The organism is Bradyrhizobium sp. Ken64, from assembly GCF_055807555.1.
The window spans coordinates 228626-284160 of record NZ_JBVVPA010000003.1 but is presented as its reverse complement, the minus strand read 5'-3'; the positions used below and the strand labels follow the sequence as shown (position 1 = coordinate 284160).

Here is a 55535-nt window from a genome sequence, read left to right as displayed (position 1 = left end):
AAGACGACCGTCACCTGGCTCAGGCCGTAGCGCGACAGCGAGCGGGTGTAGTCGAGTTTCGGCAGGCCGCCCATGGCGGTCTCCACCGGGAAGGTGATGCGCTGCTCGGTTTCCAGCGGCGAATAGCCGGGGGCGCGGGTGTTGATCTGGACCTGGACGTTGGTGATATCAGGCACGGCGTCGATCGGAAGCCGCTGGAAATTCCAGGCTCCGAAAGCGACGGCGCCGAGCGCGAGCAGCAGGACCAGCCAGCGCTGCTGCAGCGAGACCGCGATGAGACGCTCAATCATGCTCGGCCTCGCCCTTGCCCATCTCCGCCTTCACGACGAAGCTGTTTTCCGCGACGTAATGCTCCCCGGCCGATAGACCGGCCCTGATCTCGACATGGCGCGGATCGGAATCGCCTGTTTCAACGGGGCGCGCCTCGATCTTGTCGCCATCCTCGCGGACGAACACGATGGTCCTGTTCTCCAGCGTCTGGATCGCGCTTTTGCGCACGGCGACCGCGACGTCGCGCGCGGCGAGGATCAGCCGTGCCGTGACGAACAGGCCGGGACGCAAGCGCCCGTCGGGATTTGGCAGCACCACGCGCGCCAGCGCGGTCTGGGTCTCGCTCGAGCCGATCGGGGCCATGTAGGAGATGGTGCCCTTGATCTCGCCGCGGCCGTCGTCGGGATCGATCAGCACCTCGTCGTTGAGGCGGACGCGCCGCAGATCTTGGCGATAGATCGACAGATCGACCCAGATGGTGGTGAGGTCGGCGATGACGAAGGCCGGCTTCTGCTCGGAGGCGTATTCGCCGAGCGAGATCTGCCGTTCGATGACGGTGCCGGCAAGCGGCGCCTTGAGCTCGTAGACGGTGAGGCTCTGGTTGCTCTCGATCGCGGCGAGCAGATCGTCCTTGCCGACCTTGTCGCCGATGCGCTTCTGGATCGATTTGGCGACGCCGGGAAAGCGCGGCGTCACCTGCACTACGGCTTCCTGGTTGGCGCGCAGGATGCCGTTGAAGGCGAGCGTGTCGGTCAGCGTGACGCTCGCGGCTTCCGCCAACGTCACGCCGGCGGCTGCGAGCTTGACGTCGGAGATGCGGATGCGGTCGGCGCCGTGCTCGTCCTGCTCGACATGGTCGTTCGGCTTCTCCGGCTTCTTGTCCGCGGCGTGTTCGGCATGCTCGACCCTTGTTGGAGCCAGCAGGGAATAGCCATAAGCGCCGAGCGCGGCGGCAACGAATGCGACGAGGATGGTGGAGGACGTCTTCATCGTGCGCTCTCCCGCGCCAGCGTGAAGGGATTGCCGACGAGGCCTTCGATGGTCGCCACCCCCGCGTGGAAATTCTGCAGCGCCTCCTGCTCGCGCAGCCGCGCCTGGGTGACACTGGCCTGGGCATCGAGCACTTCGAGCAGGCTGAAGCGGCCCTGGCCGTAGCCTTGAGCGATCGCGTCCGAGGCTTCGGTGGCCTTGGGAATGGCGCTCTCGCGCAGCACCGCGAGCTCGCGTAGCGAGCCCTGGAGCGAGTCGTAGGCGCGGCCGGCCACCACGATCAGCGTGTTGCGGTTGGCCTCGCGTTCGGCCTTGGTCTTGGCGAGGCTTTCCTGCGCCGAAAGGATATTGCCCTGGTTCTGGTCGAACACGGGGATCGGCACCGAGATGGTGAGGCGCGCCGCGTCGTCATTGGTCTCGTTGAAATGGCGCCAGCCGGCGGCGATCCGCACGTCGGGATAGGGCCGCAGCCGCGCCAGCAACAGCTCGGCGTTTCGCTGGGCATAGATCGCGGTCCAGCGCACCAGCTGCGGATTGGCATCGATCGCGGCGACGACCGACTGGAACGTCGGGGGCCGTCCCATGGTGTCGAGCCGTCCGGAGACCTCGCCGAATTTCGGTGCCGCGTCGCCCATCAAGACCGCAAGCTCGCGCCGGGCGCTCGCCAGCGTCGCCTTGAAGCGCTCGCGGTCGGCCTTCACCAGGGCGGATGCCACTTCCGCACGGCCGGTCTCGGCCGGCGAGGAGGCACCGGCCTCGACGCGTCGGCGCAAAAGCGGCGTCAGCCGGTCGATGGCGGTGATCTGCTCGTCGAGGATCTGGATGCGCCGCTGCGCGCCGAGCACGCTGAGGAAGGCGATCGCGGTCTCCGACAGCACCTCCAGCCTGACGGCCTTGCGCTGGATCGCGGCGACCTCGATGCCGGCGACACCCGCTGCGATCCGCGCGTCGCGCTTGCCGAACAGCTCGAAAGCCTGGCTGATCTGAAGCGTGGTCTCGGCCGATCGCGTGCCGCGATAGATGCCGGACCCGAACGAATTGTCCTGTTCGTAGGTCAGTTCCGGATTGAGAAGCGCACCTGCCTGGATGCGCTGGCCCGTGGCGATGCCGACATCGCGCTCCGCCGCGGTCAGCCGCGGACTCGTGGCCAGCGCGCGCGAGAGCGCGCTCCGCATCGTCAGAGTCTGGGCGTGAGATGGCGCAAGCACCGATCCGGCAATCAGACACACTGCCGCGCACGCCAGGCGCGCGGCCATTCCCCTGCAAAACATGAAACCGACCTGTAAATGATGACCGAATGGGCGCGCGTGGCGCCCGACCAATCCGTTCAGGCCATATGTTTGGGAGGCGGGGAGTCGGGATCGGGAACAATGCCGGCGAGCCGGGGTGCGCGTTGCGGGCGCGATGCGGAGACGAGCCCGATCGATGCGGCCGGTGGCGACGGCTGCGCCACCGTCACCGAGAAGCAGCCATGGCAATGGTGCCCGCCGACGGCCTTGTGGTCGTTGTGATCTGTGGAGCCGTCAAGGACCGCGCTGATCTCCGAGCCGCCACCCGGCGTGGTGACGTCGATGTCGTGCAGGCCATGCAGAGCGCCCCCGAGCAGGTAGACAACCGCGATCAGCACAGCCAGCAGCCCGCGCCAGTTGCGCGGCCGGCAAGATCCTGAGGGCTGGCGGTTGGCGAGCACGATGTCACTCTGGTTGCGGTCTGCGCCCGGCCTAGCATGAGGGCCGGAACAGTGTCGACCCGCAACATTGTTGCGTCCCTGGAACAATTGCCGCAGTGGGAGCGGAGACGCCAGCTCTTCTCATTGGCGTGTGATCAAGCTCAGCCGAGCATCGGCTGCTGCTCCGCCTGCCACGTTCGCCACATCGTCGGCTTCGACTGTGACGACGGCGCGACAGCCGGCTTCCATGGCTCGTTCCAGCCATTTGATGGCTTCATCGATCCACTGGTCGTGGTGTTCGGGATCGGCGATCGCCTTTTCCCGGAATGCATCTGCCTGATGAAGGCACGCGGTTCTGCGATCCACGCGGCTCTCCCAATCCGGAGGTTCCGCCCCGATCGCATCCTTGATGATCGGAGAGCCGGCGTCGTTAACATAGGACAGGAACCGCCGCCCAAAAAGAAAGCCCCAGCCGGGACTGACCGACTGGGGCTTTCGTGCTCACAAATTTCGTCCTTGGGACTTGGACAGATAATTCGCAGCGCGCCGGTTCGTTCCCGCGCCTCGGTCCAGTTTGGAACGTTCTTTCTTCGTTGTGATTAGCGACGAGGAGAAATTGAGGAGGACGGACCATGGACGGATTGATTTATCTCATCGGCTTGATCGTGGTGGTCATGGCGATCTTGTCGTTCTTCGGCCTGCGCTGAGAGAGCGGCGATGACGATGGAAACTCTCATACGGGAAGAAATCATGGAAGGCGGCGGCGCCGCTGCCGACGACCGGCGCACCATCCAGTGGAGCTCGGTCATCGCAGGCGCTTTGGCTGCCGGCGCAATGTCGTTCATCCTGGTCGGCTTTGGAGTCGCCGTCGGCCTGGGCGTCAGTTCAGCCTCGCCGACATGGCGCGATGCATCGGCGGCGCTGGCTTTGCTGTCGGGGCTGTATCTGATCATCCAGGCGATTATCAGCTTCGGCTTCGGCGGCTATGTCGCCGGCCGGACAACGCGACCAGCCCCCGCGATCACAACGATCGAAGACGACGGCGAACGGCGGGACGGGCTGCATGGCCTGATGTCCTGGGCGCTCGCCGTGCTGCTTGGTGCCGCTCTGCTCGCGATGCTCGGCGCAGCTGCGATTGATCGTTCGCCAATGCGCAGTTCGGCCAGCAATACCTCCGCCGCCGAGCCTCTGCTGAGCTACGAGCTGGACAAGTTGTTTCGCGCGCCGCGGCGGCCCCCTAACACGGACCTCAGGGAATCCCGCGCCGAAGCAGGACGCATCCTGATGACGTCGTCGGGCCACAGCGGCGTCAGCACCGATGACCGGACCTACCTCGTGCAGCAGGTGGCCGCGCTGACGGGCCTCGCGGCACCCGACTCGGAACGACGGGTCGATGCGGCGATTGCGGATTCAAAGACGGCGATCAACCGGGCGCGTCGTAACTCCATCATCGTCGCCTTCTCCGTTGCGGCCGCAACCCTGATCGGCGCTGCGGTGGCCTGGGCTGCAGCGGTTGCCGGTGGCCGCCATCGGGACGGCGAGCCGTTGCCGAACTGGATGGCAAGCTCGAACCGCTTCCATCGCTCTCCGCGCGCGATGCCGGTGCCTTGACATGCAGGACGATGGCCGGGAGCGATCCCGGCCATGTTGCTTTGGCGAGAGGCCTAGGCCTTCTCCTCCCAGATCATGCCGAGGTGGACGATCGTCTGCACCGCCTTCTCCATGTCCTGCCGACTGACCCATTCGAGCCGGGAGTGAAACGCGTGCTCGCCGGCGAAGATGTTGGGGCAGGGCAGGCCCATGAAGGACAGGCGGGAGCCGTCGGTGCCGCCGCGGATCGCGGTGCGCATCGGGCGCAGGCCGGCGCGGCGGATCGCTTCGATGGCGTATTCGAGAATGTGCGGGTGACGATCGATCACCTGCTTCATGTTACGGTACTGCTCCCGCACCTCGAATGTGTAGGTCGAGCGCGGAAAATCCTTCATCACGTCCTTGACGATATTCTCGAGCAGGATCTCCTTCTCCTTCAGCCCTTCCTCGGTGAAGTCACGCACGATGAAGGAGAGCGTTGCCTGCTCCAGCGCACCCTCGATGCCGATCGGATGCAGAAAGCCCTGCTTGCCTGACGTCGTCTCGGGCGAGCAGCCTTCCCGAGGCAGGCGCTCGATGATGGCGGCGGCGATCTTGATCGCGTGCTCCATCTTGCCCTTGGCATAGCCGGGATGGGCGCTGACGCCGTTGATGGTGATGGTGGCGCCGTCCGCCGAGAAGGTCTCGTCCTCGACGCAGCCCGCGCTCTCGCCGTCCATGGTGTAGGCGAACTCGGCGCCCAGCTTCTTGATGTCGACATTGTCGACGCCGCGGCCGATCTCCTCGTCGGGCGTGAACAGGATCTTGATGGTGCCGTGCTTCACTTGCGGGTTGTTGATGAAGAAATGCGCGGCATCCATGATCTCGGCGACGCCGGCCTTGTTGTCGGCGCCGAGCAACGTGGTGCCGTCGGTGGTGATGATGTCGTTGCCGATCTGGTTCTTCAGCGCCGGATGCTCGGCGAAGCGGATCACCTGGCTGGTGTCGCCTGGCAGGGTGATGTCGCCGCCGCGATAGTTTTTCACCATCTGCGGCTTGACGTCCTTGCCGGTGACGTCGGGCGAAGTGTCCATGTGCGAGCAGAAGCAGATCACCGGCACCTTCTTGGTCGTGTTCGCCGGGATCGTTCCATAGACGTAGCCGAAGTCGTCAAGATGAGCGTCCGCGACGCCCATCTCCCTGAGCTCGGCGGCGAGCACGCGGCCGAGGTCTTTCTGTTTCTCCGTCGAGGGCGAGCTCGGGGATTCCGGATCGGACTGGGTGTCGATGGTGACGTAGCGCAGGAAGCGCTCGGTCACGGTATGCGAAAAGGTGAGGGAGGACATTTCTGGTCAAACCGCCGGGTCAGGGGAGAGGGGCGGTATACCAGAAAAGCAGGACGCGGTGAGGCCGGAGGACGCCGATCAGGCTTAACGAAACGTGAGGGGTCAGATCGCCTCTTTCAGTTCCTTGACCGGGCGAAAGGCGACCTTCTTGCTGGCCTTGATGTGGATGGGCTCGCCGGTGGCGGGATTACGGCCGGTGCGGGCGGCGCGCTTGCGGACCTGGAGGATTCCAAGCCCGACGATCCGGACGCGGTCGCCCTTCTTCAGGTGCTTGGTGATCAGGTCGACCAGGTCAGTCAGAACGGCCTCGGCGCGCTTCTTCGACAGGTCCTGGCTCTCCGCAATGTCGGCGGCGAGGTGCTTGAGCGTGATGGTGGCGGGAGCGGCAGCCTTCTTCGCGGAATCCTTCTTAGCCATATCTGGCCTCCTCAATCACGGGGGCCCCGGAAAAAACCGCTAAAGCGTGGGGATCCCTCCAAGTCCTGGAAGGCCTAGACGATTCGGGCTTGGGCTGACTATGGCGCGAATTCTCGACGGATGCCGGCAATCGCCGCCACAGCCGCGAAAGGCGTGTAGAAGTCTGTTCTAAGGCTATGAAGGAATTGCCAAAATGGCGCGAGAGACGGGGCTCGAACCCGCGACCTCCGGCGTGACAGGCCGGCGCTCTAACCAACTGAGCTACTCCCGCGTGGTTCGCTGAAAGCGCGCGGAACGAGGGGGGACTTAAAGGCGGGGCTGGGTGAAGTCAAGGATGTTGCGCTTCACCGGCAGGTCTCGGCTAAGCATTGCTCTGGAAAACGAAAAAAGGCCGCCAGGCGGCGGCCTTTGTCAGCCCGGAGCGGGGCGGTATCAGCGGATCTCCGACGTCCCGGCGCTGGTCACGACGACCGGCTTGCCGGCCTTGATGACGTGGGCGGACTGGGCGGTCTGGCTGTAATCGGCATTGGTGCGTGCTGCGATCCCGAAGGCGGCCACCGTAATGCCGGCTACCAGCGCCACCACCACGATCTTCAGGTGGGTCGCACGATCAGCAGAGTGGATGGAGTGGTTCATGTGAGCCTCCCGACGGGCTTTGCCGCCGTCTATGGCTCTTCTTGTAAGGACGGTCTGTTTCCGGATGGTTTCGCGGGTTCCGCAAAACGGTTTCATCCGGCCGTTTGTCTGGTTTCGCCTGCGGGCGGCGGGAGCGCCTCAAGCGATCTTACCTGGCGCGTAATCGCGGAGGTGATCGCGCCTTGTCATGATCGTTTTCATCGGCCGAGACCGATGGGCCGACAGATCCGCAAGAGTATCGGCAAGGGAGAAGCGCCATGAACCGACGAACTGTCCTCGAAGCCACGTTGTTTGGGACCGCCTTCGCGGCAGCGTCTGGTGTCAGCGCGCCAGTGGCAGCAGCGGCCCAGCGGAATGAACGGCCGTCCTTTGTGACGGCCAGGGACGGCACAAAACTCTTCGTGCAGGATTGGGGCAGCGGCCGACCGGTGCTGCTGCTTTCGGCCTGGACGTTCAACGCTAGCACGTGGGGCAGCCAGATTGCCGCCCTCAACGCAAATGGCTTCCGCTGTGTTGCACCCGATCGGCGCGGGCATGGCCGGTCCGAGATGCCGTCCGCGGGGTATGACCTGGACACGCTGACCGACGACGTCGCCGCGTTGATCGAGGCGCGTGACCTGCGCGACGTGACACTGGTCGGCTTCTCGATGGGGACGGCCGAGGCGGTGAACTATCTTGGACGATACGGATCAGACCGGATCGCAAGGGTGGTGCTGGTTGCGCCGACGACGCCATTCCTGATCAAGACCGAAGACAATCCGGATGCGGTGCCGCAGGCGATGATCGAGGCCGACAACGCGGCCATCGCGCGCGACTTCCCCAAATGGATTGCGGCGAACGAAGCGCCGTTCTTCACTGCCGAGACACCCGAGATCACGCGGACCTGGATCCGCGAGATGATGCTGAGCGTGCCGTTGCCGGTGGCGCTGGCCTGCCGCAAGGCCATCGCCTTCGCCGATCTCCGCGCGGCAGCCGCCAAGATCGATCGCCCGACGCTGATCGTTCATGGCGACAAGGATGCCAGCGCGCCGCTGCCGTTGACCGGTGCAAAGACCGCAAAATTAATCAAGGGCAGCAAGCTGACCGTCTACGAAGGCGGCCCGCATCCGCTGCCGCTGACGCACAGCGAGCGCCTGATCGCGGACATGCTGGCGTTCATGGGCGCCTAGCTCGCTCGCTTGATGTCGGTGCGGATGGTTCGCGCCGCCCAGACGAACAGGAGCGCCCCCAGCGTGGTCGTGACCGCCGCCGAGAGCAGGGAATAGCGCACGGCGTCGGCGCCGTAAGCGCCCTTCAGGGCATCGTTGACCACGCCCACGGCAAGCGGACCAACGCCCTGGCCGAAGCAGGTCGCGGTGAGCGCGATCAGGGCGGAGGCCAGCGCCCGCATGCTCGGTTTGGCGACCGTCTGCGCGATCGCGAAGATCGGCCCAAGGTGGAAGCCGACCAGGAACGAGGTCAGCGCCAGCATGGCCACCATCATCGCAAACTCCTGCGTCAGCATGCAGACCGCGAACACCGGCCCGGCAAGGCCCGAGGTGATCGCGGGGGCCCACAGCTTCCAGCGGTCGTCGCGGCGGCTGATCTGCGCCACGACGAAGCCGCCGAGCAGGGTGCCGGCCATGCCGGCGAGGCCCTTGAAGGTGCCGGCATAGGTGCCGATCTCGGCGCTCGACAGATGGTGCACGCGCGCCAGGAACGGCGGGATCCAGGCCGCGGTCGCGTAGTTGGTGTAAGTGGTGAGACAGAAGCCGATCAACACGATGATGAAGCTCTGCTGCGAGGCCAGGAAGCGCAGCGTCGGCCCGAGCGGCTCGGGCACGAAATTCTCCTGCATGGCGCCGCGCTTCGGCTCGGAGATCGTCAGCCACAGGACAATAGCGAGCAGGATGCCGGGCAGGCCCGCGACGTAGAACGCCATCCGCCAGCCATAGTGCTGGTTGACGTAGCCGCCGACGAAATAGCCGAGGAAGACGCCGAGATAGGTACCGACGGCGTAAATCCCGAGCGCGCGCGGACGCTCGTTCTTGGCGAAGAGGTCGGCGACGATGGATTGCGAGGCGGGCGAGCCCGCGGACTCGCCGATGCCGACGCCGATCCTCGCCAGCGCCAGCGAAGTGACGCTCGAAGCGGCGCCGCACAACGCCGTCATCGCGCTCCAGAACGCGAACGCAGCGGCGACGATGTTGCGCCGGTTGAGGCGGTCGGCGACGCGCGCGATCGGAATGCCGAGCAGGGAATAGAACAGCGCAAAGCCGAAGCCCGCGAGCAGGCCCATCATGGTGTCGCTGAGCTGGAACTCCTTCTTGATCGGCTCGATCAGGACGTTGAAGATCGTGCGGTCGAGAAAGTTCAGCGCGTAGATGATCGTGAGCAGGCCCAGCACATAATAGCGCCGCGGCGAGGGTTTTGCCGCGGCGGCCGTTTGCACCGACATTTGTGACGTCACATCGACCATCGCTTCCCCCAATTAGTCTTTGTTATCGTTGTCGGTCCAGCCCTGATTGGCTGGCAGGTCAGCCTTCGCGGATGTAATTCCCCGCTTCGAATTCGACAGGCGGCGCGCTTGCATCGAACGAGATTCCGATCGGATCGCGGCCCGCTTCCATCGCCTCGAGCTGTTCGTTCAGCATGCGCCGGATCAAGAGGATGCCGCGGTCGCTCTGGCCGAAATGCTCCTCGGAATGGATGGTCTGCGGTCCCTGGCCGACTTGGGCTTCATAGTCGCCCGGAAATTGCTGGTGCTCTTCCTCGGTCATGTCCCACCAGAATTTGCCGTTGAATTTCGAGCGCATGCGGCCGATGTCGCCGGCATTCTTGACGCGGCCGGCGACGTAGATGCGGAACGAGGTGTCGTCGATCGGCAGCGTCCAGCCGATCGACTCGACGCGGGCGAATTGCGCCACGCGCGGGTTTGGAACGACGCGCAAGGTGGGCAGTGCCGCCTCGGTGACGCGGTAAAACTCACGGCCGTCATCCTGCTTGCGGATCGAACGCACGGCGATCCCGCGCGGCGTCTTGTCGAACGTCACCTCCGGCATCGATGCCATCATGTTGGTGAATTGCGGACCCGAGAACGAGCCGTGCAGCACCGGCACGTGGTAGGGGTCGACCACATTCTCGAAATGCTGGAGCCAGTTGCAGGGGATGATCGCGGGACCACCGCCGCCGATCGAGGAATCGTCGGCCTCGACGAACTCGCCGTCGTCCATGGTCTCCAGGCATTCATAGGCCGGCAGCACCGGGCGTTTCTCGGCCGGGCCCAAATAGGCGAAGATCAGCCCGTAGCGTTCCTCGACGGGATACCAGGGCTGGCGCACCTTGTCCTTGAACTGACCGCCATCGGGCTCGCAGGGCTGCTCCAGGCAATGACCTTCGGTGTCGAACTTCCAGCCGTGATAGCAACAGCGGATGCCGTCCTCCTCGACCTTGCCATAATAGAGCGTGGTGCCGCGGTGGCAGCAGCGGGCGTGCAGCAGGCCGGCGCGGCCGTGCTTGTCGCGGAACAGCACCAGATCCTCGCCCAGCGCGCGAACCTTCTTCGGGGTGTCGGTTGCGTCGCTGATGAGCCCGACCGGATGCCAGTAACGTCGCAGCAGTTCGCCCATCGGCGTGCCGCGCACGACCGAGGTGAGCTCGGTGCGGGTGTGCGCGGGCTTCATCGCATAGGCCGTGCCGAGATCGCGATCCCGCTGGGTGATGGTCATGCTGATCCTCCCGCTGTCGGCCTTGCTGGCCCGGCTTGCGACGCCTTGAACATCAGTGAAAGGCCGATTGATGACAATGTCAACGAATTTCCAAATGCCTTTTGGTCGCATCCGGATCAGGCTGGGGAGGTTGCGCTACCAAGACTTGGCACGCCGCGGCTTTCTTGGCAGAGGTGGATCATGAGCCAGACATCAGGCAGGGACGGGCGCACATCGTCCGATGCGGACGAAAGTCAGTCACCGGCGCCGATCACCGTGATGCTGTCGTCGCGGCTGATGGTGCTGGCCAATTTGCTCAAGCGCGGCGCCATCCTGCGCTACAAGCGTCTCGCCGGATTGTCCTCCGTCGAGTTCGGCCTGGTCGCCTCGCTTGGCCGGCGGCCGCCGATGAGCGTGGCGCGGCTCGCCGAAGCCGTCGGCCAGGACAAGGGGCAGATCAGCCGCGCGCTTGCGGAACTCGTATCGCGCAAGCTGATCGCGAAATCAGCCAACCCGAAGGACAGCCGCGAGGTGCTGGTCTCGCTGACCGCAACGGGCCTTGCGGCGCATGATGCGATCGTCGCCGGAGCGCAGGAGCGCAATCGGCGTTTGCGCGAACATCTGAGCGAAGCCGAGTTCGAGATGCTGCTGCAGCAGGTCGATGAGTTGACGGCGATCGCCGCCGAGCTGCTCGAGAGCGAGAAGATTTCGCGTTGACGCTTCGGCAATCCCGGAACATGTTGGATCGCTTCCAAGACTCTTTCTAAGACTCTCTCTAAGAGGCTTTCAATTAGGGAATTCGCGCGCGCTCCCCTAAGCGTCACCGCAAGCGCATGCCGTCATGGGACTGACGGCATGTGCAAATCAAAACACGCAGTTTTGGGGTTGCGCGTTGAACAGTCTTGGAATGCTGCGGTCGGCCGTATTGGCGACCGCATCCGCTTGGGTTTTGCTGCCGCAGGCATCGCTTGCACAATCTCCTGCGCAGAGTGGCGCGCAGAACATTCCGTCGGTGACCGTCACCGCGCCGGAAGCGCGCCGCCGGGCGGCGCCGTCCGTCCAGCGCCGCGCGCCGCGATCATCCGAGCAGACCGCCAACCGAAGCAAGCCGCAGCCGCAGCGCAATGTCGGTTTCGTGGAGACCCCGCTCGGCCCGGTGCACGGCTACGTCGCTGGCCGCAGTTCGTCCGGCACCAAGACCAACACGCCGATCATGGAGACGCCGCAGGCGGTGTCGGTGATTGGCGCGGAGCAGATCCGCGACCAGAAGCCGAACAAGCTCGACGAGGTCCTGCGCTATACTGCCGGTGTCCGCGCCGGGACCTTCGGCGCGGACACGCGCAACGACTGGTGGCTGATCCGCGGCTTCAAGTCCGACGACGTCGGACTGTTCCTCGACGGCATGCAGCTGTTCTACACGTCCTATGCGAGCTGGAAGCTTCAGACGCCCAACATGGAGCGTGTCGAGGTGCTGCGCGGTCCGTCGGCCGTGCTCTATGGCGGATCGAGCCCGAGCGGCATCGTCAACGTCATCAGCAAGATGCCGCCGGCGGAGCCCGTCCGCTTCATCGAGACCGGCGTCAACAATTTCGGTAACGCCTTTGTCGGCATTGATGTCGGCGGTCCGGTCGCGACGAGCCCTGAGAACGGCAAGCTGTTCTACCGCGTCGTCGGCCAGGTCCAGAACGGCCCTACGCAGGTCAATTTCACGCCGGACAACAATTACTTCATCGCGCCGTCGGTGACCTGGAAGCCGGACGCCGACACGACGTTCACGGTGCTGGCTTCGGCTTCCCGGCAGGAAACCCGTGGCATCAACTTCCTGCCCTATGAGGGCACGGTGACCAACGCTCGGTTCGGCAAGATCCCGACCAGCTTTTTCGCCGGCGATCCCAGGGTCGACAAGTTCACGCGCGAGCAGGAGATGCTGGGCTATCAGTTCGAGCGCAATCTCACCGACGATTTGACGTTCCGGCAGAATGCGCGGTTTGCCCATGTCGACGTGAGCTATCGGGGCTATGTCGGCAATAATTGGGCTGACATCAACACGTCCAGTCTCGGTCGCTATAATTGGTATGCGAAGAACACCGCCAACCAGGCCAATCTCGACAACCAGCTGGAGTACCGCTTCAACACCGGCGCGGTGCGGCACACGATGCTGTTCGGGGTCGATTTGAAGGGCTACCAGATCGACGACTATCAGGCTTTCAACTTCGGCACCGTCCCTTCGATCAACGTCTTCAATCCCGCCTATGGATTTGACATTCCGTTGACCGGCGCACCGTTCCGCAACTTCCAGATCACGCAGAAGCAGGCCGGCACCTATCTTCAGGACCAGATGAAGCTCGGCAATTTCACGCTGGTGCTGAGCGGCCGCAACGATTGGGTCGAGACGACGCAGGCTGCCCGCGATACCGGCGCCACGCTCGCCAGCCGCGACGACAGCCGATTCAGCGGACGCGCCGGGCTGATCTACAATTTCGACAACGGCATCGCGCCCTATGTGTCCTACGCCACGAGCTACAATCCGATCATCGGCCTCAACGCGCAAAACCAGCTATTCCTGCCGGAGACCGGCCAGCAGGCCGAAATCGGCGTGAAGGTCGCGCCCCGGGGATTTGACGGCTACTTCACCGCCTCGGTGTTCGATCTGAAGCGCCAGAACGTGGCAACCACTGATCCTGTCGTCACGACCTTGCAGAACCAGACCGGCGAGGTGACCTCGCGCGGCATCGAGCTCGAGGCGGTGGCGAACGCCACGCGTGAGCTGAAGCTGATTGGCTCGTTCACGGCCTACCATTTGTTCAACAGCAGGGATCTGGACCCGTCGCTGGTCGGCAAGACCCCGACCAACACGCCCGAGCTCCTGGTGTCCGGCTGGGCGGACTACACCTTCAAGGACGGGCCGCTCGCAGGGTTCGGCTTCGGCGGCGGTGTCCGCTATATCGGGTCGTCGTGGGCGGATACCGCCAATACCCTCGAGGTTCCCGCAGTCGTGCTCGGCGATCTCGCGCTCCACTATGAGTGGCAGAACTGGCGCACCGCGCTGAACGTGATCAATTTGACCGACAAGGTCTACGTCGCGAGCTGCGCGGCGGCGTCCTCCTGCTTCTACGGCGACCGCCGGCGCGTGACCGCCAGCGTCTCCTACAAATGGTGAGGCAGATGACGAGCAGGCGAGGGAAGGCCATCGTGAGAGCCTGACCGGCTCGTCACCGGCTTCCACCACGAGATCGATGAGCTCGCGGGCCATGCCCCCCGGCCCGAAGCTCATGCGAGCGCGGCGCGTGACGACCAAGCCACGTCGCCGCCGCGCTCGCCACTGATTTTCCGCGGCGGCAGAAGCGGGCGCCGCCCACCCGACGTATTCGCCAGACGGGCCCGGGGCCGATCGTGATGCATGGCTCCCGGATCGCTCGCCCGATCGTGGGCGCGCCTGTCCTCGTTGTAATCTGGACTTTGCTGCGTCGCGGCCTAGATAAAGTGAGCCTTCCCAACAACGGACGTCACGGCCCAGCGCGTGTGGACTGATCGGGGCGCCCTTGCTGGGGCGCTCGATCTGCTCCATACCAGCCGCGGGGTGATTCCGGGATTTCCACCGTTTTGAGGGCGACAAAGGGCCTAAAAAGAGCGTGTCTTGCGCCCATTGGTGCACTGCGCTAAGGCTCAGAACAATTCCAAACTGGACGAATCCGTGGCTGTCCCGAGGCTGCGGGAAAAAGGGCTCGTCAATGAGCGGCATTCTGCAGAACTATCTTCCACTCGTCGTCTTCATCGGGGTAGCGGGCCTCATTGGCCTGGTGCTGCTGATCGCGCCCTTCATCGTGGCGTTCCAGCAGCCGGACCCGGAAAAGCTGTCGGCGTATGAGTGCGGTTTCAACGCCTTCGACGACGCCCGCATGAAGTTCGACGTCCGCTTCTATCTCGTCGCCATCCTCTTCATCATCTTCGACCTCGAGGTGGCGTTCCTGTTTCCCTGGGCGGTGGCGTTCGGCAAGCTCGGCGCGACCGGTTTCTGGTCCATGGTGGTGTTCCTTGGCGTGCTGACGGTCGGGTTCGCCTATGAATGGAAGAAAGGCGCACTCGAATGGGATTGAACCCTGTGTCGTCCGCCGGTCCGGTTCTCGCGCCGGCCCCCAAGGGCATCCTGGACCCGTCGACCGGCAAGCCGGTCGGGGCCAATGATCCGTTCTTCCTCGAGGTCAATTCGGAACTGTCCGACAAGGGCTTCTTCGTGGCCGCGACCGACGACCTCATCACCTGGGCGCGTACCGGCTCGCTGATGTGGATGACCTTCGGTCTCGCCTGCTGCGCGGTCGAGATGATGCAGGTGTCGATGCCGCGCTACGACGTCGAGCGCTTCGGCTTCGCGCCCCGCGCCTCGCCGCGTCAGTCGGACGTAATGATCGTCGCGGGGACCCTGACCAACAAGATGGCGCCTGCGCTGCGCAAGGTCTACGACCAGATGCCCGAGCCGCGCTACGTCATCTCGATGGGCTCCTGCGCCAATGGCGGCGGCTATTATCACTATTCCTACTCGGTCGTGCGCGGCTGCGACCGTATCGTGCCGATCGACATCTACGTGCCGGGCTGCCCGCCCACGGCGGAAGCGCTGCTCTACGGCGTGCTGCTGCTGCAGAAGAAGATCCGCCGCACCGGCACCATCGAACGCTAAGGTTTTACGTCATGGACGACGCCAAGCTCGACGCCCTGGGGCAGACGATCGTTAGCGCGCTTCCGGGCGCCGCGACAGGTCATTCGGTGGCCTTCAACCAGCTCACGGTCGATGTCGAGGTCAGCAAAATCGTCGAGGTGGTCAAGTACCTCCGCGACGACCCGAACTGCCGCTTCATCAATTTCACCGACATCACGGCGGCGGACTATCCCTCGCGCGAGAAGCGCTTCGACGTGATCTATCACTTCCTGTCGCCGACCCTGAACGCGCGGGTCCGGCTCAAGGCCCAGGCCGACGAGACCACGCAGGTGCCGTCGCTGATTGAGGTGTTTCCCGGCGCCGACTGGTTCGAGCGCGAGGCCTACGACCTCTATGGCGTGATCTTCGTCGGTCATCCCGACATGCGCCGCCTCCTGACCGATTACGGCTTCGAGGGGCATCCGCTGCGCAAGGATTTCCCGACCACCGGCTTCCTCGAGGTCCGCTACGACGACCAGGAGAAGCGGGTGGTGTACGAGCCGGTCAGGCTCAACCAGGAATTCCGCAAGTTCGACTTTTTGTCCCCGTGGGAGGGCGCCGACTATCCGGTCCTTCCGGGTGATGAAAAAGCGGGGCCGAAGGTCTGAACATGAACGAGCAACCCGAACAGCTTCGCAACTTTACGATCAACTTCGGTCCGCAGCATCCGGCCGCGCACGGCGTGCTGCGCCTGGTGCTGGAGCTTGACGGCGAAGTCGTCGCCCGCGTCGACCCCCATATCGGCCTGCTCCATCGCGGCACCGAAAAGCTGATCGAGCAGAAGACCTATCTGCAGGCGATCCCTTATTTCGACCGTCTCGACTACGTCGCGCCGATGAATCAGGAGCACGCCTTCTGCATGGCTGCAGAAAAGCTGCTCGGCATCGAGGTGCCGCGCCGCGCGCAGCTGATCCGCGTGCTCTATTGCGAGATCGGCCGCATCCTGTCGCATTTGCTCAACGTCACCACGCAGGCGATGGACGTCGGCGCGCTGACCCCGCCGCTGTGGGGTTTTGAAGAGCGCGAAAAGCTGATGGTGTTCTACGAGCGCGCCTCGGGCAGCCGCATGCACGCAGCCTACTTCCGCGTCGGCGGCGTGCATCAGGACCTGCCGCAGAAGCTGGTCGACGACATCGACGCCTGGTGCGATCCGTTCCTGAAAGTGGTCGAGGATCTCGACCGGCTGCTCACCGCCAACCGCATCTTCAAGCAGCGCAACGTCGACATCGGCGTGGTGTCGCTGAAGGAAGCCTGGGAGTGGGGGTTCTCCGGCGTGATGGTGCGCGGTTCGGGCGCGGCCTGGGATCTGCGCAAGTCGCAGCCCTATGAATGCTACGCCGAGATGGATTTCGACATCCCGATCGGCAAGAACGGCGATTGCTACGACCGCTATCTGATCCGCATGGAAGAGATGCGCCAGTCCGTGCGCATCATGAAGCAGTGCATCCAGAAGCTGAACGCAGCCGACGGGAAGGGCCCCGTCGTCGTCGAGGACAACAAGGTCGCGCCGCCGCGCCGCGGCGAGATGAAGCGCTCGATGGAAGCGCTGATCCACCACTTCAAGCTCTACACCGAAGGCGTCCACGTGCCGGCCGGCGAGGTCTATGCCGCGGTCGAGGCGCCCAAGGGCGAGTTCGGCGTCTTTCTGATCTCGGACGGCACCAACAAGCCGTACAAGTGCAAGATCCGCGCGCCCGGCTTTGCGCATCTGCAGGCCATGGACCACATCTGCCGCGGCCATCTGCTCGCCGACGTCTCGGCCATCCTCGGCTCGCTCGACATCGTGTTCGGAGAGGTCGATCGGTGATGGCGCAGGCGCCGATCCAGTTTGACCGTGCCTCGGGGGCCCTTGAAGGGGCCAACCTGTGGGAGCGGACGGCTGCCTTGGCGCTGGTGACGGGATCGAAGATCTCCTCGCACTTCTCGCATATGGGCTACATCGCCTGCGCCAATCTGCTGCGCAAGACGCTGCCCGAGCGCAACATCGCGATCAAGCTCAACCCCGACGCCGTGTTCGAATTTCCCTACGGCGACGGCTATTGGAGCAAGCTGCTCAACCGCTCCTACAATTACGAGGACGAGCTGGAGCTGTTGTTCGCCGACTCCATCGAGGTCGACTATACGCTGCTCGATTGCGGCGCGAATTACGGCTATTGGTCGGTGCTGGTGTCGAGCAAGCCGTTCGGTTCGCACAAGGCGATCGCGATCGAGCCGTCGGGTCAGAACCATCCGAAGCTCGCCAACAACGCCCGCATCAACGGCAGCCGCTTCGAGACCATGAAATGCGCGATCGGCGCGGCCCGTGGCACCGCGCGTCTGTCAGGCACCAAGCACGAGGCCTTCAGCATCGCCGGCGATGCCTCGGCGGGCGGCGAGGACGTGCCGGTCATTGCGCTCGATAATCTCATCGACGACGGCAAGATCGCCGCGAGCGGCAAGTACCTGATCAAGCTCGACGTCGAGGGCGTCGAGATCGAGGCGATCAAGGGCGGCGCCCGGCTGCTCCAGGCCGACAGCGTCATCATGTGCGAGGAGCACGGCAGCGACCGCTCGCACGCGGTCTCGCGCTACATCCTCGAACACACCCCGCTGAAGCTGATCGTCTACGATCCCAGCACAAGGCGTATGGAAACGGTGACCGAGCTGTCGATCCTCGACCGCATCAAGGTCTCGACCCACGTCGGCTACAATGTTTTCGGCACCGCAAGCGCATTCTGGCAGGACAGGATCAATGCCCTGAATGCGAAAACCGCGCGCCGCGTGCAGTGAGAGATTGAAGAGATGTCCGTTCGCCGATTAGCACCGAAGGAAGTCCAGCCCGCGAGCTTTGCGTTCACGGAGGAGAACCTCGCGTTCGCCAAGCAGCAGATCGCGAAATATCCGGCCGGGCGCCAGGCTTCGGCCGTGATCGCCATCCTCTGGCGCGTTCAGGAACAGCACGACGGCTGGGTGTCAGAGGCCGCAATCCGCGCTGTCGCCGACATGCTCGACATGCCCTATATCCGCGTGCTCGAGGTCGCGACCTTCTACACGATGTTCCAGCTGGCCCCGGTCGGCAAGAAGGCTCACGTCCAGGTCTGCGGCACCACGCCGTGCCGCCTGCGCGGCGCCGAGGATCTGATCCACGTCTGCGAGCATCGCATCCATCACGAGCCCTTCCATCTCTCCAAGGACGGCAATTTCAGCTGGGAAGAGGTGGAGTGCCTCGGTGCCTGCGTGAACGCGCCGATGGTGCTGATCGGCAAGGACACTTATGAGGATCTGACCAAGGAAAGCTTCGGCAAGGTGCTCGACGGCTTTGCCTCTGGCAATCCGCCCAAGCCAGGTCCGCAGAACGGCCGCCAGTTCTCGGCGCCGACCGGTGGGCCGACCACGCTGAAGGAGATCACCTGATGCGTGATCTCGCCTCGCCGCCAGTTGAAGGGAGCAGTGTTGTGAAGAAGTGGGGCTTCGTCGCAATGCATTCCGCCGTGGCGGCCACGTTCATTTTCCTGCTTCAGCGCTTCGCCCTGAACGCGACGCTGGAATCCAGTCTGCTCTGGGCGCTGACCTTCGCCGTCTGCGCCGCCGGGCTTGCCTACAAGCAAGCCAACCGTTGATCGGAAAGCACTGACATGCTCGAGGACAAGGACCGCATCTTCAAGAACCTCTACGGCCTCCACGATTGGGGGCTCGAGGGCGCGCGGCGCCGCGGCGCCTGGGATGGTACGAAGAACATCATCGACAAGGGCCGTGACTGGATCATCAACGAGATGAAGGCGTCGGGCCTGCGCGGCCGCGGTGGCGCCGGCTTCCCGACCGGCCTGAAATGGTCGTTCATGCCGAAGGAATCGACCGACGGCCGGCCGAGCTATCTCGTCGTCAACGCCGACGAGTCCGAGCCCGGCACCTGCAAGGATCGCGAGATCATGCGGCACGATCCGCATCTCCTGATCGAGGGCTGCCTGATCGCGAGCTGCGCGATGAACGCGCATGCCTGCTACATCTATGTCCGCGGCGAGTTCATCCGCGAGCGCGAGCATCTCCAGGCGGCGATCGACCAGGCCTATGAGGCCAAGCTGGTCGGCAAGGACAACGTCAACGGCTGGCCGTTCGACATCTACGTCGCCCACGGCGCCGGCGCCTATATCTGCGGCGAGGAAACCGCGCTGCTCGAGAGCCTCGAAGGCAAGAAGGGCCAGCCGCGTCTGAAGCCGCCGTTCCCCGCCAACGTCGGCCTGTACGGCTGCCCGACCACCGTCAACAATGTCGAGTCGATCGCGGTTGCACCGGACATTCTTCGCCGTGGCGCGGCATGGTTCGCCGGCATCGGCCGTCCGAACAATGTCGGCACCAAGCTGTTCTGCATCTCCGGCCATGTCGAGCGGCCCTGCAACGTCGAAGAGGCCATGGGCATTCCGTTCCGTGAGCTGATCGAGAAGCATTGCGGCGGCGTCCGCGGCGGCTGGGACAACCTCAAGGCCGTGATCCCCGGCGGCTCCTCGGTGCGCATGGTCCCGGCCGAGCAGATCATCGACACGCCGATGGATTTCGACAGCTTGAGCAAGCTGCGCTCGGGCCTTGGCACCGCGGCCGTGATCGTGATGGACAAATCGACCGATTTGATCCGCGCCATCGCCCGCATCTCCTATTTCTACAAGCACGAGAGCTGCGGCCAGTGCACGCCGTGCCGCGAGGGCACCGGCTGGATGTGGCGCGTCTTGACCCGCATGGCCGACGGTCGCGCCCATAAGCGCGAGATCGACATGCTGCTGGAAGTCACCAAGCAGGTCGAAGGCCACACCATCTGCGCGCTTGGCGACGCGGCGGCGTGGCCGATCCAGGGCCTGATCGCGCATTTCCGTCATGAGATCGAAGCGCGCATCGACCAGTATTCGCACAAGGCCGACATCGACGATGCCGGCGTCCGCGATCCCGTGAACATGGTCGCGGCGGAGTAGAGACAATGACCAAGCTCATCATCGACGGCAAAGAGATCGATGTCCCCGCCGAATACACGCTGCTTCAGGCGTGCGAGGCGGCCGGCGCCGAGATTCCGCGCTTCTGCTATCACGAGCGGCTGTCGATCGCCGGCAATTGCCGGATGTGCCTCGTCGAGGTGAAGGGCGGCCCGAAGCCGGTCGCGAGCTGCGCCTGGGGCGTGCGCGATTGCCGTCCGGGTCCCAAGGGCGAGCCGCCGGAAATCTCCACCCGTTCGCCGATGGTGAAGAAGGCGCGCGAAGGCGTGATGGAATTCCTTCTCATCAACCATCCGCTGGATTGCCCGATCTGCGATCAGGGCGGCGAGTGCGACCTGCAGGATCAGGCGATGGGCTATGGTGTCGACACCAGCCGCTTCGCCGAGAACAAGCGCGCGGTCGAGGACAAATATCTCGGCGCGCTGGTCAAGACCTCGATGAACCGCTGCATCCAGTGCACCCGCTGCGTCCGCTTTTCGGCGGAAGTCGCCGGCGCCCCCGAAATGGGCGCGACCGGCCGCGGCGAGGACATGGAGATCACGACCTATCTCGAGCACGCGCTGACCTCGGAATTGCAGGGCAATCTCGTCGACATCTGCCCGGTCGGCGCGCTGACCTCGAAGCCCTATGCTTTCGCCGCACGCCCGTGGGAGCTCGGCAAAACCCAGTCGATCGACGTGATGGACGGATTGGGCTCTGCGATCCGCGTCGACACGCGCGGCCGTGAAGTGATGCGTATCCTGCCGCGCATCAACGAGACCGTGAACGAGGAGTGGATCTCGGACAAGACCCGTCACGTCGTCGACGGCCTGCGCACCCAGCGCCTCGACCGGCCCTATATCCGCGAAGCCGGCAAGCTGCGCGCGGCGAGCTGGCCCGAGGCTTTTGCCGCGATCGCTGCGAAAGCGGCCCGCACCGACGGCAAGCGCATCGGCGCGGTCGCGGGCGACCTCGCCGGCGTCGAAGAGATGTTCGCGCTGAAGGATTTGCTGGCCAAATACGGCTCGGCCAATCTCGCGGTGCAGGGCGGCGACGCCTTCGATCCCGCGCTCGGCCGCGGCTCCTACATCTTCAATCCGACGCTGGCCGGCGTCGAGCAGGCCGATGCGTTGCTCATCATCGGCGCCAATCCGCGGAAAGAGGCGGCCGTGTTCAACGCCCGCATTCGCAAACGCTGGCGCGCCGGCGGCTTCAAGGTCGGCGTGATCGGCGCCAAGGCCGATCTGACCTACGATTATGACCATCTGGGCGCAGGCACTGACACGCTCGGCGAACTCGCGGCCGGCAAGCACTCCTTCATGGACGTGCTGAAGAACGCCAAGAATCCGATCATCATGGTCGGCGCCGGCGCCGCCTCGCGCCACGACGGCGCCGCCGTTCTTGCAGCGGCCGCCAAGCTCGCGCTCGATGTCGGCGCGCTCAAGGACGGCTGGAACGGCTTTGGCGTGCTGCACGAGAGCGCCTCGCGCGTCGGCGCGCTCGATATCGGCTTTGTTGCCGGTCAGGGCGGGCTGAACGCAGCGCAGATGACGACGTTCGGAACGCTCGATCTGCTGTTCCTGCTCGGCGCGGACGAGATCAAGCCGTCGGACGGCACCTTCGTCGTCTATATCGGCACCCATGGCGACCGCGGCGCCCATCGCGCCGACGTCATCCTGCCGGCAGCCGCCTATACCGAGAAGTCGGCGATCTACGTCAACACCGAAGGCCGCGTGCAGATGACCGGACGGGCCGCATTCCCGCCGGGCGAGGCCCGCGAGGACTGGGCGATCGTCCGCGCGCTCTCGGAGGCGCTCGGCAAGAAGCTCGGCTATGACTCGTTGTCGGCCCTGCGTCAGGCGATCTTCAAGGCGGTGCCGCACCTGATCCGTCTCGACCAGATCGAGGCCGGCTCGGTCGACCAGATCAAGAAGCTCGCGGGGAAGGGCGGCACGACGGAGAAGGCTCCGTTCAAGCCGCTCGTCGAGGACTTCTATTTGACCAACCCAATCGCGCGTGCGTCCGCCGTGATGGCGGAGTGTTCGCGGCTTGCCTCCGGGCAGATGCTGACCGCAGCGGAGTGAGCTGATGGAATTCTTCGAGAGCGCCTTCTGGACCGGGTTCCTCTGGCCGCTGATCATCATGATCGCGGAGAGCGTCCTGGTGCTGGTCGTCCTGCTGGTGGCGATCGCCTACATCCTGCTTGCCGACCGCAAGATCTGGGCGGCGGTGCAGATCCGCCGCGGCCCGAACGTGGTCGGTCCGTGGGGCCTGCTGCAATCCTTCGCCGACCTCCTGAAGTTCGTGCTGAAGGAGCCGATCATCCCGTCCGGCGCCAACAAGGGCGTGTTTCTCCTGGCTCCCTTGGTCTCATGCGTGCTCGCGCTCGCCGCCTGGGCGGTGATCCCGACCAATCTCGGCTGGGTGATCTCCGACATCAATGTCGGCGTTCTCTTCATCTTTGCGATCTCGTCGCTGTCGATCTACGGCATCATCATGGCCGGCTGGTCGTCGAACTCGAAATATCCGTTCCTCGCGGCGCTGCGCTCGGCGGCGCAGATGGTGTCCTACGAGGTCTCGATCGGCTTCGTCATCATCACGGTGCTGCTCTGCGCCGGCACGTTGAACCTCTCGGCCGTGGTCGAGGCGCAGCATGTCCGTGGCCTCGCCAGCCTGATCGGGTTGCCGCAGCTGACCATCCTGAACTGGTACGTCTGGCCGCTGTTCCCGATGTTCGTGATCTTCTACGTCTCGGCGCTGGCTGAAACCAACCGTCCGCCATTCGACCTCGTCGAAGCAGAATCCGAGCTCGTCGCCGGCTTCATGGTCGAGTACGGCTCGACGCCGTATCTGCTGTTCATGCTCGGCGAGTATGTCGCGATTGCCACGATGTGCGCGATGGCGACGATCCTGTTCCTCGGAGGCTGGCTGCCGCCGGTGGACCTGCCGCCCTTCAACTGGGTGCCGGGGATCATCTGGTTCTCGCTGAAGCTGTTCTTCATGTTCTTCCTGTTCGCGATGGCCAAGGCGATCGTGCCGCGCTACCGCTACGATCAACTGATGCGCCTCGGCTGGAAAGTGTTCCTGCCGTTGTCGCTGGCGATGGTGATCGTGGTGGCCGGTGTGCTGCACTTTGCCGGCATCGCGCCGAAGTGAGGGCTGTCATGGGTATCAACATCAACGCCACTGCACGCTCGCTTCTGCTGTCGGAATTCGTCTCGGCGTTCTTCCTCGCCATGCGCTATTTCTTCCAGCCGAAGCCGACGCTGAACTATCCCTTCGAGAAGGGCCCGATCTCGCCGCGCTTCCGCGGCGAGCATGCGCTGCGCCGCTATCCGAACGGCGAGGAACGCTGCATCGCCTGCAAGCTGTGCGAAGCGGTCTGCCCGGCGCAGGCCATCACCATCGAGGCCGGTCCGCGTCGCAACGACGGCACCCGCCGCACCGTGCGCTACGACATCGACATGGTGAAGTGCATCTATTGCGGCCTCTGCCAGGAGGCCTGTCCGGTCGATGCCATCGTCGAAGGTCCGAACTTCGAGTTCGCGACCGAGACCCGCGAGGAACTGTTCTATGACAAGGCCAAGCTGCTCGCCAATGGCGACCGCTGGGAACGCGAGATCGCGAAAGCGATCGAGCTCGACGCGCCGTACCGGTGAGATGAGAGCATGATCCTTCCCGCTATCCCATCGTCATTCCGGGGCGCGCAAAGCGCGAACCCGGAATCTCGCGCCATAACCTCTGGATTCCGGGTTCGCGGGCTTTGCCCGCGCCCCGGAATGACGGGGACTGCCCAATGATCCTTCCCGCGCTGTTCTTCTATCTGTTCGCCGGCGTCTGCGTCGCCTCGGCGGTGATGGTGATTGTCTCGCGCAATCCCGTGCACTCCGTGCTGTACCTGATCCTGGCCTTCGTCAACGCCTCCGGCCTGTTCGTGCTGATGGGGGCCGAATTCCTGGCGATGATCCTGATCGTCGTCTATGTCGGCGCGGTAGCGGTGCTGTTCCTGTTCGTGATCATGATGCTCGACGTCGACTTCCTCGAGCTGCGCGAGGGCTTCATCGAGTACCTCCCGGTCGGCCTCGTGATCGGCGGCATCTTCCTGTTCGAGCTGCTGCTCACGGTCGGATTCTGGGTCATCAACCCCGGCGTCGCCAAGACGATCACGGCGGCGATCCCGACCAACGTCTCCAATACCGAGGCGCTGGGCCTGGTGCTCTATACCAAGTACATCCACTACTTCCAGCTCTCGGGCATGGTGCTGCTGGTCGCGATGATCGGCGCCATCGTGCTGACGCTGCGGCACAAGGCGAGCGTCAAGCGGCAGGACATCAACGTTCAGAACGCGCGCACACCCGAAATAGCGATGGCGATCCGAAAGGTGGCGCCGGGGCAGGGGCTCCAGGATTCTGACGCGGCGGAGTGGGTGAAATGACGATCGGGCTCGGACATTATCTGGCGGTCGGCGCGATCCTGTTCACGCTCGGGATCCTCGGCATCTTCCTGAACCGCAAGAACATCATCGTCATCCTGATGTCGATCGAGCTGATCCTGCTCGCGGTCAACGTCAACCTCGTGGCGTTCTCGACCTTCCTCGGCGACATCGTCGGGCAGGTCTTTGCGCTCCTGGTGCTCACCGTCGCGGCCGCTGAAGCCGCGATCGGTCTCGCCATCCTGGTGGTCTATTTCCGCAACCGCGGCTCGATCGCGGTTGAGGACGTCAATCTGATGAAGGGCTGATCGCATGATCCGGAAAAGTGGATACCGGTTTTCCGACCAGATCATGCGGAAAGAGTAAATCATGGTCCAGGCAATCGTCTTTCTGCCTCTGCTGGGCGCCATTCTGGCTGGCCTGATCGCGCTGTTCGGCGCGCATGCCCGCAACCCCTCGGGCGACACGGTCGAGCATCACGATGATCACGGTCATGGCGCGCACGCCCATGCGTCCGACACGATCAATGAGGATGCGTCGGTCATTCACGAGACCCATCACGAGCCCGGCGACGGTCACGACGACCACCACGTCTCCGAGCCACCGGCGGCGGGCTCGCGCGGTGCCGAGCTGATCACAACGGCGTTGCTGTTCGTGTCGGCGGCGTTGTCCTGGATGACGCTGGTCGATGTCGGCTTCATGCACCACGACATGCGCATTCCGTTGCTGCCGTGGATCCTCTCCGGCGATCTCCAGGTCTACTGGACGCTGCGGGTCGACACGCTCACCGCAGTGATGCTGGTGGTCGTGACCACCGTGTCCTCGCTCGTGCACCTCTATTCCATCGGCTACATGGACGAGGACCCGAACCGGCCCCGCTTCTTCGGCTATCTCTCGCTGTTCACCTTCGCCATGCTGATGCTGGTGACCGCGGACAACCTCGTGCAGCTGTTCTTCGGCTGGGAAGGCGTGGGTCTGGCGAGCTACCTCCTGATCGGCTTCTGGTACCAGAAGCCCTCAGCCAACGCCGCCGCCATCAAGGCCTTCGTGGTCAACCGCGTCGGCGATTTCGGTTTCGCGCTCGGCATCTTCGCGATCTTCCTGCTGGCCGGCTCGACCGATTTCGAGACCATCTTCCACGCTGCGCCGGGTCTCACCGGCAAGACCATCGACTTCCTCGGCTGGCATGCCGACGCGCTGACCCTGACCTGCCTGTTGCTGTTCATGGGCGCGATGGGCAAATCGGCGCAGTTCCTGCTGCACACCTGGTTGCCGGACGCGATGGAAGGCCCGACCCCGGTCTCCGCGCTGATCCACGCCGCGACCATGGTCACCGCCGGCGTCTTCATGGTGGCGCGCCTGTCACCGCTGTTCGAGCTCGCGCCGAACGCGCAGGCCGTCGTGATGTTCTTCGGCGCCACCACGGCGTTCTTCGCGGCGACCATCGGCCTCGTCCAGAACGACATCAAGCGCATCGTCGCTTACTCGACCTGTTCGCAGCTCGGCTACATGTTCGTGGCGATGGGAGCAGGGGCCTATTCGGTCGGCATGTTCCATTTGTTCACGCACGCCTTCTTCAAGGCGCTGTTGTTCCTGGGCTCCGGCTCGGTGATCTACGCGATGCATCACGAGCAGGACATCCGCAACATGGGCGGCCTCTGGCGCAAGATCCCCTACACCTACGCGGTGATGGTGGTCGGCACGCTCGCGCTCACCGGCTTCCCGCTGACCGCCGGCTATTTCTCCAAGGACGCGATCATCGAGTCCGCCTACGCCTCGCATAATCCATTCGCGATGTACGGCTTCCTGATGACGGTCATCGCGGCCGGCCTGACCTCGTTCTACTCGTGGCGCCTGATCTTCAAGACCTTCCACGGCGAGCCGCATGACGATCACCACTACGAGGCTGCGCATGAAGCGCCGATCTGGATGCTGATCCCGATCGGTGTGCTCGCGGTCGGCTCCATCCTGGCCGGCTTCCCGTTCAAGGAGCTGTTCGCCGGTCACGGCATCGAGGAGTTCTTCCGCGAATCCGTGAAGATGAACCCGCACATCATCGAGGAGATGCACCACATCCCCGAGACCATCGCCTTCCTGCCGACGGTGATGATGGTGCTGGGCTTCCTGGTGTCGTACCTGTTCTACATCCGCCGGCCCTATCTGCCGGTCGAGCTCGCGAACACGCAGCCGATGCTGTACAAGTTCCTGCTCAACAAATGGTACTTCGACGAGCTCTACGACATCATCTTCGTCCGTCCGGCGAAGTGGATCGGCTACCAGCTCTGGAAGAAGGGCGACGGCTTCATCATCGACGGCCTCGGCCCCGACGGCGTCTCGGCCCGGGTGCTGGACGTCACCCGTAACGTCGTGAAGATCCAGACCGGCTATCTCTACCACTACGCGTTCGCCATGCTGATCGGTGCCGCCGGCCTGATCACCTGGTTCATGTTCGGCTTTGGAGGCCAGTAAATGACGACCTGGCCAATTCTATCGGTCACGACGTTCCTGCCGCTGGTCGGCGCGCTGATCGTCTATCTCAGCCGCGGCGATGACGAGGCGGCGCGGCGCAATTCGCGCTGGATCGCGCTGTGGACTACGCTGATCACCTTCGCGGTGTCGGTGATCCTGGTCATGCGGTTCGATGCGTCGAGCGCCGACTTCCAGTTCGTCGAGAAGGCGAACTGGCTCGCCACCGGCATCACCTACCACATGGGCGTGGACGGCATCTCGTTGCCGCTGGTGATCCTGACCACCGCCATCATGCCGTTCTGCATCATCGCGAGCTGGAAGGCGATCACCAACCGCGTCCGCGAATACATGATGGCGTTCCTCATCCTGGAAACGCTGATGATCGGCACCTTCTCGGCGCTCGATCTCGTGCTGTTCTATCTGTTCTTCGAGGGCGGCCTGATCCCGATGTTCCTGATCATCGGCGTCTGGGGCGGTCCGCGCCGGGTCTATGCGTCCTTCAAGTTCTTCCTCTACACGCTGCTTGGCTCGGTCCTGATGCTGCTCGCCATCATGGCGCTGTACTGGAACGGCGGCACCACCGACATCCCAACCCTGATGCACACCGCCGTGCCGCGCTCGCTGCAGACCTGGGCGTGGCTTGCCTTCTTCGCCTCGTTCGCGGTGAAGATGCCGATGTGGCCCGTGCACACCTGGCTCCCCGACGCCCACGTCGAGGCGCCGACCGCAGGCTCGGTAGTGCTGGCTGCGATCATGCTGAAGATGGGCGGCTACGGCTTCCTGCGTTTCTCGCTGCCGATGTTCCCGCTGGCCTCGCACGACTTCGCGCCATTGATGTTCACGCTCTCGGCCATTGCCATCATCTACACCTCGCTGGTGGCGCTGATGCAGGAGGACATGAAGAAGCTGATTGCGTACTCCTCGGTGGCGCATATGGGCTTCGTCACCATGGGCATCTTTGCCGGTACCATGCAGGGCGTCGCCGGCGGCGTGTTCCAGATGATCTCGCACGGCATCGTCTCCGGCGCGCTGTTCCTCTGCGTCGGCATCGTCTACGATCGCATGCACACCCGCGAGATCGCAGCCTATGGCGGCCTCGTCAACCGGATGCCGCTCTACGCGTTGACCTTCATGGTCTTCACCATGGCCAATGTCGGTCTGCCCGGCACCTCCGGCTTCGTCGGCGAGTTCATGACGCTGCTCGGCACCTTCAAGGTCTCGATCCCGACCGCGTTCTTCGCCACCTTCGGCGTGATCCTGTCGGCTTGCTATGCGCTGTGGCTCTACCGCAAGGTCGTGTTCGGGGCGTTGGTCAAGCCGTCGCTGGCGAGCATGAAGGATCTGACCTTCCGGGAGGGCCTGACGCTGTTCCCGCTGATCGCGCTGACGATCCTGTTCGGCATCTATCCGAAGCCGGTGCTCGACATGTCGGCGGCCTCGGTCCAGCAACTCGTCAACAATTACAACACCGCTGTGACGGCCGTGAAGGCCGCCGCACTGCTCCAGTGAGCGGGCAGGTCAGGATATAGCCATGAGCTTTGAGACTGCAGGTTATCAACTGGCGCCGGTGCTGCCCGAGCTCGTGCTCGCGGTCGGGGCCATGGCACTCCTGATGCTCGGCGCCTATCGTGGGCAGGAGACCACGAAGACGGTCACGACGCTTGCGGTGCTGCTCCTGATCGTGGTCGGTGTGCTCGAATACATGCTGCCCGCGGGCAAGCACGTGACCTTCGGTGGCAGCTTCATCGTCGATGATTTTGCCCGCTTCATGAAGATCCTGGCCCTGATCGGTTCGGCGGTGACGCTGGTGCTGTCGACCGAGTTCCTGTCGGATCCGTCGCGCCGCATCTTCGAATACGCGATCCTGGTGCTGCTCTCGACGCTCGGAATGATGGTGCTGATCTCGGCCGGCGACCTGATCTCGCTCTATCTCGGCCTCGAATTGATGTCGCTGGCGCTCTACGTCGTGGCGGCCTCGAACCGCGACAACGCCAAGTCGACCGAAGCCGGGCTGAAGTACTTCGTGCTCGGCGCGCTGTCCTCGGGCATGCTGCTCTACGGCTCCTCGCTGATCTACGGCTTCACCGGCACGGTGGCCTTCACCGGCATCGCGGCGGCCGCGACGATCTCGAATGTCGGCCTGGTGTTTGGCCTCGTTTTCCTGCTCGCCGGCCTCTGCTTCAAGGTTTCGGCGGTGCCGTTCCACATGTGGACGCCCGACGTCTACGAGGGCGCGCCGACCCCGGTCACCGCCTTCTTCGCCTCGGCGCCGAAGGTGGCCGCGCTCGCGGTCTTCACTCGCGTCACGCTGACCGCATTCCCCGGTATCGTCTCGCAGTGGCAGCAGATCCTGGTGTTCGTGTCGATCGCCTCGATGGCGCTGGGCTCGTTCGCCGCGATCGGGCAGAGCAACATCAAGCGCCTGATGGCCTATTCCTCGATCGGCCATATGGGCTTTGCCCTGGTCGGTCTTGCCGCGGGCACGGTCGAGGGCGCGCAGGGCGTCTTGATGTACATCGTGATCTATGTCGCGATGACGCTGGGCTCCTTCGCCATCATCCTGGCGATGAAGCGCAATGGCCAGCCGGTCGAGCAGATCAGCGATTTCGCCGGCCTCTCGCGCACCAATCCGCTGCTCGCCTTCATGTTCGCGATGCTGCTGTTCTCGCTCGCCGGCATTCCGCCGCTCGCCGGCTTCTTCGCCAAATGGTACGTCTTCGTCGCCGCCATCAAGGCGAATTTGTTCACGCTCGCTGTGATCGGCGTGCTCACCAGCGTGGTCGGCGCCTACTACTATCTCAGCATCGTCAAGACGATGTATTTCGACGAGCCGGCCGGGCAGGTCGATCCGGTGCGCGTCGAAGTCAAGACGGTGCTGGCGGTCGCGGGCCTGTTCAACATCCTGTTCGCCCTGTTTGCGGGCCCGGTGGTGAGCGTCGCCTCCGCCGCCGCCAAGTCGCTGTTTTAGGATGGCATTCGCGCTCGGTCCTCGTGCGGCGTCGGCGGGCTACAAGCTCGCAGCTTTCGAACGGACCGGCTCGACCAATACTGAGGCGATCGAGCACGCGAGGCGCGGCGAACGCGGCCCGATGTGGTTCGTGACGTCGGAGCAGACCGCCGGCCGTGGGCGCCGCCAGCGCGCCTGGATCGCACCGCGGGGTAACCTTGCCGCCAGCGTGCTCGAAGTCCTGGACGTCGCCCCTTCCGTCGCCGCGACGATCGGCTTTGCGGCCGGACTGGCCGAGGAGGCCGCGCTGGAGAAGGTCAGCCTGGAGGCGGCGCTGCGCCTCGGCGAGGGCCATCCCCGCTACGCCCTGAAATGGCCGAACGACGTCCTGGCCGGCGGCAAGAAGCTGGTCGGCATCGGCCTGGAGGCCGAAGCCATGGGCGATCGTCTTGCCATCGTTGTCGGCATCGGCACCAACGTCGTCGCCGCGCCCGAGGGCACGCCGACGCCGGCGGTGTCGCTGGCCGCGCTCGGCGTCCAGATCAGCGCGGAGGAGCTGTTCTCGGCGCTCTCGGACGCCTGGGTGGAGTTCCGCGGTATCTGGGACAATGGCCGCGGCTTTTCCGAAATTCGCAGATTGTGGCTGGAGCGCGCCGCCGGCCTCGGCGAGCGGGTCGCGATCCACACGGGAGTGATGACGCTGGAAGGCATTTTTGACACGATCGACGACACCGGCTGCCTGATCGTCCGCACCGCGGAGGGCCGGCGCGTGCCGGTCGCCGCGGGCGAGGTGTTCTTCGGCACGGCCGCCTCCGTGGGAGCTGCGTGATGGCGAAGCCTGAAGAACTGGTATTTGCACCCCTCGGCGGGGTCGGCGAAATCGGCATGAATTTGTCGATCTACGGCCTCGGCAACCGCCAGCAGCGCGCCTGGCTCGGGATCGATCTCGGCGTCTCCTTTGGCGATGAAGAGCATCTGCCGGGCATCGACCTGATCATGCCCGACATCAGCTTCCTGGAGAAGGAACGCAAGAACCTGATGGGGCTGGTGCTGACCCACGCCCATGAGGACCATTTCGGCGCCATCATCGACCTGTGGCCGAAGCTGAAATGTCCGATCTACGCGACCCAGTTCAGCGCCGCGCTGTTCGAGGCCAAATGCGCCGCCGAGCGCAATGCGCCCAAGATCCCGGTGACGGTGGTGCCGTCGGGCGGGCGCGTCGATATCGGCCCGTTCAACGTCGAGTTCATTCCGGTCGCGCATTCGATTCCGGAGTCGCACGCGCTGGCGATACACACCGAGATCGGCACGGTGCTGCACACCGGCGACTGGAAGATCGATCCGACCCCGATCATCGGCCGCCCGACCGACGAAAAGCGGCTGCGCGAGCTCGGCGATGCGGGCCTGCTCGCCCTGATCGGCGATTCCACCAACGCCGTGCGCGACGGCCGCTCACCCTCCGAAGCCGAGGTTGCCAAATCCATCACTGAACTCGTCAAGGCCGCCAAGGGCCGCGTCGCAGTCACGACCTTTGCCTCCAATGTCGCGCGCCTCAAGGCCGTCGCCATCGCCGCGAAGGCCGCCGACCGTGAGGTCGTCGTGGTCGGCCGCGCCATGGAGCGCGTGGTGCAGGTCGCGCGCGAGACGGGCTATCTCGACGGCGTGCAGAGTTTCCGCTCCGCCGAGGTCTACGGTCATCTGCCGCAGGACAAGGTGCTGGCGCTCTGTACCGGCAGCCAGGGCGAGCCGCGTGCCGCGCTGGCGCGCATCGCCAATGACGACCATCCCGAGATCACGCTCAACCGCGGCGACAGCGTGATCTTCTCCTCGCGCACCATTCCCGGCAACGAGAAGGCGGTCGGCGCCATCATCAACGGCCTGGTTCTGCAGGGCGTGGAGGTCATCACCGACCGCGACCAGCTGGTCCATGTCTCGGGCCATCCCCGGCGCGACGAATTGCGCGACATGATCGCCTGGACCAGGCCGCAGCTCCTGATCCCCGTCCATGGCGAGGCGTTGCACCTGAACGAGCACGCCAAGCTCGCGCGTGCCGCCGGCGTGCCGCGCGTGCTGGTCTGCCGCAACGGCGATCTCGTCAAGCTCGGTCCCGGCGATCCCGGCATCATTGGGCAAGTGCCTGCGGGCCGTCTCTACAAGGACGGCACGATTCTGGAGGACTCCAAGTCCCGCGCGGTGGTCGAGCGGCGCCGGATGGCCTTCTCCGGCTGCGCCTTTGTCGCCATCGCCATGACGGAGCAGGGCGAGCTTGCCGACGATCCCGCAGTCGAACTCGTCGGTATCCCCGAGAAGAACAAAGCGGGCGAGCCCTTCGACGACATCGTCTTCGACGCCGTGGTTTCCACCGTCGAAGGCCTGCCGAAGGCGCGCCGCCGCGACCCTGATGCGCTGGCTGAGTCGGTGCGACGCGCTGTCCGCTCCGTGATCAACGAACATTGGGGTAAAAAGCCCCCCTGTCTGGTACACGTCCTGACAGTGTAACGGGAGAAGAACGATGCTGGGCCGGCTCAACCATGTCGCGATCGCGACCAAGGACGCCGTCAAGGCCGCCAAAATCTATGGCGCCGCATTCGGAGCCCAGATCTCTGAGGCCGTCGCGCTGCCCGAGCATGGCGTCACCACCGTGTTCGCGACGCTGCCCAACACCAAGATCGAGTTCATCGAGCCGCTCGGCGAAGCCTCGCCGATCGCAAAGTTCCTCGATCGTAATGCCGATGGCGGCATCCACCACGTCTGCTACGAGGTGGTCGACATCATCGCCTCGCGCGACACGCTGGTGAAGGAGGGCGCACGAGTGCTCGGCGACGGCGTGCCGAAGATCGGCGCCCACGGCAAGCCGGTGCTGTTCCTGCACCCAAAGGACTTTTCCGGCGCGCTGGTCGAAATCGAGCAGGCATAGGCCGAAGCCATGGCCATCCAGATCTCAACCGCAATCGCGATCTACTTCGTCATCTGGTGGGTCGCGCTGTTCCTGACGCTGCCGTTCGGCGTGCGCAGCCAGCACGAGGACGGCGTCGGAGTGCCGGGCAGCGACCCCGGCGCGCCGATCCTGACGCGGATGAGGAGCAAGCTGATCTGGACCACGATCATCTCTGCGATCATCTACGCCATCGCCATGGTCGCCTATCGCGCCGGCTATTTGTCGATCGAGCGCCTGTCGAAATTGATGGGCATGCCGTTCTAGAATTCCTGGTTGGCTTTGTTGGGGGACCAATGACTTTTCAGAGGATCGTCGTCGCGCTTCTGGTGCTGATCGTCGCCGGCCTCGGTGCCATCGGCTATTTCGAGTGGAAGATGGCCGTGCAGGTGCGCACCCTGAAGGCGTTCGTCGAGGGCTACGTCTTCAACGAGGCCGTGATCGCCTGCGAGCAGGCCAAGAGCTCGACGCCGTTCAAGTGGAACGGGGGCAAGAGCACCGCGGTGATCGGCCTGAACTCGGTCAAAACAGACAAATACACCGTCAGCGCCAGCTACACGCTGGTGGCGGACAGCGTCTATTGTGATTACGATCCGATCAAAAGAAAGGCCGAGATCGGCTCGAGCTTCCTGGAGCGGGAGTAACGATCCGGCCCATACAGGAGCATGATCCGGAAAAGTGTGAAGCGGTTTTCCGACAAGATCATGCTCAAATAACAATGGGATCGGATCGTCATGGCGCAGGGGCAGGGGGACTACCGGATTCTGCATGAGGCGGCCTTGCGGGATTATCTCGCAGGCGTGGCGGACCTCGCAGCGACCCTTGGCGGCGAGCCGGCCTCCTGGTCGATCACGGAAGTCGGCGACGGCAATCTCAATCTCGTCTTCATCGTCAAGGGCGGCCGCGGCGGCGTCGCCGTGAAGCAGGCGCTGCCCTATGTCCGCCTCGTCGGCGAGAGCTGGCCGCTGCCGCTGTCCCGGGCTCATTACGAATATCTCGCTTTGTCGCGGCAGGCCGAGCTCGCGCCCGGCCTCGTGCCGGCGCTGCTGCATCACAACGAGGCCCTGGCGCTGACGGTGATGGAGCTGCTCGAGCCCCACATCATCATGCGCAAGGGAATGGTTGCGGGCTCGCAATATCCGCGCTTTGTCGATGACATCACCACCTTCATGGCGCGGACCTTGTTCTTCACCTCCGACCTCGCGTTGTCGGCGGCCGAGAAGAAGCAGGGCATCGCCGCCTTCGCCGGCAACCATGCGCTGTGCAAGATCACCGAGGATCTGATCTTCACCGATCCCTATCGCATCGCCGAGCAGAACCGCTGGACCGCGCCGTATCTCGATGCGCTCGCCGCAGGGCTGCGCGAGGATATGGACCTGCATGTCGCGATCTCCCGGCTGAAGCTGAAATTCATGGCGAGCCCCGAGGCGCTGCTCCACGGCGACCTGCACACCGGCTCGATCATGGTGACGGAGAGCCAGACGCGGGTGATCGACCCCGAATTCGCATTCTACGGCCCGATGGGTTTCGATGTCGGTGCCGTGCTGGCCAACCTCCTGATGGCCTATTTTGCCTCCGCCGGCCACGAGCGCTCGCCGGGGGAACGGCGTGCGTTCGAGCATTGGGTGCTGGAGACGGTCGAGCAGGTCTGGAACGCGTTCGCCCGCAAATTCCTCGACCTGTGGCGCGCCGGCGCCGCAGGCGATGCCTATCCCGCCTCGCTCTTCGCCGGCGAGACAGGCGCGGCGCGCCTGGAGGCCGAGCGGCAGGCCTACATGCAGCGGTTGTTCGCGGACACGGTCGGCTTCGCCGCGGCGAAAACCATCCGCCGCATCTTCGGCCTCGCCCACAATATCGATTTCGAGCTGATCGAGGATCCGCGCCGGCGCGCAATCAGCGAAGCACGCGCCGTCAGGCTGGCAAGGACGATGATGCTGGAGCCGGGCGCGTTTCCGACCATTGCGGATGTCACCGCTGCAGCGCGAAAATTGCGCGATTGGCAGCCGGAGTTCTAGCGGGCTTCCTCGCAAATCGGCGGGGCCCGCGCGCGACGCTCGCATACGTCAAACCCCTTCAAGGCGCTTGCGCTCGACCTGCCGTGGATGGTCAACTCTCGGACAGGAGCACGGCTTGCGTTGTCGGAGGGACACATGATCTTCAGGATAGTGGCGATCGTCGCGGGTCTGGGGCTGGCACTGGCCGCCACGGCGGAGGCCCAGACCCCGCGCAAGGGCGGAACCATCCGCATGACCGCGCCTTATGGGTCGAGCTTCACCAGCCTGGACATTCATACGACGCAGCGCGCCCAGGACGAGATCTACGCCAAGGCCCTGCACCGGTCGCTCTACATCTGGAATTCCAAGGAGGGCAAACCGGTTCTGGAGCTCGCCAAGGAGGACGTCGTCTCGGGCGGCGGTCTCGTTCACACCTTCAAGCTGCGCGACGACGCCTATTTCCACAACGGCCGCAAGATGACGGCCGACGACGTCATCTGGACCTACAACCGCATCATGGATGGCACCAAGGCCTATCCTGGCGCGCGCTATGTCCGCGTGATCGAGGGCGCGGCGGCGGTCGAGAAGGGCCAGGCCAAGGAGATCTCCGGCCTGAAGAAAATCGACGACTTTACCATCGAGATGAAGCTGACCGAGAAAGTCGATCCGGGTTTCTACTTCTGGAACGCGATCACGTCGATCTATCCCGCCGACGAAGCCGCCAAGGACAGCTTTCTCCAGAAGCCGATCGGTCTAGGACCCTTCAAATTCGTCGAGCACGTGCCGGGATCGCGCATCGTTCTGGAACGCTGGGACCGGTTCTACAAGCCGGGCAAGCCCTACGCCGACAAGATCATCGTGTCGGTCATGGGCGAGGCCGCGGCACGCGATGTCGCCTTCCGCAACAAGGAGATCGACACCTCGGTGCTGGGACCGGCGCAATATGTCGCCTATCAGAACGACGCCGACCTCAAGGGCACCGTCGTCGAAGTCGCCGAGGTCTTCACCCGCTACATGGGGATGAATCCCGCGTTCAAGCCGTTCGCCGACAAGCGGGTCCGGCAGGCGATCAACTACGCGATCGACACCGACCTGATCATCAACAAGCTGGTCAAGGGCAAGGCCTACCGCGCCACCAGCTGGCTGCCGCTGACCTCTCCCGCCTACGACAAGGCCATGAAGCCCTATGCCTTCGATCCCGCCAAGGCCAAGCAGCTGCTCGCCGAGGCCGGCTATCCCTCGGGCTTCGAATTCGAATGGACCACCAGCCAGAACGAGAGCTGGGGCCTGCCGATCGTCTCCGCCGTGATCCCGATGCTGGACCGGGTGGGCATCAAGGCGAAGGTCAAGCAGGTCGAGACCGCGGTGCTGGCGGAGGTGGTTCGCAGCGGCGACTACCAGGCCTTCATCTACTCGCAGGCGAGCGGCCCGGATCCGCAGGCCGCTCTCAAATGCTTCCACTCGGCGACGCCGCAACCCGCCTGCAACTACATGAACTTCAAGAACGCCGAGTTCGACAAGCTGGTCGACGAGGCCGGGCAGTCCGATGACGCTGCGAAGCGCATCCAGCTGCTGCAAAAGGCCAATGCGCTCCTTTACGAAGAGGCGCCGGTCTGGTTCTTCAACTACAACAAGGCGGTGATGGCGGTGCAGCCGTGGCTCAAGGGGGTTCAGCTGAACGCGACGGAACTCACCCATCAGAACGTTGAAGACCTCTGGGTCGACGAGACCTCGCCCGCGAAGTGACACGCGCTCTCGCGCTCCCTCCGTCGCCATGAACGACGGAGGGAGAGAGGAAAAGTGCCGATGCTCTCCTTCCTGTTCCGCCGCCTCCTGCAGACCATTCCGACCGTGCTCGCCGTGGTGGCTCTGGTGTTCGTGCTGTTCAGCGTCGTTCCCGGCAGCATCGTCTCGTCCATGAGCGACGATGCCGATCCGCAGGTCGAGCTGCGCATGAAGAAGCAGCTCGGCCTCGACGATCCCGTCTATGTCCGCTTCGGCGCCTACATCGCCAAGCTTGCGACCGGTGATTTCGGAACGTCGTTCCGGACCCGCGAGCCTGTGACGTTCATGATCGCCAAGCGGATATGGCCGACGCTCCAGCTCATCTTCGCGGCCATGGCGTTTTCTGTCGTGATCGGCGTTCCCCTGGGTTTCATCGCCGCGCTGAAGCCGGGGGGCATCGTCGACACGCTGGCCATGGTCGTGGCGGTGTCTGGACTTTCGATCGCCAAATTCTGGCTCGGACTGGTCCTGATGTACTTGTTTGCGTTGAAGCTCGGCTGGCTGCCGAGTTTCGGCTATGGCGATGGCGGACTGAAATATTTGATCCTGCCTGCCGTGACGCTTGGCGTCTCGCCGATGGCGTTGTTCGCCCGGACGACACGCGCCGCCGTGCTCGAGATCATGACCGCGGATTTCGTCCGCACCGCGCGCTCCAAGGGCATGAGCGAGACGCGGGTCGTGAAGTGGCATGTGATGCGCAACGCGCTCGTCATCATTCTCACCACCGTCGGCCTGCAGTTCGGCGCGCTGATGGGGCAGGCGGTCGTGGTTGAGAAACTGTACTCTTGGCCGGGCATCGGCTCGCTGCTGGTCGACAGTGTCCTGCAGCGCGACATTCCGGCCGTCCAGGGCTCCATTCTCGTCGTGGTGCTGTCCTTTCTCGCGATCAATCTGCTGATCGACGTGCTCTACGGCGTGATCGATCCCAGGATCAGATACGCATGAAGCTCCGCGCCAATCTCATCATCGGTGGCGCGCTGTTCGCGCTTGCGATCCTGGTCGGCCTGCTCGCGCCCTGGCTGGCGCATACTGATCCTGTCCTGGACGCCAATCTGCTCAACGCGGAAGAGCCGCCGAGCTGGACCTGGTGGTTCGGGACCGACGACCAGGGCCGCGACATCTATTCCCGCGTCGTCTATGGCGCGCGGGTTTCGCTGACGGTCGGCATCGTCTCGCAGCTCATCAACAGCGTCATCGGCGTGGCGCTGGGCCTGAGCGCCGGCTATTGGGGCGGCTGGTGGGACGATGTCGTCAACGGCCTGACCAATCTCATGCTCGCGATCCCATCGCTGATCTTCGCGCTGGCCATCATGGCGGTGCTCGGCCCCGGCCTGACCAGCCTGCTGATCGCACTCGGCTTGACCAACTGGTCCTTCACGTGCCGGATCGCCCGGGCCTCGGCGCTGTCGCTGAGGAGCCAGGGTTACGTGCAGGCCGCGACCGTGCTCGGCTACGGCGATCTGCGCATCATGATCACGCAGCTGCTGCCGAACATGCTGGGGCCGATCGTCGTCATCGGCACGCTCGGCATGGGCAGCGCGGTGCTGTCCGAAGCCGCCTTGTCGTTCCTCGGCCTCGGCGTCCGCCCGCCGTTTCCGAGCTGGGGCAGCATGCTGTCGGATGCCCGCGACCAGATCACGACGGCGCCGTGGCTCTCGGTCTTTCCCGGCCTCGCGATCTTTCTCACAGTGCTCGGCCTCAATCTGCTCGGCGACGGCCTGCGCGACATTCTCGATCCCCAATCGCGGAGCCGGCGGATATGACCGGCGCGCCGCTGATCGAGGTCGAGAATCTCAGCATCGATCTCGACGATGGATCGCGGCGCGTCGCGGCGGCCGAGGGCATTTCATTCCGCATCGATCGCGGCGAAACCTTCGGCCTCGTCGGTGAATCCGGCTGCGGCAAGAGCATCACGGCGCTCGCCTTGATCGGCCTGTTGCGGCAGCCATTGTCGATCGGCGGCGGCGCCATCCGGTTCGAGGGGCGGGAGATCCAGCACCTTTCAGCCGCCCGGCAACGCGATCTGCGCGGCAATCGCATCGCCATGATCTTCCAGGAGCCGATGACGGCGCTGAACCCGGTCTCGCCGGTGGGCCGGCAGATCGCCGAGATGTTCGTGCTACACAAGGGCAAGAGCTGGCGGGAGGCCGACAGACTGGCGGTCGAGGCGCTGGCGAGCGTCCGCGTTCCCGCGCCGGAGCGGCGCGTGAAGGACTACCCGCACCAGCTCTCAGGCGGCATGCGCCAGCGCGTGATGATCGCCATCGCGCTCGCCTGCGGTCCGGATCTCCTGATCGCCGACGAGCCGACAACGGCACTCGACGTGACTGTGCAAGCCGAAATCATCGAGCTGATGCGGAATTTATGCGCCGAGCGAGGAACCGCCATCCTGATGATCAGCCACGATCTCGGGCTGGTCGCCAATGTCTGTCGCCGCGTGGCCGTGATGTATGCCGGCCGCATCGTCGAGGAGCGAGGCTCGGCCGATATTTTCCGGGCACCCTCGCACCCCTATACGCGAGGCCTGGTCGCCTCGCTGCCGCGGCTCGGCAGTCGCGCCGCCCTTGGCCGCAGCCGGCTGACGGAGATCGCGGGTGTGGTCCCGGCCATCACGAATTTCCCCGACGGCTGCCGGTTCAATCCGCGTTGCGCGCAGGCGACCGAGATTTGCCGGACCACCGCGCCGGGAGCGGATTTGCTGGAGGCCGGCGGTCTGGTCAGGTGTCATCACCATGCATGAGCCGCAAGACAGGGTGGGTGAGACACGGCCGGACGACGATGTCATTCTCAGCGTGAGGGATCTCGCGGTCCATTTTCCGCTCGGAGGCGGTTTGCTCGGCCGCAACCGGCGGCTGCTCCGTGCCGTCGACGGGGTCGATCTCACCCTGAAGCGGGGCGAATGCCTCGGCCTCGTCGGCGAGTCCGGCTCCGGCAAGTCGACCGTCGCATTGTCGATCCTTGGCCTCTTGACGCCGACGCGCGGCCGCATCGTGCTGGACGGACAGGTCGTGACGAACCGGCCATCCGGCGATCGCAAGGCGCTGGCCCGTATCGTGCAGATCGTGTTTCAGGATCCCTACGCCTCGCTCAATCCACGCCAGACCGTCCGCCGCACGCTGGAAGATCCCCTGCGTGTGCATGGCGTCACGGCCAGGAGCGAGATCGAGGACCGCGTCGCGAAGATGCTGCGGCATGTGGGCCTGCGGCCGGAGCAGGCCGACCGTTACCCGCATGAATTCTCGGGCGGCCAGCGCCAGCGCATCGGCATTGCGCGTGCGCTGATCCTCAATCCCAGGATCGTCATCTGCGACGAACCGGTCTCGGCGCTCGATGTCTCGATCCGCGCCCAGATCATCAATCTGCTGCTGGAATTGAAGGAAACGCTCGGTCTCTCCTACATCATGATCAGCCACGATCTCGGCGTCGTCGAACACATGAGCGACAAGGTCGCCGTGATGTATCTCGGCCGCATCGTCGAGAACGGCCACTGGCGCGAGATCTTCGAGCGGCCCGCGCACCCCTACACGCAAGCCCTGATCGCCGCCATTCCCGATCCGCTGCGCCATGCACCGCTGGCAACGACAGGCGGCGACCTTCCCAATCCGCTCAATCCGCCGAACGGATGCGCCTTCAGCCCGCGGTGCCGGTACGCGGAAGACAGGTGCCGTAGCGAGCCGGGGCCGGTGCTGGAAACGCGAGCGGACGGACACGCGGTGAGGTGCTGGCGGAGTGAGGAGATTGGTGCAGCGAGCGTCGCTCTATCTCCGTCACCCTGAGGTGGCCGCTTCGAAGGCGCGTCGCCTCCCTTCAAGTGAACAAAGGTTGCACTAGCTGTTGCCCTGGCTAATCATCCCTCGCTATTGCTTGGGCCGAGGGGCGAGGATATGGAATTCCGACTTACTTATGAGGGGCCGCTTTTGTCGAACAGCGATCGCAGCGCGGCGGTGCGGCGAACGCGAGCTGACAACAAGCAGGAAATTCGGCGGGCGTTCCATCGACAGCTTAAACGACTTTGGCAGATCACCCCGATGCTGAAGCGTGCGGCTGAGAGGCCGCCAACCCCTCCACTGCGTCCGGGAGAGGTGCGGGGTGTCGCATGGGCTCAGTTACGTAATACCCTTGAGGAAACAGCTGAAAAGTACGCCATGTTTGGCTATAGGTTCGTTCCCTTGGCTACCAACGAGCTCGACATTTCATGCTCGGTAGACGTGCTGCTAATGAGGCCTGAGTCGTTGGGTGGGGTCATCCAAAAGAGTGGTGACATCGACAACGGGTTCAAGGTCATATTTGACGCCCTCAGCAAGCCGAGATCGGCGGCGCAGCTCGGACGGTATGTCACCCCCGCAGATGGAGAGGACCCCTTCCTTTGTCTGCTGGAGGACGACAAGCTGATCACTCAAGCTAGCGTACAAACCGACTTGATGCTTGAACCGCTAAAGGGAGCGGAGACGCTGTCGTCAACCGATGCGCGCGTGATCGTAAAGGTGAGACTCGCTCCATCGAACGTGAACGTCCAGAACGCAGGTTTCGCCTAGCTCGTGCCGTCCACTCCCTTCAGGGCTCAGACGCACACTGAACGGGCCTTCAACTGGTCGGGGACGGAGGCATCCGCCTAGCTAAGCGGTCTCGCGAACCGTGGCAGTGCTTGTATTGCCGCCCGCTCCCGCAAGGGCATTTCTTTTTGCCTCCCACCTTCGGTACAACCATCACTGGCGTGTTAGTAGGGTCTGCTGGTTCAACTCTAACGTTGGTCACAGCCGATGGCCCCTCCGGCCCAACCCAGACCATGTCGGGCATATAGACAGCGTTCCGGACCTCGGCGGAATTGTAATGGCCGATCGCGCCGCTGCCATCGTTGGGTACGATGACCGTGCTTATCTGCTTGCCAATCAGGTGTGCGCTTCGCGGGTCGCTGCCAATCTTCCGCATGACGTCGACAAGCTTGAGAGCGATGGCCTCAGGGGGGTCGGTCAGTGCAGCTTCCGCAACCAGGTCGAACGGCTCCTTCGTAATTGCAGCGACATTCCCAATGAACAAAATGCACCTTGTGCCGTCCTCTTCAATGGTGCCGTGCGAGAGCGAGAACTCGGTTGCCGCGGCCGTTAGTGGTGGCGTGCCCGCCGCCGGGTTCTCCCAGTTGGAAATGATGGCATAAAGCGGAACGGCCGACTTTGCTTTGAAGTAGCACATGCCCGCGATCATCACGCTGGTCCGACGCTGTTCGTCGGTTACCCCGCGCCGTAATGCTGAGTTTGTCTTGAACAGCTCTGTGAGGCGCGGCACCAAGCCGTTGATGATCCCAGCCAAACTATGAGTCGGAGGACCTAGCTCCTGAACGGTGTTGACTACCCATCGCTTAAGGTCAAAGCCGTTGGCTTGAGCGAGTCCGGAAAAGGTGAGGACTGCGCATTCGTGCGGCGTGTTGATGACGAGCATCTTGTCGTATTCGTCGTTGATCTTCGGGCCGCTTGTCCGCCGGTCTGAGCAGACCACACAAAATCGCTTTGATAGAAAGGCCACGCACAACGTCATGTTCGCAATCCTGACTGCGGCGCGATCGAAGTTGCGCCTGAACGCGAATATGTTGTCGCGACGGCCCTATGTCGAGTCTCGTCCACTCCCTCAGGGAGAGCTGCCACTGACAGCACAACCGCCAGGATGTGATCGTGCTCTTCCCGATCCATCAACCGCGGCTCCGGCAAGGCCATGGATTGCCGGTCAAGCCTGTCGTCTGACGCCGACCAGACGAGGGCGGCGATTTGCGGTCTCCGCCGCCAAGCCACGCAGCCAGTCGCGAAAACTGACGACCTCCGGACAATCCGCGGTGCCTTCAGGCGCAATCAGCCAATCGCCCAAACCCGATCCCGCATCGAGCCGGTCGCAGCGATAACCCGGATGGTGGCCAAGACTGCGGGCGATCAGCAGGTCGACCTTGCCCTCGACCAATTCGTGCAGGCCGGCCGGATGCAGCACCCGCAAACCGATCTCCGCATGCGCGCTGCGAAACACTGCCAGATCGAGGCGGCGGAGGTCGAAGCCGCCATGGACTCCCAATTGCAGCAGCACCGCGCCTGCTGGTCTCAATTGGGAGGTCGCCTCCGCGATGTGGCGAAAGCCTTCGGAGACCCCGGGCAGATAGGACTGACCGGCCGCGGTGAGAATGAGCTGCTTGTGCAGCCGTTCGAACAGCTGCACGCCGAGGCGCGCCTCCAGCGCCTTCACCTGCTGCCCCACGGCGGCGGGCGTCACGTGCAGCTCGTGTGCGGCCAGCTTGAAACTGAGATGCCGGGCGGCGGCCTCGAAGGCGCGGAGCGCGTTGAGTGGGGGAAGGGCGTAGGTCATCGGTCTCCATTTTGACACTGATGGGCTGTGGCCTTGCAATAGATTTTCTTGCGCTGAACCGCAGCAATGATGCTTTGCGAAGCGGTGATGGCGCCGGATACGGTCGACAAGCAATCCGGAGAAACCTCATGCCCCCAGCTCACCTCGTCAGCCACAATCCCGCAACGGTCCATCCTGCCGCCGGCGGCTATTGCATGGGACTTGAACTGACACAGCATCGACGACTGTTGTTCATCAGCGGCCAGGTGCCCGAGAGATCCGACGGCACCGTTCCTGACGGCTTTGAGGCGCAGTGCGAGCAGGCCTGGCGCAATTTGATGGAGGTGCTCGCCGCGGCCGGCCTTGGCGTCGCGCATCTGGTCAAGGTCAACACCTTCCTGACCGACCGCAATCAACTGGTGGCCAACCGCTCCATTCGTCGCGCGAAGCTGGGCGACCACCAGCCCGCGCTGACGGTCGTGATCGTCGAGACCGTCGACAGCAAATGGCTGCTGGAGATCGAGGCGATCGCCGCGGAGTGAAACCGGCCGACATTGCAACGAGCCAATCATATCAAATGTCCCATGGCTGAGATCATCCATCCGTTCTACGAAGCGCATCGCGGTGCAATGGAGGCCGCCATGCGCGAGCGGCTCGATCTGGCCGAACCGATGTTGCGCGAGCGCGCGCAGCTTTCCGAGGTCGACGGGATCAGGCGGAAGGTGATGGACGAATTCGAAATCGTGCTCACCCAGATGCCCTATGTCGGCGGCGCGGCGAGCCGCATGAGCGATTTCTTCATGCGCCTGATGGGCTTCATGGCCATCAGCCGGGTGCTGCGGCGCCACGGCGTGCCGGTGCCCGTGATCGGCGAGATCGAGCGGGACACCTACAAGGCGCAATTGCTCACCGTATCGGAAGCGGAACGTCTCGCCTCGGGGCGTCAGTTCATGTCGCCGGAGAACCAGGCCCTGCTGCGCGAGCAGGCGGCAAGAAGCGCGACCGAAAGCCATCAGACCGAGTTTCCGGAAGATTTCGTCTACGATTTCGTCGAGCCTGATAGGGGTGACAGTTTTGAATTCGGCATCAACTACAAGGCCTGCGGCTTCTGCAAGCTCGCGGCGCGTCACGGCGACAAGGACATTCTGCCGAACATCTGCGGGCTCGATTTCGTCGCCTACGCAGCGCGAGGCATCCGCCTGGAGAGGACACAGACGCTCGCGGGCGGTGCGAGCCATTGCAATTTCCGGTTTTCGCGGCTTGTGCCGGACTAGAACCGTCACCCTGAGGTGGCCGCTTCTTCAGCGGCCCTCGAAGGGCGACGGCCCGGCTGCATCTTGGCCGTTCATCCTTCGAGGCTCACCACGGGACGCGTTGCGTCCCATGGCTCGCACCTCAGGATGACGGAGCGTTGTTCGTCGCGAATGTCAGAGTTCTCTGGAATAGCAGCTACGGACGCGCACACCGCCATGATGACATCCTGCTCCTGTTTTGCCCGACGAGTCAAACGCCGCCACGGTCGCAGCTACACAATTTCTGGTTTTTGTAAGTCGTTGTATTCCCTCACGGTCTCTACTGTGCATGGGGTTGTTTTCGCGCTTTTGTTTTGAGGGGCGGCTATTCCACCGCCTTTTCCCTCAGCCGCTGCGCATAGACGTTGATCACCAGCGCTGCCAGCAGGATCAGGCCGCGGATCAGGATCTTCAGGAAGCTGTCGATGTTGACGTGGTCGAGGCCGTTATTGAGAACACCGAGAACGAAGAGCCCGACGATGGTGTTGCCGATGCCACCGCGGCCGCCGAACAGGCTGGTGCCGCCGACCACGACGGCGGCGATGGAGTCGAGCAGATAGGTATCGAACTCGTTCTGCTGCGCGCTGCCGAAATGAGCGACACCGAGCATGCCGCCGATACCGGAGCACACCGCCGAAATGACCATCACCGCGCCGAGGATGAGCTTGACGTTGAGGCCGGAATATTCGGCCGCCTCGCGGTTGCCGCCGACCATGTAGACGTAGCGGCCGAAGCGCGTGTAGGTCAGCACCAGATGTCCCAAGAGCAGCATGATCGCGGCGACGATGACGATCCATGGGATGCCGCCGATTGAGCCCGAGCCCAGCGTGGTGATCACGCCGGGCACCTTGTAGGCGATCTGGCCGCGCACCAGCAGCGCCGAGATGCCGGCCGCGATCTGCATCATCGCCAGGGTCATGATGAAGGAGGGGATGCCGATCATTGTCAGCCCCAGCGCATTGACGAGGCCGAGAGCTGCGCAGAGCAAAATGGCCAGCAGGATCGCCGCGGCGCCGGGCAGGGGAATGTTGGGGATGTTGACGTAGGATTCCTGGAGCGTGAAGTAGGCGACCGCGATGCCCGTGACGTTGGCGATGCTGGCGATCGAGAGGTCGATCTCCGCGCAGAGGATCACGAAGGTAAGGCCGACGGCGATGATGCCTGTGACCGACACCTGCGTCAGGATGTTGCCGAGATTGTCCAGCGTCGCGAAGGAGGGACTGGCCAGCGCAAAGAAGCCGGAGAGGAAGATCAGCGTCAGGAACGGGGCGATGTTGCGCATCTGCGAGCGCAGGAACGGCGCAAGCCCTCGCGCCCGCTGCCCCGCCGCCAAAGCCGTGTCACTGCTCGCCATGTGCTTCTCCGTCACGCCGCTTCCAGCAGGCGGTCCTTGCTGACAGGCTCGTTCGTGAATTCGCGCACCAACGCGCCGCGCTTGAGCACGAGGATGCGGTCGGCCAGCGACAGCACCGTTTCCGGCTCGGTCGACAGCACGATGATCGCGAGCCCCATGGCGCGGAGATCGCGGACGATGTTGATGACGTCGTTCTTGGCACCGACATCCATGCCGCGGGTGGGCTCGCACAGCACCAGGAGTTTTGGCGGATAGGTCAGCCATTTCGCCAGAGCAACTTTTTGCTGATTGCCGCCGGAGAGCATGCCGAGATCGAGCCCGACCACCGGCGGTCTGATCTGGAGCTGCTCGACCTGGCGCTTTGCGATGTCGCGCTCCTGCGCCGGCTTGAGCAGCAGCGCCGAGATGCGATCGAGAATGCTGATCGAGATGTTCTTGTAGACCGGCTCCTGGTGAAACAGCATCGCGCGCCGGCTCTCGGGCACCAGCGCCACGCCGGCGCGCCGCGCCGCAGCTGTGCTCGCGAAGGTTTTTGGCTTGCCCTCGACCGCGAGCGTGCCGCCGTCCGGCTTCAGCTTGCCGAACAGGATGCGTGACAATTCCTGCTGGCCGCAGCCCATGAAACCGTAGATGCCGAGCACTTCGCCGGCGCGCGCCTCGAAGGAAATGTCCTTCAGGCTGCGGGCCAGGGACAGCTGGTCGACCTTCAGGACCACCGAGCTGTCGCTCGGCCGCGGCAGCATCAGATCGTCACTGTAGCTGTGCTCGAGCGCTTCGCCGCCGCGGCCGATCATGGCCTCGATCAGCGCGCCCTTGCTGGTCGAGGCACTTGCGGTCTCCGCGACCTTCCGCCCGTTGCGGAACACGGTCACCGTGTCGGACACGCGCAAGATGTCCTCGATGAAATGCGAGATGAAGACGATCGCCGTGCCTTCCTCTCGCAGGCGCCGCAGCGTCGCAAACAGTCGCTCGACCTCGGGCGGGGAGAGGGCGGAGGTCGGCTCGTCCAGGATGACGATGCGCGCGCCGGAGAACAGCACGCGCGCGATCTCGATGAGTTGCTGGAGCCCGATGGGTAAGTCACCCAGCCGCGACATCGGATCGACGTCGATGCCGAAGCGGGCGAGCTGCTCGCCGGCCTCGCGCGCCATCCGCCGCCATTGCACCAGGCCAAGCCGGTTGGTCGGCTGGTTGCCCAGAAACACGTTCTCCGCGACCGTGAGGTCGGGCGCGACGGAGAGCTCCTGGTGCACCATGGCGATGCCGGCGCTGTGCGCGTCGCGGGCCGAGCGGAAATGCGTCTCCTGTCCGTCGATCAGGAAGCGGCCCGAGAATTCGGTGTGCACGCCGGCGATGATCTTCATCAGCGTGCTTTTTCCCGCGCCGTTCTCGCCGACGAGACCGTGGATCTCGCCGGGTGAGAGCGCGAAGTCGACACCACGAAGCGCCTCGACGCCGCCGAAGCTCTTCGTGATGCCCTGCAGTTCCAGGATGGGCGAACGATCCTCTCGCATGGAGGCTCAGATCAGGAAGTGATCCTGCATCCACTGCATCCCGGCGGCGTTGGCCTTGGTCACGACCGGACCGTCGGTGACGACGTTCTTCGGAATGCCCTGTCCGCTCTTTTCGCCCCCGACCACGGCGGAAACGCCCGCGATGATCGCGCCGCCATGAATCCGGCAGGAAGGATTGCGGACGGTCGCGAACATGCGGCCTTCGCTGACGGCCTGGATCGCCGGCGGCATCGCGTCCACGCCGCCGATCAGGATGTTGGTGCGGCCCCGCGCCTTCATGATGTTGGCGGCAGCGAGCGCCATGTCGTCATTGTGGAAGAACGCCGCGTCGATCTGCGGATACTTGGTCAGGTAGGTTTCCCAGAGACGCGCAGTCTTCGACACGTCCCAGTCGGCCGGCTGGGTGTCGAGCACCTCGATCCCGGGGAATTGCTTGACGACATTGTTGAAGCCCTTGGCGCGGCCCTGCGCGCCGGTGTGGCCGAGGGCTCCTTGCGTCATGATGATCTTGCCCTTGCCGCCCATCGCGTTGCACAGCGCCTGCGTCACCGAGGCGCCCATGAACTCGTTGTCGGGGGCGAGGAAGGAGTGGACGTTGATCTGGTCGAGCGGCGCGATCAGCGTGTCCATGTCGATCACGGGCGTGCCGGCGTCGATCATCTTCTGCACCGGCTGGGTGAGGGTGCCGATGCCAAAAGCCTGGATCGCGACGAAGTCCCACTTCTGCGAAGCCATGTTGTCGATCGCCGCGCGCTGCTTCACGGCATCGAGCTGACCGTCGAACCAGGTGACCTCCACATTGAACAGCTTGCCCCAGAATTCCGCGGCCTGCTTGCCCTGCGCGCACCAGGTGGCCTGGAGGCCTGCGTTGGAGAACGCCGCCTTCAGCGGCTTCTCGCTGCGTCCGACTTCGGCTGCAAGGGCGGGGTTTATGCCCATGCTGCCGAGGATGGCAGTCGCGGCGCCGGCGGTTGCTGCCGCCTGAAGAAGATCGCGCCTCGTCGTCGAGAAATCTTTCGTCCCGGACATCGCTCGCTCCCATACAATTTTGCTTCGGCGCGTCATTGATTGCGCGACCGATGTCCGAAAGTGTCTCACAAGAGTTGGTGCCACTCAATCCGCAATCAACGGTCGCCGCGAGACGCGTTGGTGCAGCGCAAAGCGTCAGGCCTGAACGGAGGCGAACGCGTCGATCTCGATGAGCAGTCGGTCCCAGGCCTGTGCGATGTCCGACGACCATTCATCGCGGAGGAGATCGCGCAGTGTATCCCTGATGACGGCGAAGAAGGCGGTGAACAACTCGCGCGGCGTGCCGTAGCCATCGTGCGATACGACCTCGCACGCGATCAACCGGAATTGCCCACGGCGATCACCGGCGAAGTCGAGAATCGCCTCGATGGTGAGTGCGAGCATCGATCCCATCACGAGCTCGCTGCCTTGCGTGCGGAACATCGCCCGCGTTTCGGGATGCTGTTCGAAAAGGCGCTGATAGACGTGTGGCGTGAGATCGGTGCAGCGCGAGGCTGCAAGTTCAAGGCTCTGTTCGATCGGATTGGGAGAAGGATTCATCGGCGCATCAGCCCCGCAGACAAAAAAAGAGCGGGGCCCTAGCCCCGCTCGAAAATTGTGTCGACCCTATTATCCCCGATTCTAAGATTTGATCTTGATTGGCGGGGCGACGCTGCATTTTGCGCGTCAGGGGCTCCTCCCGAGACTTGGACCACCAGACTTCGACCTCGCGGCCAGCCTGAGCAAGGGGATGCTAGATCAACTTTTCTCACTTGTCATCATTTTCGGCAACGAATGTTCAAAATTCGAGCATTTGACGAAATGATCTGGTGGCCCGCCGTGTAAGCATATGACGAATATAAGAAATCTGTGGATGGGGCAGGGGCTCGACTGCCTCAAATGCCGGAGGTTCCCTGCTGGTGGCGGCCGGACCACAGTTTTCCGGGGAATTTGCGCTGCATTAAGAAGGCGGCGGAACCGGGCTCGACTCGGCCATAGCGCGGTGTTTAGTTAGTAGACGAACGAATGGTTCGGCGGATGCGCGCACGGCTGCAAAAATTCCTACCCCTGGTCCTGCTCGCCTTGGTGATGCAGGTGCTGGCGCCGATTGCCGCCTGTTTGGCGGCTGGCCAAGCTGTGGCCGATCCGCTTTCTGCCGCCGTCATCTGCCACAGCGCGAGCGAGCAGGGCGGCCTGAACGACCGGAATGATGCACCGATCGCGCATGGTGGCGCCTGCGCCCTCTGTTGCTTGGCGCAATTGGGCGCGTCGCTCGATTCGCCGCCGCACGCCGCGCTTTCCGTTCCCTTCCGCCACGCCGAGCGCGTGGTATGGCACGCCGTGGAGGCATCCGCCGGCGCGACCCATAAAGGCACAAACGCCCAGGCGCGCGCACCGCCTCAATTTTCCTGACGACTCTCGTGATCGCCGCGGTCCGTCGCAGGCGATTGATGCTGTCGAATGGCCGGAGAGAAAGCCCGGCGTCAGGAATGCCCCATGTTATGTTGTCATGCCCGCCGTGGCGCGAGCGTCGTTGCCATTCAGGCCGCGCTGCTTGCCTCGTCGAGCGGAGCCTTTGCCCAAAGCGGCAATACCGAGCTTCCCGCGGTGACTGTCGTGGCCCCGCAGGCTGCCCGTCCCAAACCAATAAGCCGACCGTCGAAACCGCGCTCTGCATCGGCAGGCCGTGCGGCAAGGCCCGTGACGCCAAGCGCAAGCGTCAGCGTATCCACCCAAAACAGGGCCGTGACGGACAGCGCTGCCCGCGATGGCGTCAATCAGGCGCCGGCCGGTCAGACCGCGACGACCATCGATCGGAGCGAGTTCGACAACCGCCCGTCGTTTTCGGTCAGCGACATCCTGCGGGATAGTCCGGGCATCTCGATCAAGCAGGGGAACGGCCCCCGCGATTTCGGCATCTCGATCCGTGGATCCAACGCCCGGAATAGCTTTGGCATCCGCAATCTCGTGATCTTCGACGACGGTTTTCCGGTGACGCAGCCGGATGGCCTGTCGCGCAGCGACCTGATCGATCCCCATGCCTATGGCGCGATCGACGTGGTCCGCGGTCCCTCGTCGGCGCTTTATGGAAACTACGCGACCGGCGGCGCGCTCAATTTCCGAACCCGGCCCGGTGGCACGATCGACGGCGTCGAGTATGGCGTCGACGGCGGCAGCTACGGCTATCTCAACAACTACCTGGCGGCCGGAAAGAAGTTCGGTAATTTCGAGGGATCGCTATTCGCAAGCGATACGCGGGGCGACGGCTACATCGGCAATAGCTGGTTCAATACGCAGACCGTCAACTTCCTCGGTACGCTCAAGGCGACGCCGGACGACCGCTTTACGGTCAAGATCATCAATAATGACCTGAGCGCGCGGTTGCCGATCCGGCAGTCGCTGAACCAATTCTACACCAATCCCTACCAGCAGGGGTGTACGAGCGGTACGGCGGCGGCCGCCGGATGTCCCACCGTGTCTCTCTTCAAGAACGGCTTCAACGGCGGCAAGGACAACGAGACAGCGAAGCAAGCCGGTCTCGGGCGAAACGATCGACGAACCATTGTCGGAGCACGATGGGACCACGACTTCGACAATACGACCACGTGGCGAAACCAGTTCGTTTTCGACGACAGGAACATCAGCCAGCCGACCGGCGCGACCAGCGCCATCGGCGATTTCCCCTCCTACAACTACATGAGCGATATTACGAAGCGTGGCGAAATCTTCGGCATGGAGTCCACCACATTAATCGGCGCCTGGTACAATACACTCGTGGCGTCGAGCGATACGCGTAACGTCATGCCGGGCGGCAACGCCACGTTGGGGCTGCTGCAGGCCAACACCTTCAGCGATACATCCAACTATGGAATACGGGCGAGGGAGGAACTGAAGCTCACTCCTGATTTGACGGCGATAGCCGGAATTGGTTGGGAAACTACAATTCTGAGAGGCGTCAATACCCTCTATAAATACGACACCTTCAATGTTCCGGTAGCGACGATACCGGTGCCCACCACCGCCGATCGCAAGATCGAAAACACGGCTCCTGAGTTGGCGCTGCTCTACAGGCTCAATCCAGAATGGCAATTTCGCGGACGAGTAGCGACCGGATACGGGACGCCGCAGGTCTCGAATCTGTTCGTTCTTCCGAGCGGTGATTTCGGCAACAACACGCAGCTCCAGACGCAAACCAATGTCGGCTACGATCTGGGCTTCGACTGGACGCCGAGCAGTGCGGTCAAACTGAGCGCGACGGCCTTTTACGAGTTTTTTCGAAATGAATTGGTGAGTCAGGCCGTCAGTAACCCGAGCGCGAGCAACGCGACTTACATGTTCAACGCACCGCGATCCGAGCATCGGGGCATCGAACTTGCTGCCGATTGGAAGTTCCATCCGGGCTGGCGGTTCATGGCGGCGTATACCTATCTCGACGAGGTCTACACCGAGTATGTGGAGAACATCACCAATGTCGCGGTGTTCAGCTTCAACCGGGCAGGCAACAAGATCCCCGGAATCTCGCCGAACGAGCTGACGGCCAGGATCGGCTACGACGAATTCGCGGGGTCGCTGACGGGGCTCGGAGGTTTTGTCGAAGTCCAGTGGAAGGAATCCTTCTACATGGACAATGCAAATCTGCTGAAAGCGCCGGGCTATGAGCTGATCAACGTGAACGTCCACTACAAGACGGACCTGGTGTCAGACACCTTCAGATCCCTCAACCTGTTTCTCGAAGTCAGGAACGTATTTGATCGCACTTATGTTGCGTCGGCAAACAACATCACCAATGCGGTGACCACAGCCGGCCTTCCAAATCTTGCCAGCGTGCTCGCGAACACGACGGGATCGATTTACGCGGGCTCGCCGCGCACGTTCGTTGCGGGTATGAAGGTGGCGTTCAAATGATACGGGCTCTCAAAGGGAGTGCGGCTGTGATCCGAAGTGGCTTGTTGGCGATACTCGCTCTCGCCTTCTTGCAAGACGCGGCACTTGGACAGATGCACGCGCAGCATGCGTCGGAGGCCGCTTGTGACGAGCCGACGCTGCGTTGCGCGACCAAGACGACGCCTGCATTCGGTCCGGATGGAACGCTGTGGCTCGCCTGGATGGCGGGCGGGCAGGTTTCAGTTGCGAGTTCGCAGGATGCAGGGCGGAGTTTTTCGCCTCCCACCCAAGTCACGACAAAGCGGCTCAACCTTGATTGGGGGCCGGATGCCCGGCCGAAGATCGTGGTCGATCGAAATGGGGGCATCGCGCTGGCGTTCTCGATCTTCAGGGATGAAGCTTTCAACGGCCAGGTGCTCTACACCCGCTCGTCCGACGGCGGAAAGCACTTTGCGGAGCTGAAGCCCATCACCGCAAACAACGAGAGCCAGCGTTTTGAGGCGCTCGCGCTCGATCAGGATGGAACGGTGTTTGCGGCCTGGCTCGATAAGCGCAATCGTGTTCCTGCAAAGGAGGCGGGGCGAAAATACGAGGGGGCAGGGTTGTTCTTTGCTTCGTCGCGCGATGGGGGCACCACTTTCGGGGATGCTGGTCTCGCGCGTGACAACACCTGCGAATGTTGCCGATTGGGGCTGACATTCGCAACGGCGGGCCGGCCGGCCGTGATCTTCAGAAACATCTTCGAGGGCGGCGTGCGCGATCACGCAGTCATGACCTTTGCCGACATCTCGACACCCGGCGAGATCCATCGCGTCAGCAACGACGACTGGCAGATCAACGCCTGCCCGCATCATGGGCCGAGCCTCACGGTTGCGCCGAACGGGACCTATCACGTTGCCTGGTACACGAACGGAAAGGTGCGGAAAGGACTGTTCCACGCCCACTCGCGCGACGAAGGCCGCACCTTTTCCACGCCGATGGCGCTGGGGCAGCCGGGCCGCAACCCGACGCGCCCGTTCTTGCTCGCAGGCCCGGCGGGAACCCTGATGGTCTGGAAAGAGTTCGATGGTGAGAAGACCTCGGTCCAGATGACGATCTCCCGCGACGATGGCGAGACGTGGTCGCTGCCGAAGACGATATCGAGCACGACCGATACATCCGATCATCCCTTGCTCGTTTCCAATGGCCGACAGACCTACCTGTCATGGATGACGAAGGCGGACGGCTATCGTTTCACGGCAATCGAGGACCAACCATGAAACGTCGGTTTGTGGGCCTTCTGGGCCTCGGTATCTTAATCGCATCAGCGTCAGCGCTAGGAGCGGCGCCAGCCCTTAAGCCCTTCGAGCGCGGCACGTGGCAAAGCGTGCTGAGCGGGCATGCGGGTCGCCCGACGCTCGTGCATTTTTGGGGCGTAACCTGCGGGCCCTGCAAGATCGAGCTGCCGCTGCTCGGGCAATTTGCGAAGAATCATCCCGGGATCGACGTCGTCACGATCAGCGCGGATCTCGTGCCGAACCTGCCGGCGGCGACGCAATCGATGCTCGATAAAGCGGGGCTGTCGACGACCGAAAACTTCATCTTCAACGACGGTTTTGTCGAGCGTTTGAGGTTCGAGATCGACCCCGGCTGGCAGGGCGACATTCCCCGGACAATGCTCATATCGCGCGATGGAGTCATCACGACGATTGAAGGCTCGGCCGAGATAGCCGACTTCGAAAAATGGTCTGCGCAACAACTCACCAAACACTGAAAGTCAATCTGCAAACGGGAAGACCGATATGAAGACGATGTTGAAAGATGTGCTGATCGCAGCGTTCGCTCTCGCGCTCTGCACGGCACCAGCGGCGGCCGACGACGTCAAGGCGGGCGATCTCGTCATCTCGCAGGCGTGGAGCCGGGCGACACCGGGCGGAGCCAAGGTCGCCGGCGGCTATCTCACCATCGAGAACAAGGGCACAGTGGCCGACAAGCTGGTCAGCGTTTCCGCCGATATCGCGGGGAAGGCCGAGGTTCACGAGATGGCGATGGAGAACGGCGTGATGAAGATGCGCCTGCTCGATAAGGGCCTCGTGATCGATCCCGGCAAGACGGTGAAGTTCGCCCCCGGCAGCTACCACCTGATGCTCCAGGAGCTGAAGGGCCCCTTCAAGCAGGGCGACAAGGTGCCGGTGACGCTTCAGTTCGAGAAGGCCGGTAAGGTCGCCGTCACCCTCGACGTCCAGGGCGTCGGCGCGCAGGCGCCCGGCGAGGGCGGGCACATGATGAAGAAAATGCCGGATCATCCGGGAATGAAGATGTGATGAAACAGATCAAGCCTTCCATGACTATGCATCGAATCCTTGCGAGTCTGATCGCCGCGCTCGCGGCGTCCCCCGCGGCGGCGCATATCACGCTAGAGACCAAACAGGCGGCGGTCGGCTCCTACTACAAGGCCGTCTTTGCTGTGCCGCACGGCTGCAAGGGATCGCCCACGGTGAAGATCCGGGTGCAGATTCCGGAAGGGGTGATCGCGGTGAAGCCGATGCCGAAGGCGGGCTGGAGTGTTGACGTGGTCGAGGGCAAATACACCAATGAGTACGACTACCACGGCAACAAGCTTTCCTCCGGCGTCAAGGAGGTGGCCTGGTCGGGCGGCAAGCTGCCGGACCACAATTACGATGAGTTCGTCATCAGCAGCTTCCTCACCACGAGCCTGACGCCGAACACGACGCTGTATTTTCCTGTCGTCCAGGAATGCGAGACCGGCGTCAGCCGCTGGATCGAGATCCCCACGGAGGGGGCCGGGCATTCGCACGAGGGCAAGTCACCGGCGCCGGGTGTAAAACTCCTGCCAAAACCCTGATGCGCCTGCTCGCCGCGCTCGCGACGCTGCTTCTTGGTGTCGGCTTTGCGACCGGCGTCTCGGCGCACGCGGCGCTGGTCGCGGTCGAGCCGCCGAGCGGCAGCATGCTTGCGAACGCGCCGAAGGCGGTGGAGTTGCGCTTCAACGAGGCGGTGACGCCGGGTGCCATCCAATTGATCGACGGCGCGGGCATGGCGCGGGATGATGTGCGCGTCAACGCATCGGGCGAGACCATCTCGGTCGCGATGCCGGCTGACATGCCGCAGGGGACGGCGGTCGTCAGCTATCGCGTGATCTCGCAGGATGGCCATCCCGTCGCGGGATCGGTGATCTTCTCGATCGGCATGCCGACGGGGACGCAAGCTCTCGCCAACGCCGCTGTCGGATTGAACGTGCTGATCTGGCTGGCGCGGGTCGGTCTCTATCTTGGCCTGTTCGTCGGCGTCGGCGGCGTGTTCTTTGCGCGCTGGGTTGCGTGGTCGATGACCGGCATGACCGTTCCGTGCATGGCGCTCGCCATCGGCGTCCCGAGCGCGGTGGT

General features: G+C 63.7%; 57 protein-coding genes and 1 tRNA gene (2 of these 58 running past the window's edge). 41 read left to right on the top strand and 17 right to left on the bottom strand.

The annotated features are described in order from the left end of the window. From AC0L2F_RS07190 to AC0L2F_RS07170, 5 genes are all read right to left on the bottom strand, one after another. A protein-coding gene (locus AC0L2F_RS07190; RefSeq protein ID WP_473247953.1) for an efflux RND transporter permease subunit crosses the window boundary here: on the bottom strand, positions 1–290 show its 5' portion. It extends 2929 nt beyond the left edge of the window; only the first 290 of its 3219 coding nucleotides appear in the window; its start codon is at positions 288–290; its stop codon lies off the left edge, out of view. Next, on the bottom strand, positions 283–1260 hold the full coding sequence (gene ihpB / locus AC0L2F_RS07185; RefSeq protein ID WP_473247952.1) for a divalent metal ion exporter adaptor subunit IhpB: 978 nt from the start codon (positions 1258–1260) through the stop codon (positions 283–285). Before ihpB ends, AC0L2F_RS07190 begins: the two co-directional genes overlap by 8 nt. Beyond that, positions 1257–2531, bottom strand: a complete 1275-nt coding sequence (ihpA, locus tag AC0L2F_RS07180) for a divalent metal ion exporter subunit IhpA (RefSeq protein ID WP_473247951.1) — start codon at positions 2529–2531, stop codon at positions 1257–1259. The genes ihpB and ihpA overlap by 4 nt, the downstream gene beginning before the upstream one ends. Before the next feature lie 56 nt (positions 2532–2587). Continuing rightward, positions 2588–2950: a hypothetical protein gene (locus tag AC0L2F_RS07175; RefSeq protein WP_473247950.1), complete on the bottom strand. Its 363-nt coding sequence runs from the start codon at positions 2948–2950 to the stop codon at positions 2588–2590. Positions 2951–3070: 120 nt separating this feature from the next. Continuing rightward, entirely contained in the window at positions 3071–3295 is a 225-nt protein-coding gene (locus AC0L2F_RS07170; protein WP_473247949.1) for a hypothetical protein, read from the bottom strand. Positions 3296–3646: 351 nt separating this feature from the next. Here AC0L2F_RS07170 and AC0L2F_RS07165 point away from each other — a divergent pair, with 351 nt between their 5' ends. Beyond that, on the top strand, positions 3647–4540 hold the full coding sequence (locus AC0L2F_RS07165) for a hypothetical protein (RefSeq protein ID WP_063996136.1): 894 nt from the start codon (positions 3647–3649) through the stop codon (positions 4538–4540). A gap of 53 nt (positions 4541–4593) precedes the next feature. Here AC0L2F_RS07165 and pepT read toward each other — a convergent pair whose 3' ends face one another. From pepT to AC0L2F_RS07145, 4 genes are all read right to left on the bottom strand, one after another. After that, the gene (gene pepT, locus AC0L2F_RS07160) at positions 4594–5844 is read right to left on the bottom strand and encodes a peptidase T (RefSeq protein WP_473247948.1); all 1251 of its coding nucleotides are present in this window, start codon (positions 5842–5844) and stop codon (positions 4594–4596) included. 102 nt (positions 5845–5946) lie between these two features. Continuing rightward, on the bottom strand, positions 5947–6261 hold the full coding sequence (locus AC0L2F_RS07155; RefSeq protein WP_473247947.1) for an HU family DNA-binding protein: 315 nt from the start codon (positions 6259–6261) through the stop codon (positions 5947–5949). A 194-nt stretch (positions 6262–6455) separates the two neighbouring features. Beyond that, positions 6456–6532, bottom strand: a tRNA-Asp gene (locus AC0L2F_RS07150). Between the two features lie 161 nt (positions 6533–6693). Next, entirely contained in the window at positions 6694–6897 is a 204-nt protein-coding gene (locus AC0L2F_RS07145; RefSeq protein WP_007603528.1) for a hypothetical protein, read from the bottom strand. Positions 6898–7154: 257 nt separating this feature from the next. Here AC0L2F_RS07145 and AC0L2F_RS07140 point away from each other — a divergent pair, with 257 nt between their 5' ends. Further along, positions 7155–8066, top strand: a complete 912-nt coding sequence (locus AC0L2F_RS07140; protein ID WP_473247946.1) for an alpha/beta fold hydrolase — start codon at positions 7155–7157, stop codon at positions 8064–8066. Here the strand turns inward: AC0L2F_RS07140 and AC0L2F_RS07135 are convergent. Then, a complete protein-coding gene (locus tag AC0L2F_RS07135) occupies positions 8063–9355 on the bottom strand; it encodes a spinster family MFS transporter (RefSeq protein ID WP_473247945.1) in 1293 nt (430 codons plus the stop codon). The two genes, AC0L2F_RS07140 and AC0L2F_RS07135, sit on opposite strands and share 4 nt — an antisense overlap. 58 nt (positions 9356–9413) lie before the next feature. Then, positions 9414–10604 carry a Rieske 2Fe-2S domain-containing protein gene (locus AC0L2F_RS07130; protein ID WP_473247944.1) on the bottom strand — a complete coding sequence of 397 codons (1191 nt, stop codon included), beginning with the start codon at positions 10602–10604 and terminating at the stop codon, positions 9414–9416. 180 nt (positions 10605–10784) lie between these two features. On the opposite strand from AC0L2F_RS07130, the gene AC0L2F_RS07125 reads away from it, so the two are divergent. From AC0L2F_RS07125 to AC0L2F_RS06980, 30 genes are all read left to right on the top strand, one after another. Continuing rightward, the gene (locus tag AC0L2F_RS07125; protein WP_473247943.1) at positions 10785–11300 is read left to right on the top strand and encodes a MarR family winged helix-turn-helix transcriptional regulator; all 516 of its coding nucleotides are present in this window, start codon (positions 10785–10787) and stop codon (positions 11298–11300) included. 190 nt (positions 11301–11490) lie between these two features. Further along, a complete protein-coding gene (locus tag AC0L2F_RS07120; RefSeq protein WP_473247942.1) occupies positions 11491–13743 on the top strand; it encodes a TonB-dependent siderophore receptor in 2253 nt (750 codons plus the stop codon). Positions 13744–14314: 571 nt separating this feature from the next. After that, the gene (locus tag AC0L2F_RS07115; RefSeq protein ID WP_007603535.1) at positions 14315–14680 is read left to right on the top strand and encodes an NADH-quinone oxidoreductase subunit A; all 366 of its coding nucleotides are present in this window, start codon (positions 14315–14317) and stop codon (positions 14678–14680) included. Continuing rightward, positions 14671–15258, top strand: a complete 588-nt coding sequence (locus AC0L2F_RS07110; RefSeq protein WP_007603537.1) for a NuoB/complex I 20 kDa subunit family protein — start codon at positions 14671–14673, stop codon at positions 15256–15258. Before AC0L2F_RS07115 ends, AC0L2F_RS07110 begins: the two co-directional genes overlap by 10 nt. A gap of 11 nt (positions 15259–15269) precedes the next feature. Continuing rightward, positions 15270–15884 (top strand): NADH-quinone oxidoreductase subunit C, encoded by a 615-nt coding sequence (locus AC0L2F_RS07105; protein ID WP_473247941.1) that lies wholly within the window; start codon positions 15270–15272, stop codon positions 15882–15884. A gap of 2 nt (positions 15885–15886) precedes the next feature. Beyond that, positions 15887–17083 (top strand): NADH-quinone oxidoreductase subunit D, encoded by a 1197-nt coding sequence (locus tag AC0L2F_RS07100; RefSeq protein ID WP_007603549.1) that lies wholly within the window; start codon positions 15887–15889, stop codon positions 17081–17083. Further along, positions 17083–18045, top strand: a complete 963-nt coding sequence (locus AC0L2F_RS07095; protein WP_473247940.1) for an FkbM family methyltransferase — start codon at positions 17083–17085, stop codon at positions 18043–18045. The genes AC0L2F_RS07100 and AC0L2F_RS07095 overlap by 1 nt, the downstream gene beginning before the upstream one ends. 12 nt (positions 18046–18057) lie before the next feature. Further along, a complete protein-coding gene (gene nuoE, locus AC0L2F_RS07090) occupies positions 18058–18669 on the top strand; it encodes an NADH-quinone oxidoreductase subunit NuoE (RefSeq protein WP_007610983.1) in 612 nt (203 codons plus the stop codon). Beyond that, entirely contained in the window at positions 18669–18875 is a 207-nt protein-coding gene (locus AC0L2F_RS07085) for a hypothetical protein (protein WP_007610982.1), read from the top strand. Before nuoE ends, AC0L2F_RS07085 begins: the two co-directional genes overlap by 1 nt. Positions 18876–18890: 15 nt before the next feature. Next, entirely contained in the window at positions 18891–20216 is a 1326-nt protein-coding gene (nuoF, locus tag AC0L2F_RS07080; RefSeq protein WP_007610981.1) for an NADH-quinone oxidoreductase subunit NuoF, read from the top strand. Positions 20217–20221: 5 nt separating this feature from the next. Then, positions 20222–22297 (top strand): NADH-quinone oxidoreductase subunit NuoG, encoded by a 2076-nt coding sequence (nuoG, locus tag AC0L2F_RS07075; protein ID WP_473247939.1) that lies wholly within the window; start codon positions 20222–20224, stop codon positions 22295–22297. Positions 22298–22301: 4 nt separating this feature from the next. After that, positions 22302–23369, top strand: coding sequence for an NADH-quinone oxidoreductase subunit NuoH (gene nuoH / locus AC0L2F_RS07070; protein WP_007603555.1), 1068 nt, complete (start codon positions 22302–22304; stop codon positions 23367–23369). 14 nt (positions 23370–23383) lie between these two features. Continuing rightward, a complete protein-coding gene (nuoI, locus tag AC0L2F_RS07065) occupies positions 23384–23872 on the top strand; it encodes an NADH-quinone oxidoreductase subunit NuoI (RefSeq protein ID WP_026232873.1) in 489 nt (162 codons plus the stop codon). Between the two features lie 137 nt (positions 23873–24009). Then, complete coding sequence (locus AC0L2F_RS07060; protein WP_007610978.1) at positions 24010–24648, top strand: NADH-quinone oxidoreductase subunit J; 639 nt, start codon at positions 24010–24012, stop codon at positions 24646–24648. Continuing rightward, positions 24645–24953, top strand: coding sequence for an NADH-quinone oxidoreductase subunit NuoK (nuoK, locus tag AC0L2F_RS07055; RefSeq protein WP_007603558.1), 309 nt, complete (start codon positions 24645–24647; stop codon positions 24951–24953). Before AC0L2F_RS07060 ends, nuoK begins: the two co-directional genes overlap by 4 nt. Before the next feature lie 61 nt (positions 24954–25014). Beyond that, positions 25015–27114 (top strand): NADH-quinone oxidoreductase subunit L, encoded by a 2100-nt coding sequence (nuoL, locus tag AC0L2F_RS07050; protein ID WP_007610977.1) that lies wholly within the window; start codon positions 25015–25017, stop codon positions 27112–27114. Then, complete coding sequence (locus AC0L2F_RS07045; RefSeq protein ID WP_027567194.1) at positions 27115–28623, top strand: NADH-quinone oxidoreductase subunit M; 1509 nt, start codon at positions 27115–27117, stop codon at positions 28621–28623. A 22-nt stretch (positions 28624–28645) separates the two neighbouring features. Further along, complete coding sequence (nuoN, locus tag AC0L2F_RS07040; RefSeq protein WP_007603562.1) at positions 28646–30082, top strand: NADH-quinone oxidoreductase subunit NuoN; 1437 nt, start codon at positions 28646–28648, stop codon at positions 30080–30082. 1 nt (position 30083) lies between these two features. Next, the gene (locus tag AC0L2F_RS07035) at positions 30084–30890 is read left to right on the top strand and encodes a biotin--[acetyl-CoA-carboxylase] ligase (RefSeq protein WP_473247938.1); all 807 of its coding nucleotides are present in this window, start codon (positions 30084–30086) and stop codon (positions 30888–30890) included. Then, entirely contained in the window at positions 30890–32560 is a 1671-nt protein-coding gene (locus AC0L2F_RS07030; RefSeq protein WP_473247937.1) for a ribonuclease J, read from the top strand. The genes AC0L2F_RS07035 and AC0L2F_RS07030 overlap by 1 nt, the downstream gene beginning before the upstream one ends. Positions 32561–32573: 13 nt before the next feature. Then, positions 32574–32978: a methylmalonyl-CoA epimerase gene (gene mce, locus AC0L2F_RS07025; RefSeq protein WP_007603572.1), complete on the top strand. Its 405-nt coding sequence runs from the start codon at positions 32574–32576 to the stop codon at positions 32976–32978. Between the two features lie 9 nt (positions 32979–32987). After that, positions 32988–33263 (top strand): DUF1467 family protein, encoded by a 276-nt coding sequence (locus AC0L2F_RS07020; RefSeq protein WP_007610964.1) that lies wholly within the window; start codon positions 32988–32990, stop codon positions 33261–33263. A gap of 29 nt (positions 33264–33292) precedes the next feature. Continuing rightward, positions 33293–33640 carry a hypothetical protein gene (locus AC0L2F_RS07015; protein WP_007603574.1) on the top strand — a complete coding sequence of 116 codons (348 nt, stop codon included), beginning with the start codon at positions 33293–33295 and terminating at the stop codon, positions 33638–33640. Between the two features lie 90 nt (positions 33641–33730). Continuing rightward, positions 33731–35011, top strand: a complete 1281-nt coding sequence (gene mtnK, locus AC0L2F_RS07010; RefSeq protein ID WP_473247936.1) for an S-methyl-5-thioribose kinase — start codon at positions 33731–33733, stop codon at positions 35009–35011. 135 nt (positions 35012–35146) lie between these two features. Beyond that, on the top strand, positions 35147–36736 hold the full coding sequence (locus AC0L2F_RS07005) for an ABC transporter substrate-binding protein (protein WP_473247935.1): 1590 nt from the start codon (positions 35147–35149) through the stop codon (positions 36734–36736). Between the two features lie 60 nt (positions 36737–36796). Beyond that, entirely contained in the window at positions 36797–37720 is a 924-nt protein-coding gene (locus AC0L2F_RS07000; protein WP_473248063.1) for an ABC transporter permease, read from the top strand. After that, the gene (locus tag AC0L2F_RS06995) at positions 37717–38538 is read left to right on the top strand and encodes an ABC transporter permease (RefSeq protein ID WP_473247934.1); all 822 of its coding nucleotides are present in this window, start codon (positions 37717–37719) and stop codon (positions 38536–38538) included. Before AC0L2F_RS07000 ends, AC0L2F_RS06995 begins: the two co-directional genes overlap by 4 nt. Further along, the gene (locus AC0L2F_RS06990; protein WP_473247933.1) at positions 38535–39515 is read left to right on the top strand and encodes an ABC transporter ATP-binding protein; all 981 of its coding nucleotides are present in this window, start codon (positions 38535–38537) and stop codon (positions 39513–39515) included. The genes AC0L2F_RS06995 and AC0L2F_RS06990 overlap by 4 nt, the downstream gene beginning before the upstream one ends. Next, positions 39508–40551 carry an ABC transporter ATP-binding protein gene (locus AC0L2F_RS06985; protein WP_473247932.1) on the top strand — a complete coding sequence of 348 codons (1044 nt, stop codon included), beginning with the start codon at positions 39508–39510 and terminating at the stop codon, positions 40549–40551. Before AC0L2F_RS06990 ends, AC0L2F_RS06985 begins: the two co-directional genes overlap by 8 nt. A gap of 108 nt (positions 40552–40659) precedes the next feature. Beyond that, positions 40660–41310, top strand: a complete 651-nt coding sequence (locus AC0L2F_RS06980) for a hypothetical protein (protein ID WP_473247931.1) — start codon at positions 40660–40662, stop codon at positions 41308–41310. 49 nt (positions 41311–41359) lie between these two features. On the opposite strand, the gene AC0L2F_RS06975 is transcribed toward AC0L2F_RS06980, so the two are convergent. Next, entirely contained in the window at positions 41360–42307 is a 948-nt protein-coding gene (locus AC0L2F_RS06975; RefSeq protein ID WP_473247930.1) for an SEC-C metal-binding domain-containing protein, read from the bottom strand. A 186-nt stretch (positions 42308–42493) separates the two neighbouring features. Next, positions 42494–43117: a LysR family transcriptional regulator gene (locus AC0L2F_RS06970; protein WP_473247929.1), complete on the bottom strand. Its 624-nt coding sequence runs from the start codon at positions 43115–43117 to the stop codon at positions 42494–42496. Positions 43118–43245: 128 nt separating this feature from the next. Here AC0L2F_RS06970 and AC0L2F_RS06965 point away from each other — a divergent pair, with 128 nt between their 5' ends. Continuing rightward, complete coding sequence (locus AC0L2F_RS06965; RefSeq protein ID WP_473247928.1) at positions 43246–43638, top strand: RidA family protein; 393 nt, start codon at positions 43246–43248, stop codon at positions 43636–43638. Positions 43639–43680: 42 nt separating this feature from the next. Then, the gene (locus AC0L2F_RS06960) at positions 43681–44370 is read left to right on the top strand and encodes an L-2-amino-thiazoline-4-carboxylic acid hydrolase (RefSeq protein ID WP_473247927.1); all 690 of its coding nucleotides are present in this window, start codon (positions 43681–43683) and stop codon (positions 44368–44370) included. A 343-nt stretch (positions 44371–44713) separates the two neighbouring features. Here the strand turns inward: AC0L2F_RS06960 and AC0L2F_RS06955 are convergent, their stop codons facing one another. From AC0L2F_RS06955 to AC0L2F_RS06940, 4 genes are all read right to left on the bottom strand, one after another. After that, a complete protein-coding gene (locus AC0L2F_RS06955) occupies positions 44714–45742 on the bottom strand; it encodes an ABC transporter permease (RefSeq protein WP_473247926.1) in 1029 nt (342 codons plus the stop codon). A gap of 11 nt (positions 45743–45753) precedes the next feature. Continuing rightward, on the bottom strand, positions 45754–47256 hold the full coding sequence (locus AC0L2F_RS06950; RefSeq protein ID WP_473247925.1) for a sugar ABC transporter ATP-binding protein: 1503 nt from the start codon (positions 47254–47256) through the stop codon (positions 45754–45756). Between the two features lie 6 nt (positions 47257–47262). Further along, on the bottom strand, positions 47263–48285 hold the full coding sequence (locus tag AC0L2F_RS06945) for a sugar ABC transporter substrate-binding protein (protein ID WP_007610940.1): 1023 nt from the start codon (positions 48283–48285) through the stop codon (positions 47263–47265). 135 nt (positions 48286–48420) lie between these two features. Then, on the bottom strand, positions 48421–48825 hold the full coding sequence (locus AC0L2F_RS06940; RefSeq protein WP_007610937.1) for a globin: 405 nt from the start codon (positions 48823–48825) through the stop codon (positions 48421–48423). A 477-nt stretch (positions 48826–49302) separates the two neighbouring features. Here AC0L2F_RS06940 and AC0L2F_RS06935 point away from each other — a divergent pair, with 477 nt between their 5' ends. From AC0L2F_RS06935 to AC0L2F_RS06905, 7 genes are all read left to right on the top strand, one after another. Further along, positions 49303–49677, top strand: a complete 375-nt coding sequence (locus tag AC0L2F_RS06935) for a DUF2946 family protein (RefSeq protein ID WP_231170948.1) — start codon at positions 49303–49305, stop codon at positions 49675–49677. A gap of 84 nt (positions 49678–49761) precedes the next feature. Further along, complete coding sequence (locus AC0L2F_RS06930; protein WP_473248062.1) at positions 49762–52170, top strand: TonB-dependent receptor family protein; 2409 nt, start codon at positions 49762–49764, stop codon at positions 52168–52170. Positions 52171–52196: 26 nt separating this feature from the next. Further along, positions 52197–53408, top strand: coding sequence for a sialidase family protein (locus AC0L2F_RS06925; RefSeq protein WP_007610928.1), 1212 nt, complete (start codon positions 52197–52199; stop codon positions 53406–53408). Continuing rightward, complete coding sequence (locus tag AC0L2F_RS06920; RefSeq protein WP_007610927.1) at positions 53405–53902, top strand: TlpA disulfide reductase family protein; 498 nt, start codon at positions 53405–53407, stop codon at positions 53900–53902. Before AC0L2F_RS06925 ends, AC0L2F_RS06920 begins: the two co-directional genes overlap by 4 nt. A gap of 28 nt (positions 53903–53930) precedes the next feature. Continuing rightward, positions 53931–54452 carry a copper chaperone PCu(A)C gene (locus AC0L2F_RS06915; RefSeq protein WP_007610926.1) on the top strand — a complete coding sequence of 174 codons (522 nt, stop codon included), beginning with the start codon at positions 53931–53933 and terminating at the stop codon, positions 54450–54452. A 26-nt stretch (positions 54453–54478) separates the two neighbouring features. Next, a complete protein-coding gene (locus AC0L2F_RS06910; RefSeq protein ID WP_156527303.1) occupies positions 54479–54994 on the top strand; it encodes a YcnI family copper-binding membrane protein in 516 nt (171 codons plus the stop codon). After that, positions 54994–55535, top strand: the 5' end (the start) of a protein-coding gene (locus tag AC0L2F_RS06905) for a copper resistance CopC/CopD family protein (RefSeq protein ID WP_007610922.1). It continues 1021 nt past the right edge of the window; only the first 542 of its 1563 coding nucleotides appear in the window; the start codon lies at positions 54994–54996; its stop codon lies off the right edge, out of view. The genes AC0L2F_RS06910 and AC0L2F_RS06905 overlap by 1 nt, the downstream gene beginning before the upstream one ends.

What these genes read in the sequence shown, in the direction of transcription:
- ihpB (WP_473247952.1), bottom strand. Translation starts at nt 1,260, where the DNA reads ATGAAGACGTCCTCCACCATCCTCGTCGCATTCGTTGCCGCCGCGCTC.
- ihpA (WP_473247951.1), bottom strand. Translation starts at nt 2,531, where the DNA reads ATGTTTTGCAGGGGAATGGCCGCGCGCCTGGCGTGCGCGGCAGTGTGT.
- AC0L2F_RS07165 (WP_063996136.1), top strand. Translation starts at nt 3,647, where the DNA reads ATGACGATGGAAACTCTCATACGGGAAGAAATCATGGAAGGCGGCGGC.
- pepT (WP_473247948.1), bottom strand. Translation starts at nt 5,844, where the DNA reads ATGTCCTCCCTCACCTTTTCGCATACCGTGACCGAGCGCTTCCTGCGC.
- AC0L2F_RS07155 (WP_473247947.1), bottom strand. Translation starts at nt 6,261, where the DNA reads ATGGCTAAGAAGGATTCCGCGAAGAAGGCTGCCGCTCCCGCCACCATC.
- AC0L2F_RS07145 (WP_007603528.1), bottom strand. Translation starts at nt 6,897, where the DNA reads ATGAACCACTCCATCCACTCTGCTGATCGTGCGACCCACCTGAAGATC.
- AC0L2F_RS07140 (WP_473247946.1), top strand. Translation starts at nt 7,155, where the DNA reads ATGAACCGACGAACTGTCCTCGAAGCCACGTTGTTTGGGACCGCCTTC.
- AC0L2F_RS07135 (WP_473247945.1), bottom strand. Translation starts at nt 9,355, where the DNA reads ATGGTCGATGTGACGTCACAAATGTCGGTGCAAACGGCCGCCGCGGCA.
- AC0L2F_RS07130 (WP_473247944.1), bottom strand. Translation starts at nt 10,604, where the DNA reads ATGACCATCACCCAGCGGGATCGCGATCTCGGCACGGCCTATGCGATG.
- AC0L2F_RS07125 (WP_473247943.1), top strand. Translation starts at nt 10,785, where the DNA reads ATGAGCCAGACATCAGGCAGGGACGGGCGCACATCGTCCGATGCGGAC.
- AC0L2F_RS07120 (WP_473247942.1), top strand. Translation starts at nt 11,491, where the DNA reads ATGCTGCGGTCGGCCGTATTGGCGACCGCATCCGCTTGGGTTTTGCTG.
- AC0L2F_RS07115 (WP_007603535.1), top strand. Translation starts at nt 14,315, where the DNA reads ATGAGCGGCATTCTGCAGAACTATCTTCCACTCGTCGTCTTCATCGGG.
- AC0L2F_RS07110 (WP_007603537.1), top strand. Translation starts at nt 14,671, where the DNA reads ATGGGATTGAACCCTGTGTCGTCCGCCGGTCCGGTTCTCGCGCCGGCC.
- AC0L2F_RS07105 (WP_473247941.1), top strand. Translation starts at nt 15,270, where the DNA reads ATGGACGACGCCAAGCTCGACGCCCTGGGGCAGACGATCGTTAGCGCG.
- AC0L2F_RS07100 (WP_007603549.1), top strand. Translation starts at nt 15,887, where the DNA reads ATGAACGAGCAACCCGAACAGCTTCGCAACTTTACGATCAACTTCGGT.
- AC0L2F_RS07095 (WP_473247940.1), top strand. Translation starts at nt 17,083, where the DNA reads ATGGCGCAGGCGCCGATCCAGTTTGACCGTGCCTCGGGGGCCCTTGAA.
- nuoE (WP_007610983.1), top strand. Translation starts at nt 18,058, where the DNA reads ATGTCCGTTCGCCGATTAGCACCGAAGGAAGTCCAGCCCGCGAGCTTT.
- AC0L2F_RS07085 (WP_007610982.1), top strand. Translation starts at nt 18,669, where the DNA reads ATGCGTGATCTCGCCTCGCCGCCAGTTGAAGGGAGCAGTGTTGTGAAG.
- nuoF (WP_007610981.1), top strand. Translation starts at nt 18,891, where the DNA reads ATGCTCGAGGACAAGGACCGCATCTTCAAGAACCTCTACGGCCTCCAC.
- nuoG (WP_473247939.1), top strand. Translation starts at nt 20,222, where the DNA reads ATGACCAAGCTCATCATCGACGGCAAAGAGATCGATGTCCCCGCCGAA.
- nuoH (WP_007603555.1), top strand. Translation starts at nt 22,302, where the DNA reads ATGGAATTCTTCGAGAGCGCCTTCTGGACCGGGTTCCTCTGGCCGCTG.
- AC0L2F_RS07060 (WP_007610978.1), top strand. Translation starts at nt 24,010, where the DNA reads ATGATCCTTCCCGCGCTGTTCTTCTATCTGTTCGCCGGCGTCTGCGTC.
- nuoK (WP_007603558.1), top strand. Translation starts at nt 24,645, where the DNA reads ATGACGATCGGGCTCGGACATTATCTGGCGGTCGGCGCGATCCTGTTC.
- nuoL (WP_007610977.1), top strand. Translation starts at nt 25,015, where the DNA reads ATGGTCCAGGCAATCGTCTTTCTGCCTCTGCTGGGCGCCATTCTGGCT.
- AC0L2F_RS07045 (WP_027567194.1), top strand. Translation starts at nt 27,115, where the DNA reads ATGACGACCTGGCCAATTCTATCGGTCACGACGTTCCTGCCGCTGGTC.
- nuoN (WP_007603562.1), top strand. Translation starts at nt 28,646, where the DNA reads ATGAGCTTTGAGACTGCAGGTTATCAACTGGCGCCGGTGCTGCCCGAG.
- AC0L2F_RS07035 (WP_473247938.1), top strand. Translation starts at nt 30,084, where the DNA reads ATGGCATTCGCGCTCGGTCCTCGTGCGGCGTCGGCGGGCTACAAGCTC.
- AC0L2F_RS07030 (WP_473247937.1), top strand. Translation starts at nt 30,890, where the DNA reads ATGGCGAAGCCTGAAGAACTGGTATTTGCACCCCTCGGCGGGGTCGGC.
- mce (WP_007603572.1), top strand. Translation starts at nt 32,574, where the DNA reads ATGCTGGGCCGGCTCAACCATGTCGCGATCGCGACCAAGGACGCCGTC.
- AC0L2F_RS07020 (WP_007610964.1), top strand. Translation starts at nt 32,988, where the DNA reads ATGGCCATCCAGATCTCAACCGCAATCGCGATCTACTTCGTCATCTGG.
- AC0L2F_RS07015 (WP_007603574.1), top strand. Translation starts at nt 33,293, where the DNA reads ATGACTTTTCAGAGGATCGTCGTCGCGCTTCTGGTGCTGATCGTCGCC.
- mtnK (WP_473247936.1), top strand. Translation starts at nt 33,731, where the DNA reads ATGGCGCAGGGGCAGGGGGACTACCGGATTCTGCATGAGGCGGCCTTG.
- AC0L2F_RS07005 (WP_473247935.1), top strand. Translation starts at nt 35,147, where the DNA reads ATGATCTTCAGGATAGTGGCGATCGTCGCGGGTCTGGGGCTGGCACTG.
- AC0L2F_RS07000 (WP_473248063.1), top strand. Translation starts at nt 36,797, where the DNA reads ATGCTCTCCTTCCTGTTCCGCCGCCTCCTGCAGACCATTCCGACCGTG.
- AC0L2F_RS06995 (WP_473247934.1), top strand. Translation starts at nt 37,717, where the DNA reads ATGAAGCTCCGCGCCAATCTCATCATCGGTGGCGCGCTGTTCGCGCTT.
- AC0L2F_RS06990 (WP_473247933.1), top strand. Translation starts at nt 38,535, where the DNA reads ATGACCGGCGCGCCGCTGATCGAGGTCGAGAATCTCAGCATCGATCTC.
- AC0L2F_RS06985 (WP_473247932.1), top strand. Translation starts at nt 39,508, where the DNA reads ATGCATGAGCCGCAAGACAGGGTGGGTGAGACACGGCCGGACGACGAT.
- AC0L2F_RS06980 (WP_473247931.1), top strand. Translation starts at nt 40,660, where the DNA reads ATGGAATTCCGACTTACTTATGAGGGGCCGCTTTTGTCGAACAGCGAT.
- AC0L2F_RS06975 (WP_473247930.1), bottom strand. Translation starts at nt 42,307, where the DNA reads ATGACGTTGTGCGTGGCCTTTCTATCAAAGCGATTTTGTGTGGTCTGC.
- AC0L2F_RS06970 (WP_473247929.1), bottom strand. Translation starts at nt 43,117, where the DNA reads ATGACCTACGCCCTTCCCCCACTCAACGCGCTCCGCGCCTTCGAGGCC.
- AC0L2F_RS06965 (WP_473247928.1), top strand. Translation starts at nt 43,246, where the DNA reads ATGCCCCCAGCTCACCTCGTCAGCCACAATCCCGCAACGGTCCATCCT.
- AC0L2F_RS06960 (WP_473247927.1), top strand. Translation starts at nt 43,681, where the DNA reads ATGGCTGAGATCATCCATCCGTTCTACGAAGCGCATCGCGGTGCAATG.
- AC0L2F_RS06955 (WP_473247926.1), bottom strand. Translation starts at nt 45,742, where the DNA reads ATGGCGAGCAGTGACACGGCTTTGGCGGCGGGGCAGCGGGCGCGAGGG.
- AC0L2F_RS06950 (WP_473247925.1), bottom strand. Translation starts at nt 47,256, where the DNA reads ATGCGAGAGGATCGTTCGCCCATCCTGGAACTGCAGGGCATCACGAAG.
- AC0L2F_RS06945 (WP_007610940.1), bottom strand. Translation starts at nt 48,285, where the DNA reads ATGTCCGGGACGAAAGATTTCTCGACGACGAGGCGCGATCTTCTTCAG.
- AC0L2F_RS06940 (WP_007610937.1), bottom strand. Translation starts at nt 48,825, where the DNA reads ATGAATCCTTCTCCCAATCCGATCGAACAGAGCCTTGAACTTGCAGCC.
- AC0L2F_RS06935 (WP_231170948.1), top strand. Translation starts at nt 49,303, where the DNA reads ATGCGCGCACGGCTGCAAAAATTCCTACCCCTGGTCCTGCTCGCCTTG.
- AC0L2F_RS06930 (WP_473248062.1), top strand. Translation starts at nt 49,762, where the DNA reads ATGTTATGTTGTCATGCCCGCCGTGGCGCGAGCGTCGTTGCCATTCAG.
- AC0L2F_RS06920 (WP_007610927.1), top strand. Translation starts at nt 53,405, where the DNA reads ATGAAACGTCGGTTTGTGGGCCTTCTGGGCCTCGGTATCTTAATCGCA.
- AC0L2F_RS06915 (WP_007610926.1), top strand. Translation starts at nt 53,931, where the DNA reads ATGAAGACGATGTTGAAAGATGTGCTGATCGCAGCGTTCGCTCTCGCG.
- AC0L2F_RS06910 (WP_156527303.1), top strand. Translation starts at nt 54,479, where the DNA reads ATGCATCGAATCCTTGCGAGTCTGATCGCCGCGCTCGCGGCGTCCCCC.